We start from the raw sequence: 42,313 nt of genomic DNA, 5'->3' as shown, positions 1-42,313 counted from the left end.
TTTCAGCCAGAGGAACTCGTTCGGCCCGAGGGTAAGAGACAAACATCCATCCCCGGCCGTTTCAAAAATCTTCCGCGTCAAAAGATCGCGAAGCCGATGTTTCCCTTGCAAGCCGGAAACAAGCCGTATCTCCGTTATTCCGGAAGACATATTATGAACGGCGATAACCCGATGACCGTTTTCACCGGTTCTCCGGATCGCGAACACCGCCCCATTAGTGTGCATCACTTCAAATGGGGCACGGGGACTGAAAGCCGTTTCATTCCTCCGGATTGAAAGCATCTTTTTATAACAGGAAAAAACCGTTTTCCTTCTCCTGTTCTCATTCAATTCACGGACAAGCCGGTCGACGGAAAGCTTTTCCCTGTTGATACTCCGAGGTATGCCGGTTTCGGTGAGGGCCGCTGAGTCGTTTATCGAACCGGCAAGAGAATGGAAATAGATGCCGGGGACACCGGGAAACGCGAGCATGATCGACTGTGACAGAAGAAAACGGCGCACGGCGGCTTCCTCCGGTTCTCCGGGCTTTTCGAGAAGACTCATATAATTGATATTGAGTTCGTAAGGACTTCTGCTCCCGTCGCTGTTTGTTTTATACGAGACGGTGCCCCCCCGCTGTTTTGTGAGAGCGACGAGGCCGTCGATATCTTTTTCCGGGACCAGACCGGCAAGCGGCCTGACCCCGATACCGTCGTGCGATGCGGTAAAATTGAAGAAGGCAGCATCCGTTCCGGGCAGATCGAGTCCCCCGGCCCATCCGGCAAGAAAGCGGCTGTCTTCCCAAAGAAGGGCGTGCGCGATCAGCGGCGGAAGCGGAAACTGGTACACCATTTGCGCCTCGTCATTCCCGTTTCCCAGATAACTGATATTTTCCCTGTGGGGGACATTCGTTTCGGTGATGAGGACGACATGCGGTGCGATCCGGTCGAGTATCAGCCGGAAGAGTTTCACGATAAGGTGTACCTGGGGCAAATGGATACAGGATGTACCGGGTTCCTTCCAGATATACGCGACGGCGTCGAGCCGAATGACGGCCGCCCCGCGGGATATATAAAAAAGCATGATTTCGACCATCCGGAGGAACACGTCGGGGTTCCTGTAGTTGAGATCGATCTGGTCCGCGCTGAAAGTCGTCCAGAGCCGCTTCTCTCCGCGGCTGGTCGAAAACGGGGTGAGCAGGGGTGAGGAACGCGGACGGACAACCGCAGAGAGGTCGGCATCCGGATCGCAAGTGATAAAATATGAAGCGAATTCCTCATTTCCCGCGCAAAACTCCTCGAACCACCCGCTTTTGGCGGAAACGTGATTGAGTACGGCATCGAACATCAGCCGGTAGCGCTTGCCGAGCCGGCGGATACCTTCCCAGCCCCCATACGCTCTGTCTGCCTCCCGGTAATCGATGATCGAAAACCCGTCATCGGAAGAGTACGGAAAGAAAGGGAGTATGTGCAGGGTGTTGACGGCATCCCGGACATATGAAAGCAGAAACCGTTCCATGACTTCGAAACCGGGCTTTTCACCGTCATTGAGCTGATCCGGATAGACGATAAGCACCGCGTCCTTTTCCGTCAATGCATACCGCCCGCCGGCGCCGCCTGGTCGCCGGTGGAAACCGGCGAATAATTTCTCGAGCCGCCGATACAGCGGGGCCGCCCGTTCCCTGCCGTAAAGCCCGCCCAGCATATCGATCATGGTATCAGTCATGGTGGTTCACCCCGCACATAGCCGCAAAGATCCGCATTATTGCGCTGCCGCTTCGATACCGATCACCTCACGAAGCTGAAGCAGATCGGTGATAACGGCATCGGGCACCCTGCCGGAATCCGGCTTCCCGGAGGGCAGCAGTCCGAGCGAACGCTTGTCGCCCGCGAAGAGGACGGCTTTGAAGCCGGCATTCATCGCCGGAACAATATCCTTTTTCATGTCGTTTCCGACATAGATCGTCCTGCACACCGGAATATCGTATGAAAACAGTTTTTCTTTTGCGCGCTCGAAAAGAAAACCGTCGGGTTTTGAACGGGAAAATCGATAGGAGAAAAAGGTCAGATCGGGCCGAAAGGGTTCGACGGTTTCACAATCACATATTCTCCCGTTGATAAAATAATTGAGAATAACGGGTGTATAAAACTGGGCGTTCGAGATGATACCGCTTACGATCCCGGCTGCCGTACATTCCCGTATCAGTTCCGTCATACCCGGCATGGGGGAGACCCGGTTGGTCGCGAGTTCAAAGAGGAATGCGAATATACCGGTTTTAAAACCTTCGGGAAGGCGGAGAATATGTTCCTTTTCCGCGTCCCCCAACACTTCACCCCAGATGCCGATGATATCGACCTCGGGAAAAGGAATGCCCTGCTTGTTTTTTTCTTCATGATCCCGTCGTATCGCCTCACGAAACCCGCTCAATATTTTCCGCGCATCCTCCTCGTGGTGACCCGGCCGCTCCAACCCGATGCCGGTTTCCTCGAGACAACGGATGAGGCCTGCTTCAGTAAACCGTTTGCCCCCGATATCTCCGGAAGCTGAAACAAGCAGGGTTCCGTAGATATCGAACAACACGGCCCTGATACCACAGAACCGTTTCAATGAAGCCCGGACTCCCGTCGGTTCGGGAACAAGCGGAACGGTGTTATCCAGACAACGTTTTATAAATGCCGCATAGTCTTTTTCCATAATGCTCCAAACTGTATTTTTCTTCAATAATTTCCCTGTTGTGGACTATCGTCTCATGAGAGACGGGAGAGAGAATGAAAGCGTCGATGTTCGTTCGCGCCGCAAAACGTTCCCGTTTGAGTTTGTCGCCTGCGACCATCATGATATATTCCCGCTGCTCGTCATCGGAAAGCGAGGGAAAATCCCTCTCCTCCCCGTTCCGGTCGACCGGGATCCTATCATACAGCCTATCGAAAATCATTCCTTCTTCCCTGAAATCATCGACAATATAAGGAATGGCCCTGCCCGCCACCTGTTTTCCGAAAAGCCATGGCTCCAGGTATGACATGCCGAATCCTTCCCGTATACTTGTCGTAATGCATATATCGGCACCGTACATCAGTGTCCTGAAAGCAAGCCCCCTTCCCGCTTCAAAAAAGACCGGCAGCTTCATTTTTCGTACAAAGTCCTTCCATTTTCTGTAATGGCCCGCTTCCTCGGGATTATGCGGCGCAAGGGTGACGAGCCAGGAGGCCTTTCCTCTTAAAACGGCGGAAAACAGGATCAACTCACCGATGTTTTTCCTCCTGATTACCCTGACGGGATAAACGACGATCCTTGTTTCCGGGTCGCAATGCAGGTGTGAACACACAATATCCCGGGCCGCATCCTTTTGTTCGCCCTCGTCATGATTCCTGAAATAAACGGGATTCGGGATACGGTGTATCTTCTCCGCGTCGATCCCGAACGCTTTGAGCCTGTCAGCGTCGAACGAATTGAGTACGCCGTACCGGCATGAGTCCGTTTGAGGATACATCACGTCCCGGGTTCGTTCGCCGAATACATTTTCACAGACATATCTCATGAAGGCGATATTGGCGGGTCTGTCTTCCGCGAAATCATGGCAGTGGAGAAACAGCCGGTATCCGTTTTCGGCAAGCCGGCGCACCACGGAAGTAAGCACGGGATTCTTGCCCAGATTCGGATTATGGATATGGATGATATCCTTCCCGGCAGTCTGTTCTTTGATGAAATCATACAGCCGATCCTTCAATTGAATGTAATACTTTTTTTCGTCGTTCGAAGAAATATAATTCAATCCCTCGTTTTTCTTGATCGGCACCTCCCCGATTCCGGAGTCCTCAGGGGCGAGACCGCATAAAATTTCGATCCCGTCGAAAAGCGGACACCCGGCGAGTGCGGCAATCTGTGAGGATATAATCCTGGTCACACCGCCCGGCATAAGGTGATAATGGATAATCGAGAGATTCATGTGAATCCCTGTTTCTTTTTCTCCAGATACGCGGGTATACTGATCATCGGTTCCCGTTCCTTTTCCTCGATCCGATATTCGCCGAGGGTCTGCTCGTTCTCGTCCGATTCGGTGATCTGCCGCAGGATAAATGATTCCGGCACGATCGGTCCAAAATCCTTGTATTTAGCGAGTCTGTTCCAGAATGTCTGGAGAATGCCGAAGGCCATTTTCCCGAGATTATTGGTGGACTGGTTCCTGTGCACCCGTTGTTCGATGTCGGTCTGGGCGATGACATCGAGGCCCCATTGCCGGTATATATCGATGAGAAGACCGGTCTCGACTCCATAGCCCACGGGAAAAGGTATCTGTTCGAGGATCTCGCGGTAACCGGCATATTCGCCGGAAAGGGGCTGAATGATGGCGGTGAGTTCGGGGAAAAACTGTGAAAAAAGCGGACGTATTAGTATTTCCGTCACCCTGCCGCCGCCTTTGGGCTTGAAGATCCCTTCCTTTTTGACCGGCCGTTTATAAAAGGCTTTCACGAATTTGATTTCGGGATACATAATAAGCGGTCCGATGAGTCCGTAGACAAAACGGTGATGGATATTCCTGATATCGGCATCGATGTAGACGATAATGTCCCCTTGAAGCAGAAAAAGCGCTTTCCAGAGATTTTCTCCCTTTCCTTTATAATTACCTTCTTCTTTCAGATAATCCGAGGCGATAAAAATATTCGCCCCGAACTCCCTGGCTATTTCACAGGTCTTGTCCTCAGAGCCCGAATCGACGACCGCTATTTCATCGAGAAGGGGAAACCGGTCCATGAGTTCCGCCTTTGACACGATAACCGACTGTCCGATGGTTTTCTCTTCATTCAGGGTCGGAAAACAAAGACTGATTTTGAGGTTTCTCTTGCGCTTTTCCTCGACAAGCCTCCCGAGGTCCCTGAACTCCGAGTGATGGAATATGCGCCTGTCCATATAATGATGAATATCAGTTTTCACAATACCCCCTGTCGATCGCGTAGAGAAGCATGATGATCTGTAATATTCCCTTTGGTATCGGAAGCACATCGATATACCCCTGTGAACCGCTGCTCAGGATCCCTGTCGTAATACCGAGGGCCACGGATGGTATTGAATACGAAAGCGGGATCGCGAGTTCCGAGTTGATCGTGGTCATGATCGGTCTGTAACCGAGGTAATCGACGATTTTTACCGCTGTCTTTACAAGCGGATGCGAGTAACTCAAGCCGCCGGCGCGGTGACGGCCGAAAAAATCGCATTTTATGGAAACGTCGTACTTTGCCCCGATATCCACACAGCTGTCATTGATCTCCTCGATAACGCGTGTCATGATATTATCATCCTCACTCAGGACCTCGAGTTTCAGATTGGCGCGGGTACTCACCGTACTGTAACGCTCCCCCCCATTGATCATCCCGAGATTGATCAATGTCTTCGGCTGAATGGGGAGCGGAATGCTGCAGAGGCGGTTGATGATCTCGTTCATCACTAAAATCGCGCTGTTGTTCATTGTTTTTCCCCACGGCGTGGTCGATTCCCTCCCGATGGAACAACCGATATCGCATCGTACCCTGCTCAATGAAAAGTAATTGACCATCCCGAGCGGGGTGCCCGCCAGATTGATCGCGACATCGATCGTATTTTTATGTTCCTTGATATAACAACGGATTCCCTCCAGGTCCCCTCTGTCATGGTACCGCGCGGAGGCGAGGAGGATGATATTGCTGTCGAATGTCAGATTGAGTCTTTTAATGATATCGGGGAGGGTAATCATTGTCGCAAGGGCCATTGTATCTTCGGGAACACCTCTCCCGATGATTTTGTCCTTTGTAATAGTGAGTACATTGTCGATATTCATATCGGGCTGATGATCGATATGGGTAAAAATCAGGATATTTTTGTCTTTGCTTTTGCCCGGTATGAACGCGATCGCATTGTTGACTTCATCGATCATGGGTTCGGGAATGCCGCTTGCTATAAACCGCTCCATGAGAATCGACGCCCGCTTTCCCTCTTTAAAGGTGATCGCGGGTACTTTTGATATCATGGCGAGATTCGAAAGTACCAGTTCCCGTGCGGAAATGATCCCATTCAGCCAGTTGTCTCTCTTGGTTTCGAGAAATTTTATTATATCGGTCTGTTTTTTATCCATTGGCCATACACTCTGTCATTCAATCGGTCAAATTGATATATTTTCTTTCATGGTAATAAATTATAGTCATTTTGGCAAGTCCCGTCATCATTGTCCACAAAGATTCGCGGCACCCGTTTCCCGACGAGACAGGTAACTTCATAGGGTATGGTGCCCATCAAACCCGCTATTTCTTCCGCATTCGGGCCGAACTCCTGCGGTCCGAAAAGGATGACGTCATCGAAAAGGGTGACGCCGGAAGAAATGCCGACATCCGCCATTATCTGATCCATACAGACGCGTCCGGCAAGAGGATATCGCTTTCCCCGTATACACACGTCGCCTCTGTTCGAAAGAAGCCTGCTGTAACCGTCGCCATAGCCGGCAGCGATGGTGGCAATGACGGTTTCCCGGGAAGTCCTGTATGTCATCCCGTAGGAAATCGGCGTACCCTTCAAGACCCGTTTGATAAAGACGACTTTCGAACAAAACGCCATAACGGGCTTGACGGGAAGGATCCGTTCCTGTTCGCCCGAAGGGTAATACCCGTAGGTAAGAATACCCACCCTCGCCATGTCAAAAAAAGATTCGGGAAGACCGATAAGGGCCCCCGAGTTGGCGGCATGAACGATGCCGGGGTCTATTCCCGCTTTTCTGATTGCATCGACAACACCGGCGAATCGCGCCGTCTGTACCCTGGCAAAGGAATCGTCTTTCATATCCGAACCGGGGAAATGGGTACATACGCCCCCGAGGCGAAGGTGACCGCTTTGGGATACGGCGAGGGCAAGTTTCAGGGCCTCCTCCGGTTTGCAGCCCAGTCTTCCCATACCCGTATCGATTTTGAGGTGGACCTCACATTTTTTTTCGAATCGTCTTCCATCGCTTTCGAGTAAATCGATATTATCCATGGAAGCGATCATCGGAATGACACCGCGATTGAAAAAAAGACCTGTTTCTCCGGGCAGGGGAAGGCTGAAAAGAAGAATCGGAACGGCGATGCCCGCTTCACGCAATTCCAGTGCTTCGGAGGCGGTGGCGACACCGAGCATATCGACGCCCTCCTGTACGGCGATTCGTGAGACCGTAACGGCGCCGTGCCCGTATGCGTCCGCTTTGACGGCAACGCATAATTTTTTACCGGTCTGAAGACGCCTGCGAATGAGACGGATATTGTGCCGTAAATGATGAAGGTAGACGATCGCCCGTGTTGCCTGCATGTAGCGTATTGTAGCATTAAAGCCCATGTCTGCTCAAGGTACCGTAAAGGTGAAAAGGCCGGTTGCAATATCGGCGATAATAAGGTAAAAAAAGACCGGGCACGCGCGGTGCGTCAATTTTTCGGATAAAGGAGACCGGTATGGATGAAAAAAAGCTTTCGTTTTCCCTCGAGTTTCTGGTAAGGGATTATGAATGCGATCTCCAGGGGATTGTCAACAACGCCGTCTATCTTCACTATCTCGAACACACACGGCACGAGTTTCTCAAAGACAAAGGACTCGATTTCGAAGGCCTTCACCGGCAGGGTGTCGATCCCGTTGTCGTACGTATGGAAATCGATTACCTTTTTCCACTCACAAGCGGCGACAGGTTTACCGTCCTGTTGTCGCCGGAAAAAAGGGGAAGACTGCGAATCGTTTTCAACCAGGAAATCATCCGTCAGCCCGATAAAAAGCCTGTTCTGAAGGCCGTCGTTGTTACCACCTGTCTCAAGGAAGGAAGGCTTTATATGCCGGACGACCTTGCCGAAGGATTATTCTGATGGCCGGTCAATCTTTAATGAAACGGCTCGAACATTCGATTCTCATAGCCGACGGGGGAATGGGCACGATGATACGTCATCTCGCCCCGCAGCCGGTCGAATGCGTCGAAGCAATGAACATACTCGACCCCGATCTCGTCGGTGAAATTCACAAACAATTCGTCCGGGCAGGGGCGCATATCATCGAAACGAATACATTCAGCGCGAGCAGATTCTCGCTGGCGAAGTATCATTTCGAGGACAAGACAGGCGAAATCAATAAAATGGGGGTGAAACTGGCAAAAGACGCTGTCGGCCCCGACGGTTTTGTCGGCGGCTCGATCGGCCCTTTTCTCGCGACACTCGAAGAAATCACTAATGACATGAAAGCACCTGTCGAAGGAGCGATCGAAGAACAACTCGCCGAGTTCATTGCCGGGGAGGTCGACCTCGTTATATTGGAAACATTCGGCAACAGCCGGCACCTTCTCTTCTTTCTCGATGTCGTGAAAAAAAAGACGGCGCTTCCCGTCCTCGCCTCAATGACGGTCACCCCCTCCTCTACCTGTTACGACGGGGTCGATGTAAGGACAGCAGCCGGCCGGCTCGTCGATCACGGAGCGGACATTGTGGGATTAAACTGCGGTTACGGCATCGTATCGATCGAACACGCCCTGAAGCAGATTTCCGATATCAACGTTCCCCTCTCGGTGATGCCGAACGCAGGATATCCGGAAAAAATCAGCGGCAGGATGCTCTACGGAATATCGGCCGATTATTTTGCGGGAAAAACACTCACATTCGCCCAACTCGGCGCGCGAATCATCGGTGGGTGCTGCGGTATTTCCCCTTCCGATATCGAGGCGGCCTCGGTGAGACTCAGAAAGGAAAAGATCGTCAGGAGAAAGATCGTCAGAAAGGAAATACACCTCCGGCAGGAAGCGCCCGGTCCCAAAGAGGGAATATTGCTCGAACGATTCAAAGATGTGTCGCTGCCCGTTATCTGCGAGATCGATCCGCCGGGAACACTCGATATCTCGATGCATTTCGATGCGATCACCGAGGTCCATGAAGCGGGCGCCAGCGCGATCAGTATGGCGGAAAATCCGCTGGCAACGGTGAAAATAAACAACCTCGCCTTCGCGTCATATATAAAACAGAGACGTAATATCAATATCATTCTTCATATGACGGGCCGTGACAGAAACCTGTTGGGCCTGCAGTCCTTTCTCCTGGGCGCCCATTTACTCGGTATAGAGGCCCTCCTCATGGTAACCGGCGATCCGTCCCACACACAGGGTGGACCGACCAACGTGTTCGATGTCGATTCGATCGGACTCCTCTCGATGGCTGCCGAACTCAACAGGGGAAGAAATATCTACGGGAAAACAGCGGGCACCATGACGAACTTTTCTCTGGGCGCCGCCTTTAATCCGAACATGAGGGATCAAAGAAGCCAGCTCAACCGTCTGAACAAAAAGATAGACGCGGGGGCCTGTTTTATCATGACCCAGCCTTTTTTCGAAGCGGAAAAAGTGCGGATGTTTCTCGAGACCACAAAGGATTTACCGGTGAAATTCTTTGCGGGCATCTTCCCCATCACTTCTTCCAGGACGGCGGAATACCTTCACAATGAAGTACCCGGTATATATGTCCCGGACGGCCTCCGCGAAGCACTTGCCAAAAAAAGTGAAAAGGAGTATCAGAAGGATGTCGGCATCGGGCATTCACTCGAGCTTATCGAATCGATAAAATCTTCAGTCGACGGCCTTTACCTGATCGCCCCCCACAGGGACCCGGCCCTTCTTTCCATACTCGTTCGGGCCGCACGGCTTTGATTATTTGTAAAAATCAAGAAGCTCCATTTCGAAAACAAGATACGCCTGCGGCGGAATGGCTCCCGGAACGCCCTGTTCACCGTATCCGAGTTCGGGCGGAACCACGAGAAGCCGTTTTTCCCCTTTTTCCATACTCAAAAGCGCTTCATTCCACCCCTGTATAAGCTGACCGATCCTGAACACGGCGGGTTCTCCCCGATCGATCGAACTGTCGAATACCGTTCCGTCAAGCAGCGAACCGGTGTAATGAACCTTGACCTGCATGTTTGCCGTGGGGCTCGCTCCGCCTTTTCCCTTTTTCAGGATAACATACCGCAGACCGGATTCGGTCGTCCTGATATCGGGATATTTCCTTTGCAATGCCGCAAGCGCGGCATCCTGCATTTCTTTCTGGCGCTGGGCTTCCGCTTTCCTCTCCTGCTCGTTCTTCATTCTCAATGTTGATGCGAGGTTGTCGAATGTTTCCTGGTCCGCCCTGAATTTTTTCGCGTCTTCGCCGATCCGGTATATCACTACCCGCTTGATTTTATCGCCTTTTTTAATCGACTTGACGACATCCATGCCTTCAACCACATGTCCGAAAACACTGTGTTTTCCGTCAAGCCAGGGGGTTTCTTTGAAGGTGATAAAAAACTGGCTGCCGTTGGTATCCCGGCCGCTGTTTGCCATGGAAAGGATACCCGCCCTGTCATGTTTCAGGTCGGGGTGGAACTCATCCGGGAACCGGTATCCGGGACCGCCGGTCCCTGTTCCCAGAGGGCATCCGCCCTGGATCACAAAATCATCCACCACCCGATGAAATGTCAGGCCGTCATAAAATCGTTCCGCGTCCCTGCCGGAAAAGTTGATCGTTCCTTCCGCGAGTCCGACAAAATTGGCGACCGTCAGCGGAACTTTTTTATATTCAAGGGCCAAAAGAATGTCTCCTTTTACCGTTTCAATCTTTGCATAGAGACCGTCCGGAAGATCGGGTGTCTGGGCGCATGCGGCGATGATAAAGAAAAAGAGGACAATACATGTTGTATGGAATTTCAGTTTCATAACCATGTCTCCTTCGTCTGTCATTCAGGTTACTCTACACTATTAAATATTGCCCACATTGTAAAGGCTTTTGACCGCCCCTTGACTTTATTTTTTTAATATCTCATTATCCTGATATATATGAAAACCTATGAGGAGATCAACAAGAAAATCGAAGCCAAAAAAGCGGTGGTTCTTACGGCGGACGAAATAATCGAGTACGTGGATAAAAAAGGTCTTGAGGCCGCCGCACGGGAAGTCGACGTCGTCACCACGGCCACATTCGGACCCATGTGTTCTTCCGGATGTTTTATCAATTTCGGCCACAGCAAACCCAGAATACGGATGAGTGAAGCGTGGATCGAGGATGTTTTTGTGTATACCGGCATCGGCGCTGTGGATGTTTACCTCGGGGCAACCCAGCTTCGTCATAACGACCCCGCGAACATGACCTACCCGGGGGAGTTTTCCTATGGCGGCGGACATGTTATCGAAGATCTGATTGCCGGAAAAAAGCTGCAGCTCTTCGCCCTTTCATATGGAACCGACGAATATCCCCGCCGTGAAATTCGTACCTGGTTTACCATCGATGACCTGAATCAGGCAATCATGGTCAACCCCCGCAATTGTTATCAGAATTATAATATCGCGATTAATTGTTCGGAACGCCCCATCTATACCTATCTCGGGTACCTGAAACCGCAGATGAAAAACCTTACCTATTGTTCTGCGGGACAGCTGTCCCCTCTATTGAACGACCCATTGTACAGGACGATCGGGGTCGGGACCGCGGTCTGGCTTGCCGGCTCGTATGGCCATGTCTACGGAGAAGGAACACAGCACTGCTCGATCGTGGAGAGAGGGCCGAATGACGTACCGATGGAAGGGGCGGGTACCCTCGCTCTTACCGGAAACATGAAAGAAATGAAACCAGAATTCGTACGGGGCGTGAGTCTGAAAGGATACGGTGTCTCATTGGCACTTGGCGTCGGTGTTCCCATACCGATACTCGATTCACGCATACTCAAATGGACCACGGTTCGGGACAGGGACATTTACGGCCCCGTCGTCGATTACAGTGACGATTACCCGCAATGCAGCGGAAACATCGTCTGCAGGCTTTCATATGAAGAACTGCGAAACGGTGAAGTGACGATTCAGGGTAAAACCGTGGAGGTCAGTTCGATGTCCTCTTACGCAAAAGCGCTCGAGATAGCCGAACTGTTGAAAGATGAAATAAAAAGGGGTGATTTTCAGATAAGCAAACCCATCCGGCGACTGCCGGTTAACCAGAGCATCAAACAATTGCAAATCAGGGAAAAGGAGTGATGGCAACTACCAAGAAATTGTGTCTTTTTTTTCCGAAAAGCGAGACTGAAAAACCGATTATCTATCATCTCGTAAAGGATTACAATCTCATCATCAATATCTTCAGGGCGAAAATCACACCGGAGGAGGAAGGATATCTCGTCATCGACGTCACCGGTGAAGAAAAAGATATCGAACGCGGCATGGATTTTGTTCGAAAAAATAATGTCGCGATCAACGCGACACATCGGGGGTTGCAGCATGATTCGGAAAAATGCGTCCACTGCGGCAACTGCCTTTCCCATTGTCCGACAAAAGCACTCGCCGTAAAAGACACGAAAACGAGAAAAGTCGAGTTCGACGAAATACTCTGCATAGAATGTCTCGCCTGCGTGAAAAATTGTCCATTTGGCGCATGTTATTCGATATTCTGAACCGGATTGAGCGTTTAACGTGTGTTCCGGCAGGTGGAAATCCGCCGGCAAAGGGCGATCTTGAAAACAACGCGTATGAGAAATTTCAAAAGGTTTCACTATAAAAACGCACAATACAACATCTCATCGGTTTCCTATCGTGCTGCGGTTGCGTCCATAAAAAAAGACAGAACCCTTTTGGAAGAATATATCAAAAGACACCCGGAATTCAAAACGTCGCTCGTCCCCCTTCCCCTGGTAGGGTATGCGCCTCTCATTGCAAAGGCCATGGCCGGGGCGGCTTTCAAAACCGGCGTCGGTCCCATGGCCGCGGTCGCCGGGGCAATCGCGGAAAATGCCGCCCGTACCGCTTTATCGGCCGGGTGTGACGAGGCAATCGTCGAAAACGGAGGAGACATCTACGCGATTTCACATAACGATGTCGTTATCGGTCTTTATCCCGGTGAGGGGAAACTCTCAGCGTCACTCGCCTTCTCCATATCCCCGGAAGAAATGCCGATCGCGGTCTGTTCGTCATCGAGTATCATGGGCCACTCGCTGAGTTTCGGCGCCTGCGATTGCGCTACGGTCGTATCCGGGGACGGAGCACTCGCCGACGCGGCCGCCACGGCCGCCTGTAACGCGGTAAAAAAAACCGCCGATATCGAACCCGTCTGCACTAATATCGCCGCGATACCGGGTATCATCGGTGTTCTCATTATCAAGGATAATAATGTGGGAATCGCGGGAAATCTTCCACGCCTCATAAAAAATATGGATCCGAAGTTCAGGCATAAAATAAATTGGTGACATCGTGCCCCGCCCGGGGGACGGAGGCCGTTTTCATCCTTGACAAAGCAACCGGGAATGACTATAGTTCTATAAGGAAACCAATAACTACTAATTTAGTTTCCCCGGTACCATTTGCATGAGGCGGATATGTCGGAAACAGAAGTAAATTCAGAAACACAAGAAGTACACCAGGTTAAAGAAACACGGATGCGCATACTCGGCTTTTCCGAAAAACTCTTTCTCAAACACGGTTTCTCACGGATCACGGTCGATGAGATCGCGAGGGAACTATGCATGAGCAAGAAAACAATCTATAAATATTTTAAAAACAAAAAAGCGATCATACGGGAAATTATCAAATGGAACCAGACCCGGCTTACCGAAACACTCGATGAAATCATCTCGGAAAAAGACAGTGATTTTATCGACAGGCTGAAATCCATTCTGCACACCCTCACGTCGTTTCTTGCCAAATTATCCGAACCGCTCGTCAGTGACCTCAAGCGCCATAATCCTGAAATATGGAATCTTATTCATGAGTTCAAGAAAAAAATGAGTTTCGGACGCATCGAACGGGTATTGCAGGAAGGAAGAGAAAAGGGATTAATTCGGGCGGATATCGATCCGCAACTCATTATCCTCATCTATTTTCATATTATTGAACATATCATTATCCCTGAAAACCTTTACGAGTTTTCCTTTTCCGCAAAGGATATTTTCGAAGCGGTCATGAAGATAATGTATAGCGGAATTTTAACGGAAGAGGGCCGAACATCCTTTCTTTACGGAGGAAACGATGAATAAAAAAAATAATAACGAAACCATTATCCGGCATTTTACGGCCGTCGATATAGTGACGTCATGTTCGATATTGCTTTTTATGCTTTATTCCTGCTCCCCGCCCGGCCATGAATTGCGGGCTTCCGGAACCATCGAAGCGACCGAAATAAAGGTATCGGCGAAGGCGAACGGAGAGATAATGGAGATGAACGTACGGGAGGGTACGCATGTAAAAAAAGGAGAGGTGATCGGCAGGATCGACTCTTCCATGCTGGATCTGAAAAAAAAACAGGCCGCAGCGGGTGTATCCCTGGCGGAAGCGCAGCTAACGCTTCTCCTCAAAGGCGCCAGAGAGGAGGATATCAAACAGGCGGAGGAACAGGTGATCCAGGCAAGGGAGAACTACAATCAGTCGAAAGAAGATTACGAACGCATGGAAAACCTTCATAAAACCGGCAGCATTACCGCAAAACAATACGACGACGCGAAGACACGCATGAGCGTCGCCCAGGCGCAATACAATGCCGCCCGGCAGGGGCTGGCCAAACTACAAAACCTGGCACGGCCCGAAGACATACAGATGGCGAGGGCGCGGCTCCAGCAGGCGGAAGTATCGCTTGATCTTCTCGAAAAGCAGATTTCCGATTGCACCATTGTTTCGCCGCTTGACGGATCGATCACCCATAAACTCGTCGAGGCCGGCGAGTTCGTCGTCGCCGGGACCCCGGTTGTCGTCGTCTCGGATCTCACGCGAATGTCCGTTACCATCTATATAGGCGAAGCCGATTTGGGACGCATCCGTATCGGGCAGGAGGCATACGTCATGATCGACACCCATCCGGAAGTCCGTTTTTCCGGCACTATAGCCTACATTTCACCCGAAGCGGAGTTCACGCCGAAGAACATACAGACAAAAGAGGAAAGAATCAAACAGGTGTTCGGTGTTAAGATAGAGCTTCCCAACCCGCAGGGAACGCTAAAAGCGGGTATACCGGCGGACGCCGTGGTGCCGGTCGACCCGGGAGACGAATGACAATATGGGCCAACCCGTCATAGAGATAATCGGTCTTTCAAAACATTTCGGTGAACTGGAGGCCCTCCGTCCCCTTCATTGCGAGATTATGCAGGGAGAAATATTTTCGATAGTCGGGCCGGACGGCGCCGGGAAAACCACACTCATTCGCATGCTTTGCGGACTTCTCTCTCCCTCATCCGGGACCGCAAAAATAAATGGATTCGACATCAGAACCGGCATGAACCGGATCAAACCCCTCATCGGTTATCTTTCCCAGAAGTTCAGTCTCTACGGCGATCTGAGTGTCGATGAAAACCTCGATTTCTTTGCGGAGATACACGGTATCCGGGATTACCGGAGAGAAAAAGAAAACCTCCTTGAATTCACGAGACTCAAGCCAGCGCGAAAGCGTCTTGCCGAAAAATTATCCGGCGGGATGAAACAGAAACTCGCCCTTGCCTGCACCCTCATCCATACCCCGTCGATCCTCTTTCTCGATGAACCAACGACAGGAGTCGATCCCGTATCGAGGAGGGACTTCTGGATCATTCTTTCCGGGTTGATAAAAAAAGGACTCACGATCGTTATGACAACCCCCTACATGGACGAGGCCGAACGGTGCAGCAGAGTCGGTCTTTTGAACCGGGGAAGCCTTCTCACCGTCGATACTCCGGAGGGAATCCGGGCGATGATGAAGGACGAAATCCTCGAAATTGTCTGCGACCGGACCAGGGACGCCTTCAGATACCTCGACGGACGCGATATTCTCAAAGATATCGTCCTCTTCGGGGACAGGTTGAACCTCGTGCTCACCGACAGGGAAAGCATCGATCATATCATAAACCTCCTCCAACGAAACGACATCACCGTCAAATCATATCGCACCATCAAACCGAGACTGGAGAACGTCTTTATCTCACTCATAAAAAAAGAAAAAGGGGAAGGATACCGATGAAAACAACCCGCATAACGCCGATTATCACGGCACTCGCCGCCGCTTTTCTTTTTCACATTCCTTTTCATTGTTTCGCCGACGCGGATGAACGCACCGTTACCCTCGATGAATGCATACGCACGGGACTCGAACAATCCGCGGGGCTGCACGCATCCCGGATGCGTGTAACGGCCGCGCGGGCGGGCTTGAACGAATCGTATACCTCGTTTCTGCCGGCGATCTCCGCCAGTTTCACCTATTCACGGTTAAGCGAAACAGATCCCTTTACGATAACCGTCCCTACAATGGGGGGTCCCGTAACGGAGGAGATAGCGCCGGCGATAACGGACAGCTTTTCGCTTGGCGTATCGCTCAAACAGCCCGTTTTTACCGGTTTCAGGCATATCAACGATACGGCCAAGTCATCCTCTGTTTTTCAAGGCAGTCTGGCGGAACACTCCCGTCTGCGGCTCAACGATATCGTGACGATCAAGAGATGCTACTGGTCGCTCGTTCGCGCTTTGCGCACACGGAAGGTGGCGGAAGAACATGTCAACGTCGTTGAAGCATATCTGGACGATGTAAAAAACCTCTTTGCACAGGGTCTCGCAACGAACAATGAAAAGCTGAAAGCGGAAATACGACTTTCACAGACGAAGATCATGAAGACCGATGCCGATAATGCCGTCTGTCTCGCGCAGCTGCGGCTCAATCTTATTATGGGTTACGACGGAAAGACGAACATCTTTCCTGCGGACGAACCTCTTCATAGAAGCGATACGACGTATGATCTCGACGGCCTCATTCAGGCGGCGATGAAAAACAGACCCGAAAAAACGGCCCTTAGGGAACAGATCAAAGCCGCGGAAGCCGACATGGCCATGGCGCAGTCGGCGTGGTATCCATCGGTTTATATCATCGGGAACGTGACATACGCGCAGCCGAACAGCCGCTACTTCCCGCCCGAGGCCGAATTCAATCTCTCCTGGGATATCGGTGTATACGCGGGTTGTGATCTGCAGGCGATGTATCGGGCTCCTTTCATGCGGGAACAGGCCTCGGCCAGAAAAATGGAACTCGGGGATACGATGAAACAACTCGATGACGCCATCCGGATCGAAGTGACGCAGGCATGGTTGAATGAAAGAAAAGCGGCCCAACAGATCCGGACAGGCGAACAAATCCTCAATCAGGCCGAAATTAATCTGAAAGACATTGAAGAAAAATACAAACGGGGACTCTCCCTCCGGTCGGACACACTCGAAGCGGAACTCGAGAAATTGAAGGCCTCCCTCCTCCTGACGCAGGCCGGAATCGATTATGAACTCGCCCTGGTCGAACTCGAACGGGCGATTGGAAGCGTTCTGCAGGAATCGAACGGGGTCATGGAGCAATGAGTACCCCTGCAATCGTCACCAGCAACATATGCAAACAATTCGGTGTGTTCACTGCGGTCGACAATGTCAACCTCTCTATCGAAAAAGGGATTATCTTCGGATTATTGGGCGCCAATGGCGCCGGTAAATCAACCCTCATCAGAATCCTTTGCGGTCTCCTCGCCATGACTTCCGGGGAGGCTTTCGTCGGGGGATACGACGTAAAGAATTCTCCCGAAGAAGTAAAAAAAAGAATCGGATACATGTCGCAGAAATTCTCACTCTATGAAGATCTCACGGTAAGCGAGAATATCAGGTTTTTCGGCGGGATATACGGATTGAGGAGGGAACAGATAAAAAAACAGCTTTCCTGGATTTCCGAAATGGCCGGTCTCGGGGGACATGAACGGCAACTCACCCGCGAGCTTCCCGCCGGTCTCAAGCAGCGGCTTGCGCTCGGATGCGCCATTATTCACGACCCGGCCATTATCTTCCTGGACGAACCGACAGGTGGAGTCGATCCGGCAGCGCGCAGGGTTTTCTGGTCGCTGATCAATAATCTGTCCGGCAGGGGAACGACGGTCCTTGTGACGACACATTATCTCGACGAGGCCGAATACTGCAACGACATCACCCTCATGCATGAAGGGAAGACAATCGCCCAAGGAAGTCCTGAAACACTCAAAACATCCTATATGAGAAGCCGGATGTATGAAGTTGAATGCAGCCCGCTCGTCGAGGTCGCTGAGACACTGAAAAAGCTGGAGTGGGTCGAACAGATCTCGATATTCGGAAACCTCCTCCATCTCAGCGTCGGACCCGATATCAACGAATCCGGAATAACGGCCCTGTGCGGAAACGAAGGGATTAAGCTTAAAAGGCTGGAGGAGATCGTCCCTTCCTTAGAGGACGTGTTTATCAACCTCATTGAAACGCATAAAGAGGACATGACCGCATGATCGCGACGATCAAAACGATTGTAAAAAAGGAGTTTCTGCAGGTAAGCCGCGACAAACAGACGTTAATCGCGCTTATTGTCGTTCCCATTTTTCTGCTTATCATGTTCGGCTATGCGATAAGCCTTGACGTAAAAAACATTACAATGGCGGTTTATGACCGCGACGCGAGTGCGGTAAGCAGGGAATTTATAAGTTCATTCGTCAATTCGGGGTACTTTGAGATGACAAGTACGCCGGCGGGACTCGATGAGATCGACAGGCTGATAGCGAGCGAACGATGTAAAATCGCGATCGTCATCCCGGAGGATTTTTCCAAAAATATCATATCCGGCGCAACCGCCCATTACCAGGTGGTCGTCGACGGCTCGAATGCCTCCGCCGCCGCGACCATCGCGGGGTATGTCAATGTCATTACGGAAAATTTCGGGAAAAAAGCGGCTTCCCGTTACGCCGCGGCGCGCGGCAGTTCCGCCGGGACCGCTGCCGTCAACGATGGCGAAGACGACACCCCGGCGTCCGTTCTTCCCGTTTTCAAGGACCCCGCAGCCCCTCCCGTCGATCTCAGGTTCAGAACGTGGTTCAATCCCGAACTAAAAAGCGTCTTCTTTCTCGTTCCCGGCCTTATTGCGATGATCATGGTCGTCTCCGCCGTGCTGGCCACATCACTGGCGATCGTGCGCGAAAAGGAACACGGGTCCATGGAACAACTCCGGGTTTCTCCCGTCACCTCGCTTCAACTCGTGATCGGGAAAACGATTCCCTATATCTGCATCACATTGACAACGGCAACCATGATTCTCCTCGCCTCCTATTTCTTCTTTGGAATCGAAGTAAAGGGCAACTATGTCCTTCTCGGTCTCTGCACCATCGTCTTTCTCAACAGTTGTTTAGGAATCGGTATTCTAATATCGACGCTGGCCGATTCCCAGCAGGTCGCATTCATGCTTGCTTCGATTACGACGACCCTTCCCTCCTATATCCTCTCCGGATTCATCTTCCCCATACGGAACATGCCCCTGATTCTTCAACTGTTTTCGTATCTCATACCGGCCAGGTATTTCCTGGTCATGCTGCGCAGTGTCATCCTGAAAGGGTCCGGGTTTTTGACCATCTGGCCCGAACTTCTCGGACTCTTCATCTACGCGTGCGTCACACTCACCCTGGGAATCCTCCGGCTTCAAAGGCAGATGAAAGCATGAGAAGAATCGGATATATCATTCAGAAGGAATTCCGCCAGCTCTCAAGAGACATAAGGATGATACTCATTATTTTCATATCCCCGGTCCTTCAGCTTCTGCTTCTCGGCTATGCGGCAAACCTCGACGTCAAGGATGTCCCCCTCTTCGTCTGCGACGCCGACAACTCAGTGCAAAGCCGAAGCCTTGTGCAGAGCATGGTGAACGCCCGCTATTTCGACATCAAAGATACCGTGTCCGATTCACGGAAAATCGAGAAGGCGATGCTCGGGGGCCGCGCGGCCATCGCACTGGTTATCCCGAAAGGATTCGGAAAGGACATTGTCTCCGGCAAAGGATCGACCGTCCAGCTTATTGCCGACGGGTCGGATTCGAATACCGCGACAATCGGTCTTAATTATGCTTCCATGATTATCACCGCCTTTTCGGCAGATATCTATATCGGGCGGGCCGGCCGTTCCGGCGTATCTCTTTCGCCGCGCGTCATTGCCGAAGAACGTATCTGGTATAATCCGAACCTCGAAAGCCGGAATTTTATGGTTCCCGGCATTCTGGCCATGCTTCTCATGATGATGACGATGCTTCTCACCTCGATGGCGATTGTCCGGGAACGTGAAATCGGTACGATGGAACAACTTTCGGTCACCCCCATAAAACCATTTGAACTCATCATCGGGAAACTCACCCCGTTTATCATTATCGCATTTGTCGATGTGTTTCTCGTCGTCCTGGTCAGCACCTTTATCTTCCGGATTCCCATTAAAGGAAATGTCGGTCTTCTCTTCGGACTCTCCGGTATCTTTCTTCTCTCTACCCTCGGATTCGGTCTGTTTATATCGACGGTGTCGAAAAATCAGCAGCAGGCGATGTTTTCATCGACCTTCTTCATCATGATCCCGATGATCATACTCTCCGGATTCGTCTTTCCCATCGAGAACATGCCGATGATTATTCAGTACCTTACCGCCCTTATGCCGCTTCGCTATTATTTCATCATCATACGCGGGCTTTTCCTCAAAGGGGCGGATATGAGTACGCTTTGGGACGAAACCCTCATCCTTTTTCTGCTGGGCACAGCAATACTCGTTCTCAGCGCCCTGCGGGTCAGGAAACGGGTAACGTAACGGGGCTCAACGACAATTGACCGGCAAAAATCCACTTGTAAAGGACATTTTCAGAACGGCTTCGGCATTGTTACCGGAACCATGACGGTAATGTTGCCGAAACATCATTTTCCAGAAATCCATAATAAATTATTTGTATAAATTTCGAAGGATAACTTAATTCTCAACGACTTATTCAACATAATATATTTTAGAGGAGGTTTTTTTTATGAAACAGACATCTTTAAAATCAAGCGTCTTTATTTTATCAGCGGCTTGTCTTTTTGGCATTATATTCTCGTGTTCATTGGACGAAACAAACGGGTTGCCGCAAGATCAAGAAAAATCTGACCGGCAAAACGGAATGCATGATAATCCTGTTTCAAATTCCGGCAACTATGCATTCCGTGTCGGTGCACAGTTGTGTGACCAAAAACCGGGCGATGCCGAGGGAGAACCGGAATATACCGAATGGATGAATATGATTAAAGAGAATGAAGTAATTCAATGGGCGGACTGGGCAAGCGACAATAACCGGTACAATCCGAATTATGTCAAAATTCACCTTGAAACGAATACCGCGTACAGAATTGACAACAAGGATTTCCGGCTTCATATTTTAGTCCGTAACAAAAACAAGGGGACGGACAACATCGACCAGCATGGAATCACACCGTGGGCAAGCGAATATTTACAAACCAAAAAATATGACGGCTGGTCTGCATGGACATTTCCCGAAAATAAAAAAGAATTTGATGAAATCAGACTGGGAATTGAAGTAAAGGACTCTCCCGGCTTACAAATCGGAGATGTCAGATTCAAGATACAGTGCAGCGAAATAACAATGGGCACCGAAGGGACTGTCGGCTACACACCAAAAGCATCGGCCGGAGGCGGGTGGTCGGAATATGTTACCGACAGCGGCGATGACACTAACGAACCCGATCCTGACTGCGTCAGAATCGGACTTGAAGTGGAGCCCAAAACATATACCCTTTACTGGACGGATCAATCATACGGAAGGGATTGCGCCACCAGATCAGCTGAAATATTTGTCAATGACACCGTATCCATATCGACCGCGCCATACTATTCATTCGATGTTTGGGCGGGGGGAATGGGAAAAATAACGGTGACAGGCTCCTTTAAGGAATGGAGAGTCGATTACGGAAGCGTTGACTTCATCGGAAGCAGTACGTCAAGCAGCACCAAGGTCCGGTTAACAGGCAAAGGAGGTGCAAAGCTGGTTGCAGTGTATTAGTGGTCTGTATGGCCCGGCTGTTTTTCAGTATAATTATGTATGATATCAGCAATATCATGTTCAATTTTTAATTGATAAAATCTAATATTCATATTATAGTCAAACGGTCCGGACGGCACGAGTATGTCGTCCGGTCTTTTATCGATATCGACTATAAAATTCCGTGGGTCCACTCACCATTCGCTTGCATTCGAAATCAGAAAGAGGATATAATCCGGGGAATACACCATCGGGGTAATCCATGAGGGAAAATACCATGAAGGACAAACCGTTTGACGCCTATTTTACGTTCATCGAAACACCTGTGGGAAACCTCATGATCACTGCCGATAGGGCTGGAGCGTTGTATTCGATAGTGTTCTCATCGGCACCCGTATACCTCCCCCGGCTGACGTATCACAGGGCGGCCGGCGAATGCGACGAGGCGATAAAAGAACTCGAAGAATATTTCAACGGAACCCGGACCTCTTTTACCGTGCGGTGCCGTTATGACGGTGCTACCGTATTCGAGACCGATGTCTGGCGTGCCTGCGCCGCCATACCGTACAACACAACGAAAAGCTACAGTGATATTGCCGTGACGGCGGGAAAACCCGGGGCGGACAGGGCGGCCGGAAATGCCGTGGGGAAAAACAGGATACCGATTATCATACCATGCCACCGCGTGATTCGAAAATCGGGTTCTTTAGGCGGATTTGGCCCGGGACCGGAAAAAAAGCGGGCACTTTTGGAACTGGAACGACATTATGGACGGGTGAAAGCGCAGGGGAAACCGGATTAGGCCTTGATGAGTGTGTACTCCCTTCTCCCCAGACCGATTTCCTCTCCATGCCGAAGCTGATCTTCCGGATCGATAAGCGGGAAACTCTTTCTCCCCAGATCACTTCCCGTGCGTTCGCGGGTAATATCAAGCGTCGCCTGGTCGATCGCAACAGGATCGCTTGAAGCGAGGACACCGATATCCTCCATGACCGGTTTCTGCGGCCGGTCCCAGCAATCGCATTCGGCTGTCATATCAAACAGGAAATTCAGAAAATAAATCCTGTCTCTTTTTTCACTCACGACGCCAAGGGCGTGTTCGGCCATTCTTTTCTGCAATTCTCCGGCTTCGACCGCCCAGTTGTATTTTACCGCATCAAAGGCGCAGACCGTCAGGCATTGCCCGCACCCGATGCATTTCTCTTCTATGATAAACGCCGATTTCTCTTTCTCGATGACGGCATCGCGGGGACACCACGAGATACATTTCCCGCATAATGTACAGGCCGATGCCTTCACGTATGGCTTGATGGCGGAATGCTGCCGTAATTTGCCTTTTCTGCTCGCACACCCCATACCGAGATTTTTTATACTCGCCCCGAGTCCGCTTTTCATATGACCGGTAGGATGCGAACAAAGAATCAATACATCCGTTTTCGTTATTTCGCGCGCTATGCTGACTCGCTTATAGAGACGTCCTTCGATGTTCACTTCCATCTCCGAATCGCCGAGCAGACCGTCCGCCATAATAAACGGGGCCCCGACATTTTTCGGTGTGAAGCCATGGGCGTACGCCTGGTTCAAATGATCGATCGCATTCGATCTGTTGCCTTTGTAAAGGGTCTGTGTTTCCGTTAAAAAAGGGAATCCCCCGTTCCGTTTGATCCTTGAAACGATTGCCTTGATGATTTCGGGGGAAACAAATGTGGTGTTTCCTCCTTCGCCGACATGTAGTTTTACGCCGACCTTCGACTTTTTCATCATGACATCATCAAAAGCGGAAGCTTCAAGAACCCTCTTGGTTGCCTTTATCCGGTCGGAACACCTACTTGTTCCCGCACATTCGCTGAAATACACATTAGTATGCGCCATATATCACTCTTTATTTATTATAATGCTGAAGCAGTTTTATGAAATAGTAAATTTTTTTATATATTTCCACCAGCTTTGTCTTTATTGTATTGTCGGTATGTGTGTCGATTTCCTTCCAGTTGATAATAAGTTCATGCGGTTGTTTCGAATAATCGTCAAGAAGATTTTTTAAATTTTTTGCGAGGGTGATGAGTCCCTGCGCGGCGTCATACATGATCCTTTTCGCGCCGTCATTGATTTCTTTCAACATCTGTCTCAATATTCTGGCGAACTTTTTATCCTTGTCCGCCCTCAATGTGTAATTCTTCAATTTGGCCCCGATCTGTGTTTCCTCTCCCAGCGATTCATCAAACTCGAGAAGCTGTTCGGTGACATCGACGAGTTGTTGATACGCGTCCGAAAGCTGCTGCGACAATATATTTGTCGTCCACTTGCCTTTAACGATCAACATATCGACGATTTCACGTATATCTTTCTTGTTATAATCGATAAGAAACGCCTTTATGAAATTAAGCGGAATAATATAGATGAAACCGCCCATCATCTTCTTGGCAAACTGTTCGTTTGTCTGTTCATTATAGTTTTTCATTCGTGAAACAGAGGTGGTGCCGAACACCATTGTGCAGAGGGTTTCTATCGATTTCGACTGTTTCTCTTTTACCAGTTTTTGAATGGTAAGTTCCGTCTGTGTTTTCATTTTTGAAAGGTAGGGCTCGACGATTTTCACCCTGTTATAGGTAAGGGACGGTTTGTAATACGGATCATTGTCAATATGTTTGATAATAAGTTCAAGAACCCTCGATCGCCGTATCTCGCGTATAGTACCCAGCAATTTCTTCCATCCGTTTCTCGATACGACCTCGACCCCCCTGTATTCCCGGAGAATATCGAGAATATAATCCCAGTTTATGTTATCATCCAACAGAAGCGAGACATCAAGAAAATCCTTGATTTCATCAACGATATATTCCGCGGGTATCTGCTCAAAGGACGGCTTGTAAAAAAAGTTGCCTTCCGGCAGGTTGGAATCGAATTTCTTGAGCAGAAAATAATAATCGAAATGAACGAGGTTGAGAAACTGTCGCAGAAAATTATAATTGGAATTGACGATCTTTATTTTGTCCGAATCAAATGCCGCGAAAAAATCGAGCATTTCTTTTTTCAATTCTTCCGATAATTTCTTTGAATCGGTGTATTTCACGCGCTCCCTGATCGAGGCTTCCTGGAATCTGTTCTTGAGTTCGATGAAATCGGTATCCAGCGACGATTCGATCACGATGATCTTCAATGCCCCTGACGAATCCGCATGCTGGACGAGGGTTTTAGCCGGACCGAGGGTTTTATAGTATTCGTAGAAAAATTTGGCAATACCGGGAAGCACCATGCGATTCTTCGGCGAATAGAACTTCTGATGCATCTTTTTGAGTGTTTTTTCTATGTCCCTCAGAATTCGCCGTTTTTGCCATTCGGGATCCTGACGGCCCATCAGAAAATTCAATATTCTCTTGAAAAGACTCGGTTTGGATTCCGGTTTGAGTTTTTTTATCGATTTGCTGTCGGCGTTTATCTCATTCCCCTTCATAGCTGAAATGTCAATAAAAAGTTATTCCCGTTTATAATGACCTTCCATTGGCCGCCAATTACCTGCTATCCTTATGGTAAAGGCCGATGATTCAGTCATAATTCCTGAAAACCATGATAACTCCTTCATATTCTCAGGGAATATTGTACATTGTAATATTAATAAGTAAAATATTCCATAACTATTATCGGTTTATGTGTATGATGAGGTAAAGCAAGAAAAAATGAATGAAATCGAGAATCTTCTTGAAATAATACTATCATCGGGCTTCCAGGATGCCGGTTTTATCACGACACACCGTCTCGCGTCAATACTGAATAATACGCCCGTCCTTGACCGGGCATATCAACGGTATATTGTCTCCCGGCTACGTTCATGGTATGGTACGGATATATTTCTGCCTGAAAAACCCTCAATCTTCCTCGTCTGCGCCCTTTCCACATATCGTGACGAAGAGGATGATCCTCAGCCCGGGGATAAAAAAACCGTCTATGGTCTTGTCGCACCCTTTGCAAGAAGGAATTTTTACCGGGAATCCGTTGCACGGCTTAAAAAGATAGCCGTCACCGTGAGATCCTTATTCGGTATTAAACGCGACGAAACAAGGATTTTTTGTAATTCGGGATGTCCGGAAAAATTTCTTGCCTGGGCTTCCGGAATCGGGTTTTACGGCAAAAACAGCCTTATCATTTCAAAGGTATTGGGGTCTTCGTTCGTTATCTCGGGGATGATACTCCCATGGCCCGGTTCCCTTCCACTACCGCCCCCCCATCGTATACCGCCTGATTCCTCCTGCGGCGCCTGTCGGGCGTGCATCCGTTCATGCCCGGCAGGCGCGATCGGGGAAGGGGGCGGCATCGATGAGGCCAGATGTATCCAGGCACTCTCCACAAAACTCATCACGATGAGTGAACCGTTAAAAAAGGCATTCGGATTCATGATCTACGGCTGCAAAATCTGCCAGGACGCCTGTCCGTACAATCAACATCTCTCCTTCCAGACACAAACGGCCATGGGCGATGTGGGGCCCGCTATCCCGCTTCATGAACTCCTGCACCGCAGCCCGCACGAACTTAAGGATTATCTTAAAAAAACGGTGTTAGACTCATCGTGGATTCGGTGTGAAGCCCTTCAAAGAAACGCACTCATCGTTTCCGGAAACAGAAAACAACCCGTGATACTGGAGGCGATCAATCCCTTTCTCGAGAGTGTAAATCCCTTTCTCCGGGAGGCGGCCGAATGGGCGGTCAACCGCATAGGATAATCACCCCCCATACCTCTCCTCACAATTATCCTCCCCAAAAGAAGACATACGGGTCGGAACGATATGCCAGTCACTGCTGGTATCGCTATCGACACCGTTTTTATCCCTGCAGATCGAACGGGTTGTCGTGGAATCCGTGGGATCCACTCCATCTTCCGGCCGGATTGACTCCTCCCTTCCTTTCCATCCCTCATGGATCTGTAATTCCATGACCCACTCCATCACTTTTCTGGTGCCGAAACCAAGATAACGTTCATCCGAGGAGGAATTTCTCGAGGAATAAAGCACTCCATCGAGAATATCACCGCCGGGACTTGAATACAGGGTTATAACACCGTTGCTGTTCGCGATGCCGTCCCCGTCGCGGACCCAGAAATCGAATGCCGTTGCCGAGGCATCGAGTCCGCCGGACAATCCTTTATCACCGCTTTCATCGATTTCAGTTTCGAGACCCTCAGGTTTCATGTGAATGAGAATAAAGTCCCCCTTCCCGACCGAAAATGCGGGAAAGACGAGACGGTGCTCCCAGAACGACGGGGTCCCCTCGTAAAACACGATCCCGCCCATATTGCCTGCTTCAAGCACCTTGAGTTCGACAAGATCGGGATGTGTCTTGCTTCCTTCCGTGATGAACTCATTGATGATGAGATGCGGAAGTGACGGATTATAACCATAAAACCGGATAATGAGATGAACACTATTTCCATAATCATCCTCAAAGCGCGCATCGAGACAATATTCCTTTCCCGCCATCTGATCTTCTATGGTAAAAATGATATCCGTATTGACTGAACCTATCTCTTTCACGGAAAGCCCATGATCCAGGGAGACGCTTTCCGTATCGACATGAACGGGCTCATCAAAGACAAGCCGTACTTTATCCGGTTCATTGGTGATCAGTTCAAGAAAAAGGGGGGGGCATATATCGATATCTGCATCATCTCTCACATGTTGAAACGGACCGCACCCCAAACCGGATGTCACGATGATTACGAAAAAGATCCCGGAAATGAAACGGTACACGCGATACAAAAATACCGGCCATCCCGTTCCCTTTCTGTCCAAACAATTTTCTTGAATCATTTTTTTTCCTCCTTCTCTTGAATAAACTGACGATGTCCGCGGGGAATGCCATCCGCGATTGCCATTTTCGATTTATACTCCCCTGTTTTGAGTTTGTCAGTTTCTTACACCTGGCTGTTCCATATAATTCCTTATAATAAAAGAAACTGACAAACTCATTACAATCGGAAATACTGACAATTTAATTAATTGTCAGTATAAACATGGCTTTTCAGACTTCCCCCGGATTTCCGGGATAGATAATGTTTTCTCGTTATTAATAACTGAATAAAAGTGACTCCTGCTTTGAATTTTTTTTAAAAAAATTTTTTTTTAATGTTCAACGGACGATGTGTCAATGAGACCGCAGAAATTCGGAGTCCGATGAGCCGGACCACGATTTCAGCCGCCAATCGTATTGTTTCATTTTTTTATTTGGTATATACTGGTTTTGTCAATGCACCGTCTGCAGTGTACGAACACCGCAGACGGTGCACGAATGAAAGAATCATTCAGGATAATACAAAAAAACGGAATCGCGAAAGGAGAAACAAGGAGAAGACAATGTCAGGAGAAACGACCCTTTTCCAGAATTTCGGAATAACAGTGATGCCGGACGAAGTACTTTTTCGTGAAGGTGATGAAGGCGATAAAATGTATATCATTCAAAGCGGCAATGTCAAATTGAGTAAGATAATGCGGGGTAAGGAACAGGAACTGGCAATTCTCGGTAAAGGCGATTTTTTTGGAGAAATGGCGATCGTCACCAATGAAAAACGAACCGCGACAGCCGTGGTCATCACAAAAGCCGAGCTTCTGGCCTTCGACAGGCAGGGATTCCTCAGTATGATTAATAAAAACGGACGTATCGCTCTCAATATCATCGATAAATTATGCAGACGCCTGCAAAAACTCCATAGCCAGATGCACCATCTTGTCAGAAAAAACAGCCGGGGGCTTGTTGCCCTTCACCTTTTTTATGCGTTCAAGGGAGAGGGAAAACCGGATAATGGACTTCTCTACGAGCAGACAATATCGGACATATCGCTTAGTCTCGAACTTCCGCAAGAAACCGCCGTTTCCATTCTTCAGGAGTTGGAAGATGAGGGAATCATAAAAAGAAAGGAAAACATTCTCGTTCTCGCAAGCAGGATAAAACTTGAAAAAGTCACGGAAGATCTCATCAATCGGGAATGATCGGATCAAGAAGGATCTCGAACGCCTCTCTCTGAAACTCCTCATGCTGTTGGACCAGAAAACCGGAAGGGAAAAGAGAATTCTCAGGAAAACAATCTTTGAAATCAATAAACGTCTGAGTGAAAATCCGGGAAAAAAAACTGCAGAAAACCTTAAGTGAAAAGCCGGTGTTCGAAAAAAAAATGGGAAATTTGATAATCGAGAGGCAACGTACTATTATTTAATAGAGGAATAATGGTATCGCGGGGATAATACTATTGCCTTGAGTCTCCGATATTATTAAGGATAATGAAAACACTCATTGCTTCCATATTATTCTTTATATTCATCTCGAATCCGGGGATCTCCGGAATCGACCTTACCCTTGATTCCAAAGACATCTATATCGAAAAGCGGGACGACGGCGGTTATCATGTGTTTGTCAAAAAGAAGCCGGATATTAAAAGCGTCCTCCTTGTCGACACGACAAAAGATCCCACAAAAAAGGAGGACAACTACACCCTCAGAACCAAACAATATAATCCAATCAATGGAGACGAAAAACGGCTGCTTAACGGGAAATTTCTGATTCTCACCGACAAAACCTATTCGATCGTCGATTCAACCCCGGAGAAGAACGAACGCTTTGGTGAAGCGTTTCACCTTTTTATACCGATAAAAGTGATATACGGATACCCCTGGTCGCGTCACGGAGAACTCGTTATCCGTGACGGTACGTTTTTGAATTTACGGTGTTTTTCGAAACCATTCGCGGATTATACCGGCAGCTTCCTGGATAATCCTTTTACCATGAATATAACGACAAGAATGCGGGAACGCAGCCTTGAAAATTATCATCCGGAGACTGTCGACAGCTTTGCCAAAATAGCGGAAAAAGGGAGGGGGAACCATTATTTTGCGGACAATGACGAAGAACTTCTTCGCACGATCAGTGAAATTCTCGACAAGGAAAAGGGAGAGAGTCTTGACCTTGTTCTTGCCATCGACACGACAAAGAGCATGAAAGAGGAAATGCCCGGTCTTAAAAAAAATCTTCTTCCCACAATTCGAGAGCACACCAACCAGTTCAAGATATACAGAATCGGACTCGTCTTTTACAAAGATTATGAGGACGACTACCTTACAAAAACGTATCCGTTTGAAACAGATATGGGAAACATACAGAAAACGCTGGATGGTGTCGTTGTCCGCGGAGGAAGAGACGATCCGGAAGCCGTCTTCGAAGCGCTTTACGCCGCGACCGATTCATTCTCGTGGGAATCGGCAAGCCGCGTCATAATTCTCATCGGAGATGCGCCGCCCCATTCCAAACCGCGCGGGGATATCACCGAAGACATGATTTACGAGAACGCAATCCGATTATCGATTTCAATCAATACGATTATCATCCCCGACTAACATGTATCGATTGGCCGTATCGGCGACATTTCAGTATGTTGCATACACGGCCCGGTTATTATATCGTTATTGTTCGCAGGATAACCCGTTATTCGTCATTCTTGATGTTCTGGATCACTTTCTCAGCCAGAATCCTCGGCGCCTGGGGAAGCTGGGCCCCGTCTTCTTCTTCGTAACGCCGTAATAATTCATTGAAAAGATCCAGCGCTTTGTTGTCATTGCCCTTTTTGTGATAGAGAAAAGCTATTTCATATGTTGCCCAGAGGTTTCCCGTTATATCTTCCGGAAATCGTTCCTGAAAGACGCGGTAATAGGATAATGCTTTATCGTAATTCTGATTGTCTGTCTCTTCATATGCCAGCTGAAAAAGTTTTTCTCCCGTGACATCTTCCTCATGCGGATTTATCGTGCTTTGACACCCGATTCCGGCAGCGAGGACAATGAAAAATAGTATGGAAAGTGCTGTTTTTGTTTTCATAATCGTCTCAATAACTGTATACCTCGTCCTTGATAGGAAGGGTCTTTTTAAGATCTCTGAGAAATTCTTTGGGATCTCCCATGGGTTCATATACTTCACAACCTTCGACACTCCTCCTTGCAACGGTAAAATATTTATAGTACTTCTCCTCCCCCAGTTTTTTCCGCCATTTCCCCGCATCACAACGAACGCGAAGGTGGTATCGTTTCCCATTCTCCGCGGGCAGCTTGACAAGTTTACAGTGGAGACAATTGGCGCAAAATATCCTCTGATTTATTACGGTACTCAGGATTTCATCGGTTTCAACGGCTTCAACCATAGGTTCCCCCTCTATTCATTTGCAATTAACTATATATCCTCATTTCTGATATGTCAACCGTCAATGCATAAGCCAAATGGTACAAATACAATAGTAACGAAACCTTTGTATAGTATATATTATCCCCACTTAACATAACCGGGGAGATAGGGATGAACGAGAAGCGGATGCTTGGGTAAAACCCTCACGCAATACCCCTGCCTTCCCGTCCTCGCATTGATGATCTCGGTGCTGTAATCGGCCGTCTGGTCGGTCACCTTGATACATTGCATCTCTTTTTTTTGGGCATCCGTAATATATCCTTTTGATGACAACGGTCCATAGTAAAGCTGGACCGTAATCTCCTCCGGTGTAAATACATCCAGTTCAACACGCGATTTGACCAAAAGGCTGTCCCCGACGGTCATGTGGGAGTCATTATCCGACCATATTTCTTTGATATTCAATTTCTTCCAGTGCTGCCTGACTTTGTCGATATATCGCGTGAGTTCACGTGAATTTCTGTACTTTTCGGCTGAAAATCTCCCATGATTTTCGAGCGCCGGTATATAAAAATTCCTGGTGTAATCCTGAAGCATTCTGAGACTGTTGAACTGTTTGCCGATCCCCTTCATGCTTGCCTTCATCCGTTTGATCCATTCGCGGGGAAGATTGTCACGGCCCCTTGTATAGAAGAGGGGGATGATCTCCCTTTCCAGCAGATCGTACAGCGCCTTGCTCTCGATCTCGTCGTTCAGCGCATGATCGTCGTATTCTTCACCATTGCCGATCGCCCACCCGAATTCCGGTTCATATGCTTCGTCCCACCAGCCGTCGAGAACGGACACATTCAAAACACCGTTCATTGCCGCTTTCATTCCGCTTGTACCGCTCGCCTCGAGCGGCCGGCGGGGTGTATTGAGCCAGATATCGCTTCCCGAAATAAGATAGCGGGCAATCGACAATTCGTAGTCCTCCAAAAAGACGATCTTGTTTCTCACCCGTGAATCGCTTGAAAAATGAACGATATCCTTGATGAGTTCCTTTCCCGGAATATCATCCGGATGCGCCTTTCCGGCAAATATGATCTGGATGGGCCGTTCCGAATCCGAAAGTAGCCTCATAAGCCTTTCAGGATCCTTCATAAGCAGATTCGCCCGTTTATAGGTAGAAAAGCGGCGCGCGAAACTGATTGTCAGGTAGTAGGGGGAAAGCGCTTCGTATGCCTGCTCGATATCCGATTTTCGCCTTCCCTTCTCGAGAATCTGCTTGCGCAACCGTTCCCGAACGAATGCGACAAGCTCCTCCCGCCGCCGTTCATGGCTTCTCCACAACTCTTCATCCGAAATCCTCTCGATCCTGTTCCAGATATCGAAATAGGCCGGTTCGTCATAAAATCGAGGACCAAAATACTTTTCGACAAGATCGTTCATGACAGGGGAAAGCCATGTTTTTGGATGGATGCCATTGGTAATATGTATAATCGGTATTTCATCCTCCGGCAATCCATCCCAGATATTCTGCCACATCTTCCTCGAAATCCGCCCGTGAAGCCTGCTTACCCCGTTATTATACGCCGAGAGACGAAGGGCGAAAACGGTCAGACAAAACGGTTCGTTCGGATTATCCGGCCCTTCCCTGCCCATATCGATGAAACTCTGCCAGGAAATTCCCAGATCCTTGATATAGCCCTTGAAATATTTCTCCATAAGGTCAAGATTGAACCGTTCGTTTCCGGCCGGAACCGGCGTGTGGGTGGTAAATATATTAGTCGCCCAGACGAGTTGAAACGCCTCCTCGAAGGAAAGCCGGTGTTCCTTGATAAGTATCCTGAGTCTTTCGAGGACCAAAAATGCCGAATGACCTTCATTCATATGCGTGGCAACGACCTTGATCCCCAATGTCCGCAGTGCCCGTATCCCGCCGATACCCAAAAGGATTTCCTGTTTGATTCTCGTCTCACGCCCGCCGCCGTAGAGGGTCGAGGTAATCGCGCGGTTTTCAGACGTATTTTCCGGTATATTCGAATCGAGAAGAAAAATGGAGTTCCGGCCCACCTTGATCTCCCATAACTGGGCGACGACCGCGCTCCCTCCGATATCGACACTGACTTTCACGGGCGATCCGTCTTTACCGACACATTCCCGGACAGGCATCGCATACCAATCATACTCCGGATACACTTCCTGTTGAAATCCGTCGATATTGAGGAACTGCTTGAAATATCCCCTGCTGTAGAGAAGGCCGATGCCGACAAGGGGAATCCCCAAATCAGATGCGGATTTCATATGATCCCCGGCAAGAACCCCGAGCCCCCCCGAGTAAATAGGAAGGCTGATATCGAGACCGTATTCCATGGAAAAATAGGCGACCATCCGCTCCGCGGGTCCGTCATACCACCTCTCGCCTTCGAGATATTTCCTGTACTTCGCATACACCCTGTCAAAAGCAGTCACATATGAATCGTCCTGCGACATCTCCTCGAGCCGTTCCTGGGAGACGAGTCCGAGCATTTTCACGGGATTCTGCTCCGATTTTATCCAGGCTTCATAATCGAGCCGGATAAAAAGATTCACTGCATCGAAATTCCATGTTGTCCAGAGATTGTGTGCAAGCTCGTCAAGCGGCTTTAATCTGTCCGGTATTTTCGGTTGAACGGTAAATACTGCGATATTCATATTCTGCATTTCCCTCTCTTATCGCTTCAGGCAATATTGTTGGTTGATTAGTGTAAAAGATAGCGGATTCGCACAATAAAATCAATATTGATTTCGTATTTCCGCCTTTGCGGGGTTTAATTAATCATTTCTTTATATGTGACTCACCCAATCATAACAAAACGGGGAGAAAATGCCTCATTCATTCAACAATAATCAGGAGGTAAGTATGAAAAAAACAATGAGTGTGCTTCTACTACTTTTACTTTTTGTGACGGCCAATCTCTTTTCATCCGGCAAGAAAGAAATCGTCGAAAAGGATCAGGCCGTTACAGGGAACGCGAAATATGTTTTTCTTTTCATCGGTGACGGCATGGCCATGTCCCAGATCAATTCTTCAGAAATTTATACGTATGCCTCATCGTCCAGCGATATCGCTGTCGAGAAACTTTCCTTCACCACGTTCCCCGCGCAGGGATTAACCACCACCTACGACGCCGGAACCTTTATCACGGATTCCGCATCGGCCGCGACCGCGATAGCGACGGGAAACAAAACCCTTTCCGGTGTCGTGAACATGGATGTCACGAAAACGATAAAGTTCAAAACAATCGCCGAATACGCAAGGGACAATGGCAGAAAGGTGGGAATAATTTCATCGGTATCGCTCGATCACGCGACGCCGGCCTGTTTCTACGCAAAGGTTCCATCGAGGAAAAACTTGTACGACATCGCACTCCAGCTTACAGACAGCAACTTCGACTTTTTCGGCGGCGGCGGTTTCTGTCAACCGAAGGGGAAAGATAATGACCTGAGGGATATCATTGAAATACTGAAGGAAAAAGGGTATACCTATGTCAATGATCCCGCAACATTCAGGGCCCTCAAACCGGGCGCTTCCAAAATTGTCGCCGTGAACAAGGTTCTCCAGGATTCATGCGCAATGCCCTACGAAATCGACCGGGCGCCGGACGATCTTTCACTCGCTGATTATGCAAAGAAGGCGGTCGAACTGCTCGACAACCCCGGCGGTTTTTTTCTCATGGTAGAGGGAGGCAAAATCGACTGGGCCTGCCACGCCAATGATGCGGCGGCGGCGATAGGCGATACCATCGCATTCGATAAGGCGATCGGGGTAGCCCTCGATTTTTACGAAAATCATCCGGATGAAACCCTGATCGTCGTCACCGGCGATCATGAAACAGGCGGGATGAGTATCGGATTCGCGGGAACGCAGTATTCGACCTTTTTCGACAAAGTCGCGAAACAAAAAGGATCATACGTCAAATTCAACACTGAAATTCTCGATCCCTATAAAGCAGCTCATTCCATAGAGAACGCTCAATTGACGGACCTGCTTCCCCAGGTCGAATCCTTTTTCGGGATACATTTCAATGACCTTTCCGATGCGGAAAAGGAGCTTCTGGAACGTTCGTTCGCGAGAAGCATGAAGGGAGAAATAGAACGGGCGAAACAGGAAGACGTCTATCTCCTCTACGGCGGCTACGAACCCTTTACCGTCACCTTGACGCATATCGTCAACCAGCAGGCGGGTATCGGATGGACCACCTATTCTCATACCGGCGTTCCCGTTCCCACATTCGCCATGGGAAGCGGACAAAGCCTGTTCGACGGATATTATGACAATACCGACATCTATGCAAAAATAGTCAGGCTTATGGGTGTCAGCATCAGTATGAATTAATGTATTCCAATATGTGACAGGGGGGGCGGCCGCTGCAAGACTGCCCCCCATTTTTTTCAAAGGAGTACCGGTTATGATATCGATACATAAAAAAAAGCTGAAGGATATCGTTTTCGTCCTTCTTCTGGCATTGCTTTTAGTGATATTATTACTATGGCCCTCACCATATGAAAACAAACGCCTCATTGTTTCCTCCGAACGCGTGAAAAGCCTTGTTCTCGAAGCGGATAACACAAACGTGAAGTCTTTTGGGGTCGTCATGCAGGGCGATCAGGAACTGAAAATCAGGGTTTTAGAGGGACGGTATAAGGGCAAAGAGTTCGATGCAGGAAACACGATTATCGGGAAGCTAGAACTCGATAAATTATTCAGGTCCGGGGATATCGTGTTCACGGTACTCGACATCGATCCGGAAACCGGCGGGGTCCTGTACGCCAATGTGCTGGATTACTACAGGCTGGATGTGGAAATAATACTTATCGTTCTGTTTGCGCTGCTTTTAGTTCTTTTTGCCGGCTGGACGGGATTCAAGTCACTCGTTTCATTTATTTTCGCCGTCGTCATGATCTGGAAGGTGATGGTGCCGCTTATTCTTTCCGGGATTAATCCGATTTTTGTTTCACTCGGTATTACCATGATCCTGAGTGCCGTCATCATCTTTCTCGTCGGGGGGTTCACGCGCAAAGGAATCGTCGCATTCATTGGCGCCCTCTCGGGCGTCGTTATCACCTCACTCCTTGCAATCGTCTTTGGGCATCTTTTCAGGGTAAACGGCGCGGTCAAACCTTTTTCTGAAACCATTCTCCATTCGGGCTACACCTACCTCGATCTGAACCAGATACTTATCGCCGGGGTTTTTCTTGCCTCATCGGGCGCGGTAATGGATCTTGCCATGGATGTCGCGGCATCCATGCAGGAGGTATACGACAAGCATCCTTCCATCACCAGGCGGGAACATATACGTTCGGGCATCAATGTCAGCCGTGCGGTAATCGGCACCATGACAACGACACTCCTTCTGGCGTATTCCGGCGGTTATGTCTCACTCCTCATGGTGTTCATCGCGCAGGGGATCCCGCTGGTCAATATATTCAATATTTCATATGTTTCGACTGAAATTCTTCATACCCTCGTCGGGAGTTTCGGACTGGTACTCGTCGCGCCGCTGACATCGATTATCGGCGGTTTTCTCATTCCGGGAAAACGGATACCGGTAACCTGCCGGCCGGGAATACTGTTTGAATCCGGGAACATACCTTTAAATGAACCGGTCGAAGTGCTTTCGCAGTAAGCCGACCGCTTATGCCGGTCAACTTCCGTCCCCGACAACGAGCATGGTAATCGAATAACCCGGAAAGTGAGGGCGCTCATTCCATCCGCACCGGGATTCCGCGGGATGCGAGGTATTCCTTGATACCGCCTATCGTATAATCGCCGTAGTGTGTCATGGACGCGATGAGTGCCGCGTCCGCCTTTCCCGCCGTGAGGACGTCATAAAGATGTGCCGGCGTTCCGGCCCCCCCGGAAGCGACGACGGGAATATGAACGGTGCCGGATATCATCTTCGTCACCTCGAGTTCGTAACCGTCGCGAGTCCCGTCGGCGTCAATGGAATTGAGAACGATCTCGCCCGCTCCCCGGTCCTCCGCCTCTTTTACCCAGGCGAGCGCATCGAGATTCGTTCGGGTCCGCCCGCCATTGATATAGACACGGTATCCCGACGGGGCGGTATCGTCTTTTTTTGCGTCCATGCCGAGTACGATGCACTGGCTTCCGAACAGCGACGCGCCCTCGTCGATAATACCGGGCATCCTGACCGCCTGAGAATTGACGCTTACCTTTTCCGCGCCGGCAAGAAGCACCTCGCGTATATCGTCCACGGACCCGATACCCCCACCGACGGAAAAGGGAATGAATATCTTTTCAGCCACGCGCCGCACGACATCGATCATGATGGGTCTGTCTTCCGCGGAAGCGGTGATATCATAAAACACCAGTTCGTCAACCCCGTCACGGTAGTACTGTTCCGCCATGGCCACGGGATCACCGATATCGATATTCCCCTTGAAACGGATACCCTTTGTCGTCTTTCCGTCTTTGACGTCCAGACAGACGATGATTCGTTTCTGAAGCATATTACCCCGCCTTCCATTTCAGAAAATTACCGAGCAGCCTCAATCCCCGTTCACCCGATTTTTCCGGGTGAAACTGGACCGCCGCGCAATTGTCCCTGCAGATCGCCGATGCAAAAGTGACGCCATATTCCGTTTCCCCGATACAGTCGGCGGTACTTTCCGGGACCGGGTAATATGAGTGGACAAAATAGAAGGACGAACGCTCCGGGATTCCATCAAAAAGCGGGTGTCCGCTTGCATCCTTTACCTGATTCCATCCCATATGAGGAACTTTGAATCCCGGCCGTTCGGGAAACCGGACAACCGTCCCGCGGATAAGGTCAAGACATTCGACGTTTCCCTCTTCCGATCGGGAAAGGACGATCTGACAGCCGAGGCAGATCCCCAGCACCGGTTTCCCCGATGTATAGAACTCCCGTATCGCCTGGCCAAGGCCGGTCTCCTTCAGCACCCTCATGGCGGCTCCGGCATCCCCGACACCGGGAAAAACAAGATGTGAGGCGCTTCTGAAATCTTCCGGCTGTCCGGAAATAAAAAAATCCGATCCGATGTATCGGAAGGCGGTCTCGACACTGCGAAGGTTGCCCGCCCGGTAATCGACGATTCCCACCCTCGCGGCTGTTTTTGTTTTCAGTGACGTTGACATCGGACTATTATACAATGATGAAAGGATTTCTTCAATATAACCGGCGTGTTAGTACCTCGAGTATCCTCCCGCACTCTTCTTCCGTAAACGGCCCTGCTTTGAAAGTGACCAGGCCGCCTTCTACCGCCGTATCGATGCGCCCGACAAAACCGGCGACATGCGCATTTCTCATCAGCCATATGATGAAGGTCTTGAAAGTGGTAAAAAAAAGTTTCGCGCCGGGGCCTTCCAGGAGATTGAACGCACCGCACAGCCTGAACGCGGCATCCTCCGTCCCTATACCGCACCACACCTCCCGTATGGGCAGCTTTTTTGTGTTAACGGGAACCTCTTCAGGTATCGCGTTTTCACCGAAAGAGGGAAAAAGGACGAATCCCTCCGAAGTCTCGAGAACGTGTGTTATCTCCGGCATGAATGAAAGGGATTCGGGATGCCTTGTGCGGGAGATAAATGTTTCGATGTCGCCGTTTGTCAGCATGATCTGGTAGCCGCCGTGATGGGCGAGATTAAGTGTTTCTCTTTTATGTTCCCAGTATCGCGGCGGTCCCTCGATCCACCGCCACTCACCGCTCCATCCAAGCCCCAGTGAAATCGCCGGGGTCGAATACCTGCCTACAAGAAGAAGGTAAAAAACCGGGGGCCCGTTTTTTTTGAACGCAACCGATGCGAAAATCATTTCCGTTTTATCCAGAAGGGAGGCGGTATCCGGCATATCGAGATGTATCACGGCCAATATATTTTCGATAATCGGCCGCAACGCCCCCGCATCCCGGATACCGATGAGAAGGCTGCTTTCCCCGGGAAGCATGCCCAGCCAGACCGACGGGGGTTTTTGCGGCGGCGATGTTTCACACGAGTCAGTTATGACAAGAAAACCGATGAGACAGATAATGATTATCGGCAAACCGGAAAGAGATTTCACAGAATATCCGTTCAGGACCTCTCCTCGAGAATACGTTATTCGGCTTTTTCCAGAAAAATCCGGCATTTCTCCGTTCCGCATTCGACTTCCTGTGCGCCTGAGTGTTCCTCCCATTTCCAGGAATCGGCAAGGGTTTCCGAACAGAGGTGTTCCCAGAAACTTTCCACGGCGTCCCTGACCATTTCGGGGCCGTGGATGAAGAGATTGATACGGTCTGTCACGTTCAACCCGATTTCCTTTCTCCCGTTCTGTACCGAACGGACGATATCCCTCACGATTCCTTCCCGCACGAGTTCGTCCGTCATTTCAGGATCAAGGGCGATCGTTAACGAGCCCTCGTTGAGCACCTTGAGATTTTCCTTTTCGATTCTCATCACACTCACACCCTCCGCCGTCAGATCGAAAACCCTGTCCCCGAGATCGAGCGAGAGAACCGATCCTTCGAGCAGCGAATGGATTTCACTCATCCTGAGTGTCTCGATCTTTTCCGCTGCCTTTTTCATATCCTTACCGAGTTCTTTTCCGAGGACACGGTAATTCGCCTTGGCCCGGTATTCGACAAGCTCCTCCTCGTTTTCCCTGAATACGACGTTTTTCACATTCATCTCGTCCTTGATGATCTCTTCCATCTCGATGAGGGTACGTTTCTCATCTTTATTCCGTGTGACAAGGTGAATCGCCTTGAGCGGCTGTCTGTTGCGAAGCTGGTATTGAATCCGTAGCGCCCTGCCCATGGAAACGGCCTGTCTGGTGATTTTCATGCGGGCTTCGAGTTCCGTATCGCGTTTGCTGTTATCCGCTACGGGCCACTCGCAGAGATGAATGGAAAGCGGCGAGCCATCCGGTTTGAGGTTCTGGTACATTCCCTCTGTCGTAAAGGGGATAAACGGTGAGGCGACAAGGATAAGCTTCATCAGGGCCGTATGAAGGGCTTGATATGCCTGATTTTTTTCCAGATCGTTTTCCGATTTCCAGAAACGCCGTCTTGAACGCCGTATGTACCAGTTGTTGAGCAGATCGATGAATCCGACAATGGGATCGAACGCCTTCTGCAGATCGTAGGCATCGAGTTGTTCGGTGACCTCCTCCACCAGCCGTTCCGCCTCGGACAAAATCCACCGGTCAAGCGGATTCTCGGGATTTTCCGGCGGCTCGCTTATCCGGATCCTGTCGACGTTGGCATAGGTGACAAAGAAATAGTATGAGTTCCACAGGGGTATGATGACATTTTTCAGCACCTCCCTCACGCCGGTATCGGAATATTTCAAATCCTCCGCCTTTACCACCGCCGAATGCATCAGGAAAAGCCTGAGCGCATCCGCCCCAAAGGAGTTCACGACCTCGGCGGGATCGGTATAATTCCTCAGGGATTTTGACATCTTTTTCCCTTCCTCATCGAGGACAAGTCCATTGACAACGACGTTATTGAATGCGGGCTTGTTGAAAAGTGCGGCCGACAATACAGTGAGTGTATAAAACCAGCCCCTTGTCTGATCAAGCCCCTCCGCTATGAAATCCGCCGGAAAGTTCTGTTCGAAATGCTTCTTGTTTTCAAAAGGGTAATGATTCTGGGCATAGGGCATAGCCCCGGATTCGAACCAGCAGTCGAGGACTTCCGGAATACGGATCATCGCACTGCCGCAATCGCAAGAGTAGGTGATCCCATCGATAAAGTGCTTGTGCAGATCGTCCACCTTTTTCCCGGACTTCTCTTCGAGCTCAGCCCTGCTTCCGATGCATTCGGTCCGGCCGCAGCCCTCACATTTCCATATGGGAATGGGATTACCCCAGTAACGGTTTCGTGAAATCGCCCAGTCCCTGGCGCCTTCGAGCCATTTGCCGAACCTCCCGTCCCGGAGGTGGGCGGGAACCCAGGTTATTTCCCGGTTTGCCCGTATCATGGCTTCCTTGATTTTTTCAATATTGACAAACCACGATGAAATCGCGCGGTAGATAAGCGGAGAACTGCACCGCCAGCAGTGGGGGTACGGATGCATATATGTCCCGTGTTTTACTATTTTTTTCCGATCCTTGAGATCCTTGATAATCTGTTTATCGGCTGCCTTGACGAATATTCCTTTGTAGTCGGTCACCTCGTCCGTGAATTTGCCTTCACCGTCTACCGGACAGACAGTCGGAATTCCGGTCTCCCTGAGAATATTGTAATCGTCTTCACCAAAACCCGGGGCAATATGGACAATACCGGTTCCGTCTTCAGTCGAAACAAAATCGCCCAAAAAGGTCCGGAAGGCGCCGTTTTCTTCGAGGTTTCTGAAATAGGGAAAAAGCGGTTCATACCTTACGTCTTTTAAATCACGCCCTTTGTACTCTTTGACGATCTCGCATTCTTCGGGGTTTTTATAATAGGAGGGGAGCAGGTCGCGCGCGAGAATATAGTATTCGTCCGAGTCCTTTACCTTCACGTAGGTGATATCCGGTCCAAGGGCAAGGGCAAGATTGGATGGAAGCGTCCAAGGGGTGGTCGTCCAGGCGATGATGTAGGTGTCGGGTGAGTCCTTGAGTCTGAAACGGACCGTGATCGCGGGGTCCTGGACGTCCTTGTAACCGCCCAGATTAAGTTCAAAATTCGAGAGTGCGGTCGAACAGCGCGGACAATATGGAAGAATATAGAATCCCTCGAAAATGAGTTCCCTGTCCCACAGTGACTTCACCACCCACCAGATCGATTCCATATAATCGGGGTCCATTGTCTTGTAATCATTATCAAAATCAACCCATCTGCCCAGGCGAGTAATAATGGAGCGCCATTCACCGGTATATCGGAGGACGATCGATCTGCATGCCTCGTTGAACTTCGCGATACCGTAATCTTCGATCTCCTTCTTTCCGGAAATCTTGAGTTCCTTTTCCATTTCGTATTCCACGGGGAGTCCGTGGCAGTCCCATCCGAACCTCCTCTGTACCTTTTTCCCTTTCATGGTCTGGTAACGCGGAATCACATCCTTGATCGTTCCCGGAACAAAATGACCGAAGTGGGGAAGCCCGGTCGCAAAAGGCGGGCCGTCATAAAAACTGTACTCCTCACAGCCCTCCCGCTGTTCGATCGATTTCCTGAAAATATCGTTTTTTTCCCAGAATGAAAGAATTTCTTCTTCCATTTCCGGAAAGTTTACTTTTTGACTTACCTCTTTGTACAATGGTTCCTCCTGGTGTATAAAATATAATAGCGACGGCTACAACCCTGTTGTTTGGATGTCAGGTTATAGTAATGGTAATTTTTCAATAATGTCAAGGCTGCAACGGTCGGTGCGACAATTGTCGTAAAAACATTATTCGACGGTTTCGGTTCCGGCTATC

38 protein-coding genes (1 of these 38 running past the window's edge) are annotated in these 42,313 nt (G+C 49.5%); 20 read left to right on the top strand and 18 right to left on the bottom strand.

Annotated elements, in window-relative coordinates; all coding sequences use genetic code 11:
- The 6 genes from JW881_02290 to alr form a co-directional block, all read right to left on the bottom strand.
- Positions 1–1,704 (bottom strand): alpha-amylase (locus JW881_02290; GenBank protein MBN1696319.1); only part of this gene is annotated, 1,704 nt, incomplete at its 3' end.
- Between the two features lie 36 nt (positions 1,705–1,740).
- A complete protein-coding gene (locus tag JW881_02285) occupies positions 1,741–2,673 on the bottom strand; it encodes an HAD family hydrolase (protein ID MBN1696318.1) in 933 nt (310 codons plus the stop codon).
- Positions 2,630–3,925: a glycosyltransferase family 4 protein gene (locus JW881_02280; protein ID MBN1696317.1), complete on the bottom strand. Its 1,296-nt coding sequence runs from the start codon at positions 3,923–3,925 to the stop codon at positions 2,630–2,632. Before JW881_02280 ends, JW881_02285 begins: the two co-directional genes overlap by 44 nt.
- A complete protein-coding gene (locus tag JW881_02275) occupies positions 3,922–4,980 on the bottom strand; it encodes a glucosyl-3-phosphoglycerate synthase (protein ID MBN1696316.1) in 1,059 nt (352 codons plus the stop codon). Before JW881_02275 ends, JW881_02280 begins: the two co-directional genes overlap by 4 nt.
- Entirely contained in the window at positions 4,901–6,085 is a 1,185-nt protein-coding gene (locus JW881_02270) for a hypothetical protein (GenBank protein MBN1696315.1), read from the bottom strand. Before JW881_02270 ends, JW881_02275 begins: the two co-directional genes overlap by 80 nt.
- A gap of 47 nt (positions 6,086–6,132) precedes the next feature.
- Positions 6,133–7,284: an alanine racemase gene (alr, locus tag JW881_02265; GenBank protein MBN1696314.1), complete on the bottom strand. Its 1,152-nt coding sequence runs from the start codon at positions 7,282–7,284 to the stop codon at positions 6,133–6,135.
- Between the two features lie 140 nt (positions 7,285–7,424).
- Between alr and JW881_02260 the strand changes: the two genes are divergently transcribed.
- Together JW881_02260 and JW881_02255 are read left to right on the top strand one after the other, a co-directional pair.
- Positions 7,425–7,826, top strand: a complete 402-nt coding sequence (locus JW881_02260; GenBank protein MBN1696313.1) for an acyl-CoA thioesterase — start codon at positions 7,425–7,427, stop codon at positions 7,824–7,826.
- Positions 7,826–9,643: a bifunctional homocysteine S-methyltransferase/methylenetetrahydrofolate reductase gene (locus JW881_02255; protein MBN1696312.1), complete on the top strand. Its 1,818-nt coding sequence runs from the start codon at positions 7,826–7,828 to the stop codon at positions 9,641–9,643. The genes JW881_02260 and JW881_02255 overlap by 1 nt, the downstream gene beginning before the upstream one ends.
- Here JW881_02255 and JW881_02250 read toward each other — a convergent pair whose 3' ends face one another.
- A complete protein-coding gene (locus JW881_02250; GenBank protein ID MBN1696311.1) occupies positions 9,644–10,684 on the bottom strand; it encodes a peptidylprolyl isomerase in 1,041 nt (346 codons plus the stop codon).
- A gap of 120 nt (positions 10,685–10,804) precedes the next feature.
- On the opposite strand from JW881_02250, the gene JW881_02245 reads away from it, so the two are divergent.
- The 12 genes from JW881_02245 (at position 10,805) to JW881_02190 (ending at position 22,581) form a co-directional block, all read left to right on the top strand.
- Positions 10,805–11,992, top strand: a complete 1,188-nt coding sequence (locus JW881_02245; protein MBN1696310.1) for a homocysteine biosynthesis protein — start codon at positions 10,805–10,807, stop codon at positions 11,990–11,992.
- A complete protein-coding gene (locus JW881_02240; GenBank protein MBN1696309.1) occupies positions 11,992–12,405 on the top strand; it encodes a 4Fe-4S dicluster domain-containing protein in 414 nt (137 codons plus the stop codon). Before JW881_02245 ends, JW881_02240 begins: the two co-directional genes overlap by 1 nt.
- A gap of 75 nt (positions 12,406–12,480) precedes the next feature.
- Positions 12,481–13,194, top strand: coding sequence for a UPF0280 family protein (locus JW881_02235; GenBank protein MBN1696308.1), 714 nt, complete (start codon positions 12,481–12,483; stop codon positions 13,192–13,194).
- A gap of 129 nt (positions 13,195–13,323) precedes the next feature.
- On the top strand, positions 13,324–13,980 hold the full coding sequence (locus JW881_02230; GenBank protein ID MBN1696307.1) for a TetR/AcrR family transcriptional regulator: 657 nt from the start codon (positions 13,324–13,326) through the stop codon (positions 13,978–13,980).
- On the top strand, positions 13,973–14,989 hold the full coding sequence (locus JW881_02225; protein ID MBN1696306.1) for an efflux RND transporter periplasmic adaptor subunit: 1,017 nt from the start codon (positions 13,973–13,975) through the stop codon (positions 14,987–14,989). The genes JW881_02230 and JW881_02225 overlap by 8 nt, the downstream gene beginning before the upstream one ends.
- 4 nt (positions 14,990–14,993) lie before the next feature.
- Positions 14,994–15,926, top strand: coding sequence for an ABC transporter ATP-binding protein (locus tag JW881_02220; protein ID MBN1696305.1), 933 nt, complete (start codon positions 14,994–14,996; stop codon positions 15,924–15,926).
- Positions 15,923–17,302: a TolC family protein gene (locus JW881_02215; protein MBN1696304.1), complete on the top strand. Its 1,380-nt coding sequence runs from the start codon at positions 15,923–15,925 to the stop codon at positions 17,300–17,302. Before JW881_02220 ends, JW881_02215 begins: the two co-directional genes overlap by 4 nt.
- Positions 17,299–18,240, top strand: a complete 942-nt coding sequence (locus JW881_02210) for an ABC transporter ATP-binding protein (protein ID MBN1696303.1) — start codon at positions 17,299–17,301, stop codon at positions 18,238–18,240. The genes JW881_02215 and JW881_02210 overlap by 4 nt, the downstream gene beginning before the upstream one ends.
- Positions 18,237–19,439: an ABC transporter permease gene (locus tag JW881_02205; protein MBN1696302.1), complete on the top strand. Its 1,203-nt coding sequence runs from the start codon at positions 18,237–18,239 to the stop codon at positions 19,437–19,439. The genes JW881_02210 and JW881_02205 overlap by 4 nt, the downstream gene beginning before the upstream one ends.
- Positions 19,436–20,560, top strand: a complete 1,125-nt coding sequence (locus tag JW881_02200) for an ABC transporter permease (protein ID MBN1696301.1) — start codon at positions 19,436–19,438, stop codon at positions 20,558–20,560. The genes JW881_02205 and JW881_02200 overlap by 4 nt, the downstream gene beginning before the upstream one ends.
- A 343-nt stretch (positions 20,561–20,903) precedes the next feature.
- Entirely contained in the window at positions 20,904–21,800 is an 897-nt protein-coding gene (locus JW881_02195) for a hypothetical protein (protein MBN1696300.1), read from the top strand.
- Positions 21,801–22,056: 256 nt separating this feature from the next.
- A complete protein-coding gene (locus JW881_02190; GenBank protein ID MBN1696299.1) occupies positions 22,057–22,581 on the top strand; it encodes a methylated-DNA--[protein]-cysteine S-methyltransferase in 525 nt (174 codons plus the stop codon).
- On the opposite strand, the gene JW881_02185 is transcribed toward JW881_02190, so the two are convergent.
- Positions 22,578–23,651, bottom strand: a complete 1,074-nt coding sequence (locus JW881_02185) for a DUF362 domain-containing protein (protein ID MBN1696298.1) — start codon at positions 23,649–23,651, stop codon at positions 22,578–22,580. The two genes, JW881_02190 and JW881_02185, sit on opposite strands and share 4 nt — an antisense overlap.
- 10 nt (positions 23,652–23,661) lie before the next feature.
- On the bottom strand, positions 23,662–25,233 hold the full coding sequence (locus tag JW881_02180) for a hypothetical protein (GenBank protein ID MBN1696297.1): 1,572 nt from the start codon (positions 25,231–25,233) through the stop codon (positions 23,662–23,664).
- Between the two features lie 223 nt (positions 25,234–25,456).
- On the opposite strand from JW881_02180, the gene JW881_02175 reads away from it, so the two are divergent.
- Positions 25,457–26,497: a hypothetical protein gene (locus JW881_02175; protein MBN1696296.1), complete on the top strand. Its 1,041-nt coding sequence runs from the start codon at positions 25,457–25,459 to the stop codon at positions 26,495–26,497.
- Here JW881_02175 and JW881_02170 read toward each other — a convergent pair whose 3' ends face one another.
- Positions 26,498–27,580, bottom strand: a complete 1,083-nt coding sequence (locus JW881_02170; protein MBN1696295.1) for a hypothetical protein — start codon at positions 27,578–27,580, stop codon at positions 26,498–26,500.
- A 543-nt stretch (positions 27,581–28,123) separates the two neighbouring features.
- Here JW881_02170 and JW881_02165 point away from each other — a divergent pair.
- The 3 genes from JW881_02165 (at position 28,124) to JW881_02155 (ending at position 30,154) form a co-directional block, all read left to right on the top strand.
- Positions 28,124–28,756, top strand: a complete 633-nt coding sequence (locus tag JW881_02165) for a Crp/Fnr family transcriptional regulator (GenBank protein ID MBN1696294.1) — start codon at positions 28,124–28,126, stop codon at positions 28,754–28,756.
- Entirely contained in the window at positions 28,719–28,916 is a 198-nt protein-coding gene (locus tag JW881_02160) for a hypothetical protein (GenBank protein ID MBN1696293.1), read from the top strand. Before JW881_02165 ends, JW881_02160 begins: the two co-directional genes overlap by 38 nt.
- Before the next feature lie 128 nt (positions 28,917–29,044).
- Positions 29,045–30,154 (top strand): VWA domain-containing protein, encoded by a 1,110-nt coding sequence (locus JW881_02155; GenBank protein ID MBN1696292.1) that lies wholly within the window; start codon positions 29,045–29,047, stop codon positions 30,152–30,154.
- Between the two features lie 88 nt (positions 30,155–30,242).
- On the opposite strand, the gene JW881_02150 is transcribed toward JW881_02155, so the two are convergent.
- The 3 genes from JW881_02150 to glgP form a co-directional block, all read right to left on the bottom strand.
- Positions 30,243–30,632, bottom strand: a complete 390-nt coding sequence (locus tag JW881_02150) for a tetratricopeptide repeat protein (protein ID MBN1696291.1) — start codon at positions 30,630–30,632, stop codon at positions 30,243–30,245.
- A gap of 7 nt (positions 30,633–30,639) precedes the next feature.
- On the bottom strand, positions 30,640–30,951 hold the full coding sequence (locus JW881_02145; GenBank protein ID MBN1696290.1) for a hypothetical protein: 312 nt from the start codon (positions 30,949–30,951) through the stop codon (positions 30,640–30,642).
- A 119-nt stretch (positions 30,952–31,070) separates the two neighbouring features.
- A complete protein-coding gene (glgP, locus tag JW881_02140) occupies positions 31,071–33,608 on the bottom strand; it encodes an alpha-glucan family phosphorylase (GenBank protein MBN1696289.1) in 2,538 nt (845 codons plus the stop codon).
- Between the two features lie 208 nt (positions 33,609–33,816).
- Here glgP and JW881_02135 point away from each other — a divergent pair, with 208 nt between their 5' ends.
- Positions 33,817–35,292 (top strand): alkaline phosphatase, encoded by a 1,476-nt coding sequence (locus JW881_02135; protein MBN1696288.1) that lies wholly within the window; start codon positions 33,817–33,819, stop codon positions 35,290–35,292.
- 73 nt (positions 35,293–35,365) lie between these two features.
- A complete protein-coding gene (locus tag JW881_02130) occupies positions 35,366–36,583 on the top strand; it encodes a YibE/F family protein (GenBank protein ID MBN1696287.1) in 1,218 nt (405 codons plus the stop codon).
- Positions 36,584–36,659: 76 nt separating this feature from the next.
- Here JW881_02130 and hisF read toward each other — a convergent pair whose 3' ends face one another.
- The 5 genes from hisF to thiI all read right to left on the bottom strand — a co-directional run.
- Positions 36,660–37,427 carry an imidazole glycerol phosphate synthase subunit HisF gene (gene hisF / locus JW881_02125; protein ID MBN1696286.1) on the bottom strand — a complete coding sequence of 256 codons (768 nt, stop codon included), beginning with the start codon at positions 37,425–37,427 and terminating at the stop codon, positions 36,660–36,662.
- A 1-nt stretch (position 37,428) separates the two neighbouring features.
- Positions 37,429–38,073 carry an imidazole glycerol phosphate synthase subunit HisH gene (hisH, locus tag JW881_02120; protein ID MBN1696285.1) on the bottom strand — a complete coding sequence of 215 codons (645 nt, stop codon included), beginning with the start codon at positions 38,071–38,073 and terminating at the stop codon, positions 37,429–37,431.
- Positions 38,074–38,104: 31 nt separating this feature from the next.
- A complete protein-coding gene (locus JW881_02115; protein MBN1696284.1) occupies positions 38,105–38,995 on the bottom strand; it encodes a hypothetical protein in 891 nt (296 codons plus the stop codon).
- 35 nt (positions 38,996–39,030) lie between these two features.
- The gene (locus JW881_02110; GenBank protein MBN1696283.1) at positions 39,031–42,153 is read right to left on the bottom strand and encodes an isoleucine--tRNA ligase; all 3,123 of its coding nucleotides are present in this window, start codon (positions 42,151–42,153) and stop codon (positions 39,031–39,033) included.
- Between the two features lie 132 nt (positions 42,154–42,285).
- Positions 42,286–42,313, bottom strand: partial view of a tRNA 4-thiouridine(8) synthase ThiI gene (gene thiI / locus JW881_02105; protein ID MBN1696282.1) — the end only. 1,136 nt of this gene lie beyond the right edge of the window; only the last 28 of its 1,164 coding nucleotides appear in the window; its start codon lies off the right edge, out of view — the gene reads right to left on this strand; it ends in the stop codon at positions 42,286–42,288.

Source organism: Spirochaetales bacterium (genome assembly GCA_016930085.1).
Lineage (GTDB): Bacteria > Spirochaetota > Spirochaetia > SZUA-6 > JAFGRV01 > JAFGHO01.
Note: the sequence above shows the minus strand (reverse complement) of the source record. Positions and strands in the feature narration are given on the sequence as shown.

What these genes read in the sequence shown, in the direction of transcription:
- JW881_02285 (MBN1696318.1), bottom strand. Translation starts at nt 2,673, where the DNA reads ATGGAAAAAGACTATGCGGCATTTATAAAACGTTGTCTGGATAACACC.
- JW881_02280 (MBN1696317.1), bottom strand. Translation starts at nt 3,925, where the DNA reads ATGAATCTCTCGATTATCCATTATCACCTTATGCCGGGCGGTGTGACC.
- JW881_02275 (MBN1696316.1), bottom strand. Translation starts at nt 4,980, where the DNA reads ATGTGCTTCCGATACCAAAGGGAATATTACAGATCATCATGCTTCTCT.
- JW881_02270 (MBN1696315.1), bottom strand. Translation starts at nt 6,085, where the DNA reads ATGGATAAAAAACAGACCGATATAATAAAATTTCTCGAAACCAAGAGA.
- alr (MBN1696314.1), bottom strand. Translation starts at nt 7,284, where the DNA reads ATGCAGGCAACACGGGCGATCGTCTACCTTCATCATTTACGGCACAAT.
- JW881_02260 (MBN1696313.1), top strand. Translation starts at nt 7,425, where the DNA reads ATGGATGAAAAAAAGCTTTCGTTTTCCCTCGAGTTTCTGGTAAGGGAT.
- JW881_02255 (MBN1696312.1), top strand. Translation starts at nt 7,826, where the DNA reads ATGGCCGGTCAATCTTTAATGAAACGGCTCGAACATTCGATTCTCATA.
- JW881_02250 (MBN1696311.1), bottom strand. Translation starts at nt 10,684, where the DNA reads ATGAAACTGAAATTCCATACAACATGTATTGTCCTCTTTTTCTTTATC.
- JW881_02245 (MBN1696310.1), top strand. Translation starts at nt 10,805, where the DNA reads ATGAAAACCTATGAGGAGATCAACAAGAAAATCGAAGCCAAAAAAGCG.
- JW881_02240 (MBN1696309.1), top strand. Translation starts at nt 11,992, where the DNA reads ATGGCAACTACCAAGAAATTGTGTCTTTTTTTTCCGAAAAGCGAGACT.
- JW881_02235 (MBN1696308.1), top strand. Translation starts at nt 12,481, where the DNA reads ATGAGAAATTTCAAAAGGTTTCACTATAAAAACGCACAATACAACATC.
- JW881_02230 (MBN1696307.1), top strand. Translation starts at nt 13,324, where the DNA reads ATGTCGGAAACAGAAGTAAATTCAGAAACACAAGAAGTACACCAGGTT.
- JW881_02225 (MBN1696306.1), top strand. Translation starts at nt 13,973, where the DNA reads ATGAATAAAAAAAATAATAACGAAACCATTATCCGGCATTTTACGGCC.
- JW881_02220 (MBN1696305.1), top strand. Translation starts at nt 14,994, where the DNA reads ATGGGCCAACCCGTCATAGAGATAATCGGTCTTTCAAAACATTTCGGT.
- JW881_02215 (MBN1696304.1), top strand. Translation starts at nt 15,923, where the DNA reads ATGAAAACAACCCGCATAACGCCGATTATCACGGCACTCGCCGCCGCT.
- JW881_02210 (MBN1696303.1), top strand. Translation starts at nt 17,299, where the DNA reads ATGAGTACCCCTGCAATCGTCACCAGCAACATATGCAAACAATTCGGT.
- JW881_02205 (MBN1696302.1), top strand. Translation starts at nt 18,237, where the DNA reads ATGATCGCGACGATCAAAACGATTGTAAAAAAGGAGTTTCTGCAGGTA.
- JW881_02200 (MBN1696301.1), top strand. Translation starts at nt 19,436, where the DNA reads ATGAGAAGAATCGGATATATCATTCAGAAGGAATTCCGCCAGCTCTCA.
- JW881_02195 (MBN1696300.1), top strand. Translation starts at nt 20,904, where the DNA reads ATGCATGATAATCCTGTTTCAAATTCCGGCAACTATGCATTCCGTGTC.
- JW881_02190 (MBN1696299.1), top strand. Translation starts at nt 22,057, where the DNA reads ATGAAGGACAAACCGTTTGACGCCTATTTTACGTTCATCGAAACACCT.
- JW881_02185 (MBN1696298.1), bottom strand. Translation starts at nt 23,651, where the DNA reads ATGGCGCATACTAATGTGTATTTCAGCGAATGTGCGGGAACAAGTAGG.
- JW881_02180 (MBN1696297.1), bottom strand. Translation starts at nt 25,233, where the DNA reads ATGAAGGGGAATGAGATAAACGCCGACAGCAAATCGATAAAAAAACTC.
- JW881_02175 (MBN1696296.1), top strand. Translation starts at nt 25,457, where the DNA reads ATGAATGAAATCGAGAATCTTCTTGAAATAATACTATCATCGGGCTTC.
- JW881_02170 (MBN1696295.1), bottom strand. Translation starts at nt 27,580, where the DNA reads ATGATTCAAGAAAATTGTTTGGACAGAAAGGGAACGGGATGGCCGGTA.
- JW881_02165 (MBN1696294.1), top strand. Translation starts at nt 28,124, where the DNA reads ATGTCAGGAGAAACGACCCTTTTCCAGAATTTCGGAATAACAGTGATG.
- JW881_02155 (MBN1696292.1), top strand. Translation starts at nt 29,045, where the DNA reads ATGAAAACACTCATTGCTTCCATATTATTCTTTATATTCATCTCGAAT.
- JW881_02150 (MBN1696291.1), bottom strand. Translation starts at nt 30,632, where the DNA reads ATGAAAACAAAAACAGCACTTTCCATACTATTTTTCATTGTCCTCGCT.
- JW881_02145 (MBN1696290.1), bottom strand. Translation starts at nt 30,951, where the DNA reads ATGGTTGAAGCCGTTGAAACCGATGAAATCCTGAGTACCGTAATAAAT.
- glgP (MBN1696289.1), bottom strand. Translation starts at nt 33,608, where the DNA reads ATGAATATCGCAGTATTTACCGTTCAACCGAAAATACCGGACAGATTA.
- JW881_02135 (MBN1696288.1), top strand. Translation starts at nt 33,817, where the DNA reads ATGAAAAAAACAATGAGTGTGCTTCTACTACTTTTACTTTTTGTGACG.
- JW881_02130 (MBN1696287.1), top strand. Translation starts at nt 35,366, where the DNA reads ATGATATCGATACATAAAAAAAAGCTGAAGGATATCGTTTTCGTCCTT.
- hisF (MBN1696286.1), bottom strand. Translation starts at nt 37,427, where the DNA reads ATGCTTCAGAAACGAATCATCGTCTGTCTGGACGTCAAAGACGGAAAG.
- hisH (MBN1696285.1), bottom strand. Translation starts at nt 38,073, where the DNA reads ATGTCAACGTCACTGAAAACAAAAACAGCCGCGAGGGTGGGAATCGTC.